55 protein-coding genes (2 of these 55 running past the window's edge) are annotated in these 57,671 nt (G+C 66.7%); 35 read left to right on the top strand and 20 right to left on the bottom strand.

The features are described from left to right. Together R2733_19105 and R2733_19100 are read left to right on the top strand one after the other, a co-directional pair. Positions 1-615 carry the 3' end of an NAD(P)/FAD-dependent oxidoreductase gene (locus tag R2733_19105; GenBank protein ID MEZ5378622.1) on the top strand. It extends 1,212 nt beyond the left edge of the window, so only the last 615 of its 1,827 coding nucleotides appear in the window; its start codon lies off the left edge, out of view; the stop codon is at positions 613-615. A 10-nt stretch (positions 616-625) separates the two neighbouring features. After that, complete coding sequence (locus R2733_19100; protein MEZ5378621.1) at positions 626-1,240, top strand: histidine phosphatase family protein; 615 nt, start codon at positions 626-628, stop codon at positions 1,238-1,240. A 27-nt stretch (positions 1,241-1,267) separates the two neighbouring features. Here R2733_19100 and R2733_19095 read toward each other — a convergent pair whose 3' ends face one another. The 6 genes from R2733_19095 to R2733_19070 all read right to left on the bottom strand — a co-directional run bounded on the left by R2733_19095 (position 1,268) and on the right by R2733_19070 (position 6,724). Next, positions 1,268-2,497 carry an alpha-hydroxy acid oxidase gene (locus R2733_19095; protein ID MEZ5378620.1) on the bottom strand — a complete coding sequence of 410 codons (1,230 nt, stop codon included), beginning with the start codon at positions 2,495-2,497 and terminating at the stop codon, positions 1,268-1,270. Further along, a complete protein-coding gene (locus R2733_19090) occupies positions 2,497-3,864 on the bottom strand; it encodes an FGGY-family carbohydrate kinase (GenBank protein ID MEZ5378619.1) in 1,368 nt (455 codons plus the stop codon). The genes R2733_19095 and R2733_19090 overlap by 1 nt, the downstream gene beginning before the upstream one ends. A 35-nt stretch (positions 3,865-3,899) precedes the next feature. Further along, positions 3,900-4,442 (bottom strand): SDR family oxidoreductase, encoded by a 543-nt coding sequence (locus R2733_19085; GenBank protein MEZ5378618.1) that lies wholly within the window; start codon positions 4,440-4,442, stop codon positions 3,900-3,902. Then, positions 4,361-5,482 carry a class II aldolase/adducin family protein gene (locus R2733_19080; GenBank protein MEZ5378617.1) on the bottom strand — a complete coding sequence of 374 codons (1,122 nt, stop codon included), beginning with the start codon at positions 5,480-5,482 and terminating at the stop codon, positions 4,361-4,363. The genes R2733_19085 and R2733_19080 overlap by 82 nt, the downstream gene beginning before the upstream one ends. 70 nt (positions 5,483-5,552) lie before the next feature. Continuing rightward, positions 5,553-5,870, bottom strand: a complete 318-nt coding sequence (locus R2733_19075; GenBank protein ID MEZ5378616.1) for a hypothetical protein — start codon at positions 5,868-5,870, stop codon at positions 5,553-5,555. Continuing rightward, positions 5,795-6,724, bottom strand: a complete 930-nt coding sequence (locus R2733_19070; GenBank protein MEZ5378615.1) for an L-rhamnose isomerase — start codon at positions 6,722-6,724, stop codon at positions 5,795-5,797. Before R2733_19070 ends, R2733_19075 begins: the two co-directional genes overlap by 76 nt. A 308-nt stretch (positions 6,725-7,032) precedes the next feature. On the opposite strand from R2733_19070, the gene R2733_19065 reads away from it, so the two are divergent. After that, on the top strand, positions 7,033-8,757 hold the full coding sequence (locus R2733_19065; GenBank protein ID MEZ5378614.1) for an NAD-binding protein: 1,725 nt from the start codon (positions 7,033-7,035) through the stop codon (positions 8,755-8,757). Between the two features lie 272 nt (positions 8,758-9,029). Here R2733_19065 and R2733_19060 read toward each other — a convergent pair whose 3' ends face one another. Continuing rightward, positions 9,030-10,694 (bottom strand): FAD-dependent monooxygenase, encoded by a 1,665-nt coding sequence (locus R2733_19060; protein ID MEZ5378613.1) that lies wholly within the window; start codon positions 10,692-10,694, stop codon positions 9,030-9,032. A gap of 96 nt (positions 10,695-10,790) precedes the next feature. Between R2733_19060 and R2733_19055 the strand changes: the two genes are divergently transcribed. Next, on the top strand, positions 10,791-11,267 hold the full coding sequence (locus R2733_19055; protein ID MEZ5378612.1) for a DUF5655 domain-containing protein: 477 nt from the start codon (positions 10,791-10,793) through the stop codon (positions 11,265-11,267). A 49-nt stretch (positions 11,268-11,316) separates the two neighbouring features. On the opposite strand, the gene R2733_19050 is transcribed toward R2733_19055, so the two are convergent. Further along, positions 11,317-12,942 (bottom strand): FAD-binding protein, encoded by a 1,626-nt coding sequence (locus R2733_19050; GenBank protein ID MEZ5378611.1) that lies wholly within the window; start codon positions 12,940-12,942, stop codon positions 11,317-11,319. Positions 12,943-13,036: 94 nt separating this feature from the next. On the opposite strand from R2733_19050, the gene R2733_19045 reads away from it, so the two are divergent. The 10 genes from R2733_19045 (at position 13,037) to R2733_19000 (ending at position 23,537) form a co-directional block, all read left to right on the top strand. Further along, complete coding sequence (locus tag R2733_19045) at positions 13,037-13,627, top strand: TetR family transcriptional regulator C-terminal domain-containing protein (protein ID MEZ5378610.1); 591 nt, start codon at positions 13,037-13,039, stop codon at positions 13,625-13,627. Positions 13,628-13,770: 143 nt separating this feature from the next. Next, positions 13,771-14,928, top strand: a complete 1,158-nt coding sequence (locus R2733_19040) for an ROK family transcriptional regulator (GenBank protein ID MEZ5378609.1) — start codon at positions 13,771-13,773, stop codon at positions 14,926-14,928. A gap of 61 nt (positions 14,929-14,989) precedes the next feature. Further along, on the top strand, positions 14,990-16,375 hold the full coding sequence (locus R2733_19035) for an extracellular solute-binding protein (protein ID MEZ5378608.1): 1,386 nt from the start codon (positions 14,990-14,992) through the stop codon (positions 16,373-16,375). Between the two features lie 71 nt (positions 16,376-16,446). Continuing rightward, positions 16,447-17,388 carry a sugar ABC transporter permease gene (locus tag R2733_19030; protein MEZ5378607.1) on the top strand — a complete coding sequence of 314 codons (942 nt, stop codon included), beginning with the start codon at positions 16,447-16,449 and terminating at the stop codon, positions 17,386-17,388. Beyond that, the gene (locus R2733_19025; protein MEZ5378606.1) at positions 17,388-18,224 is read left to right on the top strand and encodes a carbohydrate ABC transporter permease; all 837 of its coding nucleotides are present in this window, start codon (positions 17,388-17,390) and stop codon (positions 18,222-18,224) included. Before R2733_19030 ends, R2733_19025 begins: the two co-directional genes overlap by 1 nt. Further along, entirely contained in the window at positions 18,221-19,708 is a 1,488-nt protein-coding gene (locus R2733_19020) for a glycoside hydrolase family 3 N-terminal domain-containing protein (protein ID MEZ5378605.1), read from the top strand. The genes R2733_19025 and R2733_19020 overlap by 4 nt, the downstream gene beginning before the upstream one ends. Further along, complete coding sequence (locus R2733_19015) at positions 19,705-20,592, top strand: ROK family protein (protein ID MEZ5378604.1); 888 nt, start codon at positions 19,705-19,707, stop codon at positions 20,590-20,592. The genes R2733_19020 and R2733_19015 overlap by 4 nt, the downstream gene beginning before the upstream one ends. After that, positions 20,585-21,367, top strand: a complete 783-nt coding sequence (gene nagB, locus R2733_19010) for a glucosamine-6-phosphate deaminase (protein ID MEZ5378603.1) — start codon at positions 20,585-20,587, stop codon at positions 21,365-21,367. Before R2733_19015 ends, nagB begins: the two co-directional genes overlap by 8 nt. Further along, positions 21,352-22,491 (top strand): N-acetylglucosamine-6-phosphate deacetylase, encoded by a 1,140-nt coding sequence (gene nagA / locus R2733_19005; protein ID MEZ5378602.1) that lies wholly within the window; start codon positions 21,352-21,354, stop codon positions 22,489-22,491. The genes nagB and nagA overlap by 16 nt, the downstream gene beginning before the upstream one ends. A gap of 92 nt (positions 22,492-22,583) precedes the next feature. After that, entirely contained in the window at positions 22,584-23,537 is a 954-nt protein-coding gene (locus R2733_19000) for an exopolyphosphatase (GenBank protein MEZ5378601.1), read from the top strand. A gap of 37 nt (positions 23,538-23,574) precedes the next feature. Here R2733_19000 and R2733_18995 read toward each other — a convergent pair whose 3' ends face one another. The 7 genes from R2733_18995 to R2733_18965 form a co-directional block, all read right to left on the bottom strand. Beyond that, positions 23,575-24,360, bottom strand: coding sequence for a hypothetical protein (locus R2733_18995; GenBank protein MEZ5378600.1), 786 nt, complete (start codon positions 24,358-24,360; stop codon positions 23,575-23,577). A gap of 61 nt (positions 24,361-24,421) precedes the next feature. Beyond that, positions 24,422-25,282 (bottom strand): SDR family NAD(P)-dependent oxidoreductase, encoded by an 861-nt coding sequence (locus tag R2733_18990; protein ID MEZ5378599.1) that lies wholly within the window; start codon positions 25,280-25,282, stop codon positions 24,422-24,424. After that, positions 25,279-25,743 carry an SRPBCC family protein gene (locus R2733_18985; GenBank protein ID MEZ5378598.1) on the bottom strand — a complete coding sequence of 155 codons (465 nt, stop codon included), beginning with the start codon at positions 25,741-25,743 and terminating at the stop codon, positions 25,279-25,281. Before R2733_18985 ends, R2733_18990 begins: the two co-directional genes overlap by 4 nt. Positions 25,744-25,752: 9 nt before the next feature. Then, positions 25,753-26,526 carry a phytanoyl-CoA dioxygenase family protein gene (locus tag R2733_18980; protein ID MEZ5378597.1) on the bottom strand — a complete coding sequence of 258 codons (774 nt, stop codon included), beginning with the start codon at positions 26,524-26,526 and terminating at the stop codon, positions 25,753-25,755. Positions 26,527-26,609: 83 nt separating this feature from the next. Then, a complete protein-coding gene (locus R2733_18975) occupies positions 26,610-28,106 on the bottom strand; it encodes a CoA-acylating methylmalonate-semialdehyde dehydrogenase (protein ID MEZ5378596.1) in 1,497 nt (498 codons plus the stop codon). 61 nt (positions 28,107-28,167) lie between these two features. Next, complete coding sequence (locus R2733_18970; protein MEZ5378595.1) at positions 28,168-29,499, bottom strand: cytochrome P450; 1,332 nt, start codon at positions 29,497-29,499, stop codon at positions 28,168-28,170. A 68-nt stretch (positions 29,500-29,567) separates the two neighbouring features. Further along, a complete protein-coding gene (locus R2733_18965) occupies positions 29,568-30,023 on the bottom strand; it encodes an NAD(P)H-dependent oxidoreductase (GenBank protein ID MEZ5378594.1) in 456 nt (151 codons plus the stop codon). 261 nt (positions 30,024-30,284) lie between these two features. Here R2733_18965 and R2733_18960 point away from each other — a divergent pair, with 261 nt between their 5' ends. Both R2733_18960 and R2733_18955 read left to right on the top strand, forming a co-directional pair. Continuing rightward, entirely contained in the window at positions 30,285-31,523 is a 1,239-nt protein-coding gene (locus R2733_18960) for a serpin family protein (protein ID MEZ5378593.1), read from the top strand. 102 nt (positions 31,524-31,625) lie between these two features. Further along, positions 31,626-32,411, top strand: coding sequence for a phytanoyl-CoA dioxygenase family protein (locus tag R2733_18955; protein MEZ5378592.1), 786 nt, complete (start codon positions 31,626-31,628; stop codon positions 32,409-32,411). Positions 32,412-32,432: 21 nt separating this feature from the next. Here the strand turns inward: R2733_18955 and R2733_18950 are convergent, their stop codons facing one another. Then, positions 32,433-33,923, bottom strand: a complete 1,491-nt coding sequence (locus R2733_18950; protein MEZ5378591.1) for a CYTH and CHAD domain-containing protein — start codon at positions 33,921-33,923, stop codon at positions 32,433-32,435. Positions 33,924-34,035: 112 nt separating this feature from the next. Between R2733_18950 and R2733_18945 the strand changes: the two genes are divergently transcribed. Continuing rightward, positions 34,036-34,542, top strand: a complete 507-nt coding sequence (locus tag R2733_18945) for an arsenate reductase ArsC (GenBank protein MEZ5378590.1) — start codon at positions 34,036-34,038, stop codon at positions 34,540-34,542. Then, complete coding sequence (locus R2733_18940; GenBank protein MEZ5378589.1) at positions 34,539-35,297, top strand: MIP/aquaporin family protein; 759 nt, start codon at positions 34,539-34,541, stop codon at positions 35,295-35,297. Before R2733_18945 ends, R2733_18940 begins: the two co-directional genes overlap by 4 nt. Before the next feature lie 27 nt (positions 35,298-35,324). On the opposite strand, the gene R2733_18935 is transcribed toward R2733_18940, so the two are convergent. Further along, positions 35,325-37,262 carry a hypothetical protein gene (locus R2733_18935; protein MEZ5378588.1) on the bottom strand — a complete coding sequence of 646 codons (1,938 nt, stop codon included), beginning with the start codon at positions 37,260-37,262 and terminating at the stop codon, positions 35,325-35,327. A gap of 107 nt (positions 37,263-37,369) precedes the next feature. Here R2733_18935 and R2733_18930 point away from each other — a divergent pair, with 107 nt between their 5' ends. From R2733_18930 to R2733_18910, 5 genes are all read left to right on the top strand, one after another. Next, a complete protein-coding gene (locus R2733_18930; GenBank protein MEZ5378587.1) occupies positions 37,370-38,731 on the top strand; it encodes a right-handed parallel beta-helix repeat-containing protein in 1,362 nt (453 codons plus the stop codon). 130 nt (positions 38,732-38,861) lie between these two features. Beyond that, complete coding sequence (gene boxC, locus R2733_18925) at positions 38,862-40,538, top strand: 2,3-epoxybenzoyl-CoA dihydrolase (GenBank protein ID MEZ5378586.1); 1,677 nt, start codon at positions 38,862-38,864, stop codon at positions 40,536-40,538. 2 nt (positions 40,539-40,540) lie between these two features. After that, on the top strand, positions 40,541-41,962 hold the full coding sequence (gene boxB / locus R2733_18920) for a benzoyl-CoA 2,3-epoxidase subunit BoxB (protein MEZ5378585.1): 1,422 nt from the start codon (positions 40,541-40,543) through the stop codon (positions 41,960-41,962). A 39-nt stretch (positions 41,963-42,001) separates the two neighbouring features. After that, positions 42,002-43,546 (top strand): benzoate-CoA ligase family protein, encoded by a 1,545-nt coding sequence (locus R2733_18915; protein MEZ5378584.1) that lies wholly within the window; start codon positions 42,002-42,004, stop codon positions 43,544-43,546. A gap of 21 nt (positions 43,547-43,567) precedes the next feature. Next, the gene (locus tag R2733_18910) at positions 43,568-44,446 is read left to right on the top strand and encodes a PaaX family transcriptional regulator C-terminal domain-containing protein (GenBank protein ID MEZ5378583.1); all 879 of its coding nucleotides are present in this window, start codon (positions 43,568-43,570) and stop codon (positions 44,444-44,446) included. A gap of 9 nt (positions 44,447-44,455) precedes the next feature. Here R2733_18910 and R2733_18905 read toward each other — a convergent pair whose 3' ends face one another. Next, positions 44,456-45,256 carry an alpha/beta hydrolase gene (locus R2733_18905; protein ID MEZ5378582.1) on the bottom strand — a complete coding sequence of 267 codons (801 nt, stop codon included), beginning with the start codon at positions 45,254-45,256 and terminating at the stop codon, positions 44,456-44,458. Between the two features lie 206 nt (positions 45,257-45,462). Here R2733_18905 and R2733_18900 point away from each other — a divergent pair, with 206 nt between their 5' ends. From R2733_18900 to R2733_18880, 5 genes are all read left to right on the top strand, one after another. Continuing rightward, positions 45,463-46,986, top strand: a complete 1,524-nt coding sequence (locus tag R2733_18900) for a DUF4389 domain-containing protein (protein MEZ5378581.1) — start codon at positions 45,463-45,465, stop codon at positions 46,984-46,986. Positions 46,987-47,053: 67 nt separating this feature from the next. Then, the gene (locus R2733_18895; GenBank protein ID MEZ5378580.1) at positions 47,054-47,437 is read left to right on the top strand and encodes a spore germination protein GerW family protein; all 384 of its coding nucleotides are present in this window, start codon (positions 47,054-47,056) and stop codon (positions 47,435-47,437) included. Positions 47,438-47,642: 205 nt separating this feature from the next. Continuing rightward, positions 47,643-48,260 carry a DUF6529 family protein gene (locus tag R2733_18890; GenBank protein MEZ5378579.1) on the top strand — a complete coding sequence of 206 codons (618 nt, stop codon included), beginning with the start codon at positions 47,643-47,645 and terminating at the stop codon, positions 48,258-48,260. 156 nt (positions 48,261-48,416) lie between these two features. Next, the gene (locus tag R2733_18885; GenBank protein MEZ5378578.1) at positions 48,417-48,863 is read left to right on the top strand and encodes a cupredoxin domain-containing protein; all 447 of its coding nucleotides are present in this window, start codon (positions 48,417-48,419) and stop codon (positions 48,861-48,863) included. Positions 48,864-48,926: 63 nt separating this feature from the next. Beyond that, on the top strand, positions 48,927-49,916 hold the full coding sequence (locus tag R2733_18880) for a hypothetical protein (protein ID MEZ5378577.1): 990 nt from the start codon (positions 48,927-48,929) through the stop codon (positions 49,914-49,916). Between the two features lie 194 nt (positions 49,917-50,110). On the opposite strand, the gene R2733_18875 is transcribed toward R2733_18880, so the two are convergent. Next, the gene (locus R2733_18875) at positions 50,111-50,830 is read right to left on the bottom strand and encodes an anti-sigma factor (protein ID MEZ5378576.1); all 720 of its coding nucleotides are present in this window, start codon (positions 50,828-50,830) and stop codon (positions 50,111-50,113) included. Beyond that, on the bottom strand, positions 50,811-51,398 hold the full coding sequence (locus R2733_18870) for a sigma-70 family RNA polymerase sigma factor (GenBank protein MEZ5378575.1): 588 nt from the start codon (positions 51,396-51,398) through the stop codon (positions 50,811-50,813). Before R2733_18870 ends, R2733_18875 begins: the two co-directional genes overlap by 20 nt. 141 nt (positions 51,399-51,539) lie before the next feature. Here R2733_18870 and R2733_18865 point away from each other — a divergent pair, with 141 nt between their 5' ends. From R2733_18865 to R2733_18835, 7 genes are all read left to right on the top strand, one after another. Further along, positions 51,540-52,295, top strand: a complete 756-nt coding sequence (locus tag R2733_18865; protein ID MEZ5378574.1) for an SDR family oxidoreductase — start codon at positions 51,540-51,542, stop codon at positions 52,293-52,295. Positions 52,296-52,450: 155 nt separating this feature from the next. Next, entirely contained in the window at positions 52,451-53,278 is an 828-nt protein-coding gene (locus tag R2733_18860; GenBank protein MEZ5378573.1) for an MBL fold metallo-hydrolase, read from the top strand. Position 53,279: 1 nt separating this feature from the next. Beyond that, positions 53,280-54,053 (top strand): enoyl-CoA hydratase, encoded by a 774-nt coding sequence (locus tag R2733_18855; GenBank protein MEZ5378572.1) that lies wholly within the window; start codon positions 53,280-53,282, stop codon positions 54,051-54,053. Continuing rightward, positions 54,050-54,688 carry a TetR/AcrR family transcriptional regulator gene (locus R2733_18850; protein ID MEZ5378571.1) on the top strand — a complete coding sequence of 213 codons (639 nt, stop codon included), beginning with the start codon at positions 54,050-54,052 and terminating at the stop codon, positions 54,686-54,688. The genes R2733_18855 and R2733_18850 overlap by 4 nt, the downstream gene beginning before the upstream one ends. Continuing rightward, entirely contained in the window at positions 54,685-56,235 is a 1,551-nt protein-coding gene (locus R2733_18845; GenBank protein ID MEZ5378570.1) for a class I adenylate-forming enzyme family protein, read from the top strand. The genes R2733_18850 and R2733_18845 overlap by 4 nt, the downstream gene beginning before the upstream one ends. A 54-nt stretch (positions 56,236-56,289) precedes the next feature. After that, positions 56,290-57,054 (top strand): SDR family oxidoreductase, encoded by a 765-nt coding sequence (locus R2733_18840; protein ID MEZ5378569.1) that lies wholly within the window; start codon positions 56,290-56,292, stop codon positions 57,052-57,054. Continuing rightward, positions 57,054-57,671, top strand: the start of a protein-coding gene (locus tag R2733_18835; GenBank protein MEZ5378568.1) for a xanthine dehydrogenase family protein molybdopterin-binding subunit. It continues 1,746 nt past the right edge of the window; the window shows 618 of its 2,364 coding nt (coding positions 1-618); the start codon lies at positions 57,054-57,056; its stop codon lies beyond the right edge, outside the window. Before R2733_18840 ends, R2733_18835 begins: the two co-directional genes overlap by 1 nt.

Raw genomic sequence — 57,671 nt, 5'->3', positions numbered from 1 at the left:
CTGGTCGACACCGACGGCAAGGGCGTCGAGCGCATCGATGAGACCGGCGTATGGGTGAACGGTGTCCACTACGAGCTGGACTGCATCATCTACGCCACCGGCTTCGAGGTCGGTACCGCACAAGGGCGTCGTGCCGGCTTCGATCCCAAGGGCCGTGACGGCGAGGGTCTCGACGACCACTGGGCCGAGGGCATGCGCACGCTGCACGGCATGTTCGTGCACGGCTTCCCGAACCTGTTCATCGTCGGCGCAGCGCAGGGTGCAGCCCTCATCTCCAACTACCCGCACAACCTCACCGAGGCGGGGCGCACCGCGGCCACGATCATTCGCCACGCGCTCGACAACGACATCGCCTCGATCGAGTGCACCGCCGAGGCAGAGTCGCACTGGCTCGAGGTGCTCGCCTCCAACACCCGGCTGTCGATCATCGGCTCCACCGACTGCACGCCCGGCTACTACAACAACGAGGGCCAGGGCTACGACACCAGTGCCGGTGTGGGGCTGGGTCAGGGCTATCCGGGCGGAGCGCTCGCGTTCTTCGACCACATCGCGGATTGGCTGGACGCCGGTACCTTCGACGGCCTCGAGCTGCGCTCGTCCACTTCCAAGAGCTGAGGTCTTTCACATGCAACTCCTCCTCATCCGCCACGGCCTTCCCGTGCCCATCGAGGGTCACGCCGATCCCGAGCTCGACGAGATCGGCCATGCCCAGTCGCAGCATCTGGCCGAGTACCTGGCGAGCGAGCGCATCGACGTCATCTATACCAGCCCGATGCATCGGGCCCGCCAGACGGCGGCGCCGCTGGCCGAGCGACTCGGCATGGAGCCAATCGTCGAGCCCGACGTGGCCGAGAGTGACAAGGATGGCACCTCCTACGTGCCAGTCGAGCAGCTCAAGGCTGCCGGCGACCCGCGCTGGCGAGAAGCGGTCGCGGTCTCGGACTGGGCCGAGGAGCGCGAGCCACTCGACGCCTTCCACGAACGGGTGATGGCGGGGATCGAGCGAATGGTCGACGCGCATGCCGGCCAGAACGTCGCCGTGTTCTGCCACGGCGGCGTCATTGCTCGCTACACCGCCACCATCCTCGAACTGCCGTGGGAACGAACCGGCTTCTTCTACCCGCTCTACACCTCGGTCACTCGCGTGGCGGCGTCGAGCAGTTCGGGGATCCGCAGCATCCTCACGGTCAACGAAACGGCACACCTGCGAGGCACGGGGCTCCCTACCGGCGCGCTCTGACGGCGAGCGGCGGTCGCAGTCCGTGGCTCAGCGTCGTTCGAAGCGGTGGAGCTGGGTGACGTGGTCGGGGGTGAGGTCGTCGAGCGACCGAACCCCGAGGAGCTTCATGGTTCGGGCGATCTCGTCGGAGAGGATCTGGATCGCACGCTCCACGCCGGCTTCACCGCCGGCCATGAGGCCGTAGAGGTACGCCCGGCCGACAAGCGTGAAGTCGGCGCCGAGCGCGATCGAGGCAACGATGTCGGCACCGTTCATGATTCCGGTGTCGACCATGATCTGGGTGCGGTCGCCGAGTTCACGCGCCACCTCAGGCAGCAGATGGAACGGGATCGGGGCCCGGTCGAGCTGACGACCACCGTGGTTCGACAGCACGATGCCATCGACGCCGAGGTCGACGACTCGCCGGGCGTCGTCGAGTGTCTGGATGCCCTTCACGAACACCGGGCCGTCCCACTGGTCGGCGATCCAGGCCAGGTCGTCGAAGTCGACGCTCGGGTCGAACATCGAGTCGAGCAGTTCGGCGACCGTGCCGTCCCACTCGGAGAAGGTCGAGAACTGGAGGGGCTCGGTGGTGAGAAAGTCGAACCACCAGCGGACCTTCGGGATGGCGTTGAGCACGGTTCGCCCCGTGAGCGTGGGCGGAATGGTGAGACCGTTGTAGCGGTCACGGAGGCGAGCGCCGCCCACCGGGACGTCGACCGTGAGGAACAGCACGTCGAACCCGGCGGTCTGGGCTCGCCGCAGCACATCCATGGACCGGTCGCGATCGGCCCACATGTAGAGCTGGAACCAGTTGCGTCCAGCGGGGTTGGCGAGGACGAGGTCTTCCGGTGTGGTGGTGCCGACGGTGGAGAGCGAGAACGGAATGCCGGCACGACCGGCAGCAGCGGCGCCGGCCCGTTCGCCGGCGGTGTGCATCATGCGGGTGAAGCCGGTGGGCGCGATGCCGAAGGGTTGGGCGGACGACCCGCCGGCGATCGTGCACGACGTGTCGACCGTGGAGACGTCACGCAGGATCCACGGATGCCACTCGACGTCCTCGAACGCCTGCCGGGCCCGAGCCAGCGAGAGCTCACTCTCGGCGGAGCCGTCGGTGTAGTCGAACGGGGCCTTGGGAGTGACTCGCTTGGCGATGTCGCGTAGGTCGTAGATGGTCTGCGCTCGCTCGAGCCGGGCCTTGGTGCGATCGAGGGTCGGCTTCTTGAACTTCAGCAGATCGGCGAAGTCACTGGGCTTGGGGACCTGACGAGTGGTCATCACACGGCCTCGTTGGAATCGGTGGCGGAATCGTTGATGGACATCGGAGGGCTCCCGAGGTCGGCTCGACCCTCGGCGAGGTCACGGTAGCGCCCGATCGCCACACCCTGAACGAGTGCGTTCCCGAGCGCTGCCGCCTCGGCCGACCCGACCCGAACCGGCAGTCCCGTCACCTCGGCCAGTCGTTGCCGCAACAGCCCCATGCGAGCAGCTCCGCCGAACAGGACGATGTCGTCGACCGCCTCGACGTCGCGCACCTGCGCAACGACCTCTGCCGTGCGGGCGGCGACGGACTCGACGATGCTGCGAGTCACAAGTCCGGGGGCAGCGTCGATTGGGAGTCCGGCGAGTCTGGTGTAGGCGGTGAGCATGTCGTCGGGCGAACGAAGCTCGTCGTGGTCGACATCGACCACTGGCACCGCTCCCGTCACGGCCTCGGCTTGGGCAACGAGCGTGTCGATCGCCGGATCGCCCCACGCCGGTCGACACTGTTCGAGGAGCCAGAACCCGGTGACGTTGCGAAGGAAGCGGATTCCCCCGAGCGCAGCGGCCTCGTTGGTGAAGTTGCGTTCCCGTGCCCACTCGGAAGTGTCGGGTTCGGCGCGCTCGACCCCGGCGAGCATCCACGTTCCGGATGCCACGAACGCCGAGCCGCCGGGAGCGACTGCACCCATGCCGGCGACCGCCGACGCCGTGTCGTGACCACCAACGAGAGCGACCGGGACACCCCGCCACTCCCCCACGATCGTCCCGGCGGCCTGGGGGATGCCGAGAAGTCCGGAATCGATGCCGGCCAATGAAACGAGGCTGGGATCCCACGTGTCGGTGCCGACGGTGAGCAGGCCGGAGCTGCCGGCGCTCGTGCGTTCGGTAGCAGCGACGCCGGTCAGGGCATGAACGATCAGTTCGGGAAGCCACAGCAGCCGCTCGGCTCGTTCGAGTTCGCTCCGGGCGTGGACGGCGAGCTGGAAGATGGTGTTGAACGGCTGGAGCTGGAGACCGTTGCGGCGATACAGCTCGGCCGCGCCGAACTCGTCGACGAGTTGCCGGTAGCCGTCGGTGCGGTGGTCCCGGTAGCTGTAGGGGGCCGACAACAGCTGGCTGGCGCCGTCGAGCAGCCCGTAGTCGACCGCCCAGGTGTCGACACCGATGGAATGCAGCGGTCCCCGTTCGAGGCATGCCTCGAGACCGTCGACGACCGCTGCGATGATCGAGTCCCAGTCCCAGCGAAGGTGGCCGGCGTCGTCGCGCACCGGTCCATGCGGCACCCGATGCACGACCTCGGGGACGAGCGGCGATGCGTCGAGATCAACACGGCACACGCGCACCGACGTGGCGCCGCAGTCGACAGCGGCGACGATGGTCATCGGACGATCTCGATCACGGATCGGCTCCGTCGTCCTCAGCGCAGGAACGCTGCGGCCACGCCGGAGTCGACCGGGATGTGCAAGCCGGTGGTCTGCGCGAGGTCGCCGCCGGTGAGAACGGCCACGGCGGCGGCGACGTGTTCGGGGAGTACCTCGTGTTTGAGGATGGTGCGCTGGGCGTAGTACGCGCCGAGCTCCTCCTCGGGAACGCCGTAGGTCGCCGCCCGCTGCGCACCCCATCCACCGGCGAAGATGCCGGATCCTCGGACCACGCCGTCGGGGTTGACGCCGTTCACTCGGATGCCGTGCTCGCCGAGTTCGACGGCGAGGAGGCGAACCTGGTGGGACTGGTCGGCCTTGGTTGCCGAGTAGGCGATGTTGTTGGGGCCGGCGAACACCGAGTTCTTCGAGGCGATGTAGATGATGTCGCCTCCCAATCGCTGGTCGATCATCGCCTTGGCCGCCGCCTGCGACACCAGGAACGAACCCTTGGCCATCACGTCGTGCTGGAGATCCCAGTCGGCCTCGGTCGTGTCGAGCAACGACTTCGACAGCGACAGTCCGGCGTTGTTGACCACGAGGTCGACGCCACCGAACGACGCATGGCTGGCGAGTCCGCCTCGGCGTGTGCGTCGTAGTAGGCCGCATACTCCTCGCGATAGGCGGGGTGGAGCTCGTGGAGCCGAGCGATCGATTCCTCAACCGTGGCGGTGGCCGGAAGGTCGAGCACCATCGGCTTGACCTTGGTGCGCAGGAAGTGGTCGGGACAGCTGGTGCCGAGCGCGGCCAGACGCGGGTGCTCGGATCGGGAGAGGAAGCCGAGGACCGCCGGGTCGTCGGTGAAGTGGCCGACCATCGGTGCGTCCATCGAGGCGATCCCACGGATTGTCGGAGCGAGCGCTGCCGCCTTGGCTCGGCGTTCGGCGTCGGGCAGCGGTTCGTAGCCGATGAGCACCGCACCAAACGGTTCGGGCTTGCCGTTGGCCTCGATGTAGGCGGCGGCGGTGTCGATGATCCACAGCGAGTTGGCCTCGCTCTCCTCGCTCGTCGCTCCCCAGGCGGTGATGCCGTGGCCGCCGAGGATGCAGCCGACCGCGTCGGGGTGCTGCTCTTGGATGGCAGCGATGTCGAGCCCGAGCTGGAAGCCGGGTCGCCGCCACGGCACCCAAACGACCTTGTCGCCGTAGATCTTGGCGGTCAGCGCTTCGCCGTCGACCGCGGTGGCGATGGCGATGCCGGCGTCGGGGTGGAGATGGTCGACATGGGGGGCGGTGACCAGACCATGCATGGCCGTATCGATCGACGGCGCAGCGCCGCCCTTGCCATGGAGGCAGTAGTCGAACGCAGCCACCATCTCGTCTTCGCGTTCGATACCGGGATACACCTCGACCAGGGCCCGCATCCGGTCGAGACGCAGCACCGCGAGGCCAGCTTCGGTGAGGGTGCCGAGGTCGCCACCCGAGCCCTTCACCCACATCAGTTCGACATCGGTCCCGGTGACCGGGTCGACGTCGATGCCCTTGGCCGAGGCGTTGCCGCCGGCGTAGTTGGTGTTCTTGCGATCCGATCCGAGCCGGTTGGAGCGGGCGAGCAGATCGGCGACCACGGGATTGGTCATGAGCGGGTTCCTTGTCGTGAGCGATTCGTTGTCGACGAGCGCGGTCGCTGCGCCGATGCGGTGAGCGGGTTCAGGCGCCCCAGCCGGCCTGGTTGCCACCAACTCGGGTGGCCTCGATTTCGGCCTGATAGCCAGACTGGGCATAGGCGGCCATCGGGTCGCGTGGCAGGCCTCGGGCCTCTCGCCAGTCGGCGAGTGCGGGGCGGACATCGGTGGAGAAGGCGTCCATCAGCACCTGGTTGGCACCGAGCACGTCGCCTGCCACCTGAGCTGCGGTGAGCGCTTCGGCGTCGACGAGCAACGCCCGAGCCGTCATCTCCTGGACGTTGAGGACGCTGCGGATCTGGCCGGGGATCTTCTGCTCGATGTTGTGGCACTGGTCGAGCATGAAGGCCACCTCGGAACCGGGGCGGCGAACCCGCCGCCCCGGTTCACCTCGTGGAGGATGCGGAACAGCTGGAACGGGTCGGCGGCGCCGACAATCAGGTCGTCGTCGGCGTAGAAGCGCGAGTTGAAGTCGAACGAGCCGAGCTTCCCGAGCCGCAACAACTGGGCGACGATGAACTCGATGTTGGTGCCCGGCGCATGGTGCCCGGTGTCGAGACAGACCACCGCCCGCTCGCCGAGCGCTGCGCAGTGCACGTAGCTCGTGCCCCAGTCAGGAACGTCGGTGTGATAGAACGCGGGCTCGAAGAACTTGTATTCGAGCACGAGCCGTTGGTCGCCGCCCAAGCACTCGTAGATCACGGCGAGCGATTCGGCGAGGCGATCTTGACGGGCCCGGATGTCGTCTTGCCCCGGATAGTTGGTGCCGTCGGCCAGCCAGATCTTCAGATCGCGCGAGCCGGTCTGGCTCATGATCTCGATGCAGCGGAGGTGATGATCGATCGCGGTCTGACGAACCGAGGCATCGGGGTGGGCAAGACTGCCGAGCTTGTAGATGTCGTCTTGGAAGGTGTTGGAGTTGATGGTGCCGAGCCGCAGGCCGAGGGCGTCGGCGTGCTCGGCCAGCTCGGCGTAGTCGTCGACCTCGTCCCACGGGATGTGCAACGCCACGCTCGGCGCCAGGCCGGTGAGCGCATGGACCTGGGCGGCGTCGGCCAGCTTCTCGAACGGATCTCGCGGCACGCCCGCTTGGGCGAACACCTTGAACCGTGTGCCCGAATTGCCGTAGGCCCAGGACGGCACCTCGATGGCCTGCCGCTCGAGCACCTCGAGCACTGCGCTGTTGAACTGCACCATTCGGACAGACTCCCAGGGACGTATTGAATCGTTTCATATCGTAAGCAGGTCGGCCGTGACCGTCAAGGTGTCGACCGCTCGACGATGCCGATTGACCACCCCAGTCCGAGTGCCCCCCATCGCAGCTCGCCACGTCGACACCGCCGACCTTCTGCGCTCCATCTGTTCACGACGTCGCTGCCGCAGCACCAGTCGAGTCGAGACGAACCCGAAGGTTCTCGATGGCCAGCGTGACGGCGAAGGTATTGCCCCCGGCGCTGCGCACGTGATGCAGACCGACAAGCCGACGCGTGCGAGCATGGTGCGTCGTGAAGAGCCTCGCCTTCGTCCTCAGCTATCTGGCGGGACCGCTGCGTCGTCGCGACCTGCGGATGGTGTTGATCCTGCTGTCGATCTTCGTCGCTCTGGTCGTCACCTTCACGGTGGTCTTCCACGAGCTCATGGCTCGAGAGGGCCAGCGTCACAGTTGGGCGACTGGCTTCTACTGGACGCTGGTCACGATGACCACGCTCGGCTTCGGCGACATCACGTTCACCTCCGACCTCGGACGCGTGTTCTCGGTCGTGGTGTTGCTCACCGGCACGGCCTTCCTCCTCATCCTGCTGCCCTTTGCCTTCATCCAATTCGTCTTCGTGCCGTGGATGAACCGTCGTGATGCCAGTCGAGCGCCAAGGTCGCTACCGGAAGACACGAGGGACCACCTCGTTCTCACTCGACCCGGTCCGATCGAAGATGCCCTGATCCGACGAGCAGAACAGGCCGGCGTCGACTACGTCCTGCTCGTCCCGGACCTGGCCGATGCACTCCGCCTTCACGACGAGGGCTACCGAGTCATGGTCGGCAGCAGCGACGATCCCGCGACGCATCGTGCTGCCCGAGTCGATCAGGCCGCACTCCTGGCCGCCACCTGGCCCGACACCACCAATGCCAACGTCATCTTCACCGCTCGCGAAATCTCCGGCGACGTTCCGGTGGTCGCAACAGCGACGAAGCCCGCTTCGATCGACATTCTCGAGCTGGCCGGCGCCGACGAAGTCCTGCAGCTCGGCGAGCTCCTCGGAACCTCGATGGCCGACCGGACCCTGTTGCCCGACGGCCGAAGTCACGTGATCGGCCATTTCGCCGGTGTGCGGATCGCCGAAGCGCGAGTCGTATCGGCGTCGCTGGTCGGCCACCGGCTCGCCGACCTCGGTCTGCGTTCTCGCATCGGCGTCGGCGTGATCGGCGTATGGGTCCATGGACAGTTCACCATCGCCGATCCGAACACCGTGCTGGACGAGTCGACGGTCTTGATCCTTGCAGGCACCGAGGACCAGCTCGCGCAGTACGACACTCAGTACGGCACCGGCTCACAGCATGTCGGAGACGCCGTCATCATCGGGGGCGGACGCGTCGGACGAGCCGCGTCGCGTGCGTTCGACGCAGCCGGTACGCCTCACCGGATCGTCGAGGAGCGGTCCGAGCGCGCACTCGACCATCGCTACGTGGTCGGCGACGCCGCCGATCTCGAAGTTCTCACCACTGCCGGCATCACAACCGCCACGGTCGCCTTGATCACCACGCACGATGACGACGTGAACATTTACCTCGCCATCTACATCAGGCGGCTTCGGCCCGACGTACGAATTGTCGCACGAGCGAACCTCGATCGGAACGTCTCGACGCTCTATCGAGCCGGTGCCGACAGCGTGTTGTCCTACGCCTCCACGGCAGCAGCAGCGATCTGGAATCATTTCCGGGGCAACGACACGCTGGTGGTGGCCGAGGGGCTCGACGTCTTCCGCGCTCGGGTGCCGGCGACCATGCGGGGCAAGACGCTGGCGGCCTCACAAATGCGCGCGACCACCGGGTGCAACGTGGTGGCCATCGACGTCGACGGCACGTTGGTCGGCAATCCTGCCGGTGATGTCGTGCTCCAACCGGGCGCCGACCTGATCCTGATCGGCGATGCGGATGCACAGCAGCGGCTCGCCGAGCTCGACCAAGGCTGGCAGGCACGGCTGCGGCGACGCCGTACGCAACCGACGAGCTGATGCTCAGCTGATGCAATGATCGCTGGGTCACTCGTCTACCTCCACCGAAAGCGACCCGACACGGCCGACAACGAATCCGGTCGACAGCCATCTGGCGCTGAGCGCATGTTCCCCCCACCATGAAGGGCCTGGCCGACTGGTTCACCGGCGACGCCTTCGTCGATCCGATCGTCCAAGGCCGCAGCACCGACCCGATGAGCGTCGCCTCGATCCTTTTCTACCCTCTGTGGACACACGGCCTGGCAGTACGTCGCCGCGACGGGAGCGGCCCTCTACGGCGCCGCTCGTCCCACAAGTGCCTCGACTACGCCGAGCAGCGGCGCGACCTCGACTGGTTCGGTGGTGTGACGCCAGGCCACATGACCGTCGGGGCGAACGAGCACAGCGCCTTGCGGCGTGATGCCGTAGGCACCGCAGAAGTCGCCGAGATCGTCGAGGCCGGGCCCTCCGATCACGTAGTAGTCGATCGGGACACCTGAACGGGCCGAGACCTCGTCGGCAACGGCGCGCCAACCGCCCCCCTCTGGCCCGGCCAACAACGTGAACCCGGTCCCGATGAGGTCGAGGACCGAGAACCGGCGGTCAGAACGCCCCAACCAGTGGTGCGGGGCACGGGCGCCGGGCGTCGCCGACGGGAGGTAGTCGGAGTAGTCGTCGGCCACCTCTGGTGGTGCCGTGCCGTCGGGGATCACCGCCGGCGACGTATACACCGATCCGAACTCGACCCCGAGGTGGTTACCGTAGCGGCGAGCCTCGGTCGCCAGCTGGTCGGGAGGCAGCGGCTCGACGGCAGGATTCGAGATCGCAGCACGAATGCGTCCGACGTTGATCGAGTTCTCGAGCGACTGTCGAGTGATCCGTTCCGACACCGACCGTCGTTCGGTCTCGTACGTCTCGACCAGCGACCACTCGGCACGCCCACGAAGGGACCACGCCAGCTTCCACATGGCGTTGTGCATGCCCTGCAGACCGGTGTTCACCCCGAGTCCACCGGTCGGAGGGAACTGGTGGGCGGCGTCACCACACAGCAGGATGCGCCCCTGCATCAGTCGTTCGGCGACAGTGGCGTTGAGTTGCCAGAGGCCGATCGAGAGGACGTCGATGTCGAGGTCGGCGATGCCTGCGGCGTCTCGGATCCAGTCCGCCACACGCTCGGGTGTGAAGTGTTCGAGCGACCACTCCTCCGCTCTCACCGTGATCTGACACAGCCACCGACCGTGAGCGTCGAGCGGTTGCAGTACGCCGTTGACGCGATCGTTGGCGACGAAGAACAAGACACCTTGGCGTCCGCTCAGGTGGGGTTCGATGTCGGCACGGAAGTAGCAGTTGACGATGTGGGCCATCTTCTGTCGACCGACGAGCGCGATGCCCAAGGCTTCGCGAACGAAGCTGGCGGCGCCGTCGGCTGCGACCAGCGCGGCACCTGTCACTTCCGAGATCTCGCCATCGGCGCCTGATCGCACCTCGATCGCAGCATCGATGTCGTCCGCATCACCACCCCGGACGAGGCGGGTGACCTCGGTCGAGAATCGGATGTCAACCAGGCCCGAGGCCCGCGCTGCGTCGAGAAGGATCTCCTCGATGAGTTCCTGCGACGTCATGATCGGCTCGGCCGGACTCACGTCGGGACCGGGGCCGATGAACCCCTGGGTCTCGATGCGCCCGAACTCGGTTCCCGTCGCGGTGTCGGTGAAGCGGATCGGGCTCTTCCATCCGGGCGGGGTGTCGATGCATTGGAGCCGCTCATACGTCGCCCTCCCCCAGCCCCGTGCGATCTCCATGGTTCGGGTGTTGAAGTTGCGGGTCTTCGGGTGCCATGACGTGGTCGGGTGTTTCTCGAACACCATCGACTCCACGCCGTTTCGAGCCAACTCCAACGCCGCTCCCAGGCCCACCGGCCCGGCGCCGACGATCAGCACACGATCGCTCTCCGACATGCCCCTCTCCCCCGATCTACTCGTTCCCCTGCGCCATTGCTAGCACCCAGACGACGAGGGCGAGCGACGCCCGATGGGTGCCTACACTCGCCAGCCATGGCGTGGGAATGCGACGACTGCGGGCGATCGTTCGGACGAACCGGCCAGCAACACGACTGCCGACCCGGTGTCACGATCGACGCATTCCTCGCTGCCGCACTCCCCGCCGCCGAGCCGATCTTCGCTCGGGTCGAGCGGCACCTACGCGGTCTGACAGGTGGCGACCTGATCGTCGATCCGTTGGCGGACAAGGTCCAGTTCAAGAACGGCCCGGTGTTCGCCATCCTCGGTGCGATGAAGAAGTGGACGTCGCTCGGGTTCACCGTGCGCCGCCGCATCGACAGCGACCGCTTCTCCCGCAAGGTCACCGAGTACAACGGCCGCTACTACCACGTGCTCAACCTCACCGACGTCGAACAGGTCGACGACGAGGTGCTCGAATGGCTGACCGAAGCGTTCCTCGGCGACGCCTTCGACGGCGGGCCCGTTGGCGGTGACCCGATGGTCCCCGACGACGTCGACATCGAGTTCTGAACGAAGGACGGCACGAACTCCGCTGGAGCCCGCTGCGTCGAACGTCGACTCAGCTGTTCTGACCGGCGTGGCGTCCAGCGAGGAAGCCGAAGGTCATGCCGGGACCGATGGTGCCACCGGCACCGCCGTAGCCGCCACCGGTGACGCCGGCCATCGTGTTCGAGCACACGTAGAGGCCAGGGATCGGCTCGCCGTCCCACCGCAGCACCTGGGCGTTCTGATTGGCCCGCGGCCCGCCACAGGTGCCGTTCACGCCCGACTCCATCTTGATGGCGTAATACGGCGCCGTGTCGATCTCGCCGAGGGTGGCGTAGGGCGCAGGCAGGGAGGTGTCGCCCCAGAAGTTGTCGTAGGTGTTGTCCCCCCGACCCCATTCGTCGTCGTGCCCGTTGCGGACATCGGCGTTGAACCGGTCGACGGTCTTGGCCAGACCGACGCCGTCGAACCCGGCCTTGTCGCCCAATTCCTCGAGCGTGTCGGCTTCGATCGCCCAGCTCGGAACCGGGTCGCCGGCCATCGAGGTGAACATCCGGTACTTGGGCATGAACTTGGCGTCGAAGATCAGCCAGTACGGCAGGTTCGGGAACTCGTAGACATCCGCGTCGTAGTTGTGAAGGGCGAAGCCGATGGCGTTGTAGTTGAGCGCCTCGTTGACGAAGCGGCGCCCGTACTTGTTGACCATGATCGTGCCGGGGCGGGTGCGTTCGGACTGGCACGGCAGGTAGTTCGCTCGGGCGTCGCGGTGACCGGCCGACGACTCCTTCGACGAGGTCATCCACCAGGCGTTCGACATATTGCCGAGGCTGGCGCCCACCTCCATCGCCATCAGCAGACCGTCGCCTTCGCACTCGGGCACGCTGATCGGACCGGTCATCGGGCCACGCAGGAACGTCTTCACGAGCTTCTCGTTCCACTCGAAGCCGCCGGTACCGATCACCACACCGCTTCGGGCCCGGTAGCGCACGGTTGCGCCATCACGCTCGGCCTCGACCCCGACGACACGATCGCCTTCGGTGATGAGGCGCCGGGCCCGGGTGTCGAAGTGCACCGGAATATCGCGGTCGAGCACTCCCTTGTAGAGCGAGCCGATGAGTCCCTGACCCTGGGCCCGATAGTCGTGGGCCCGACGGTGCTCGATCTCTTCGGGCGTGCGCTCTTTGTAGTACTCCTCCATGCGGGAGATCACCTTGGGCAGACCCGACTTCGGAGGATTGACCCGGCTCGCAGCGCCACCGAGCTCCTCGAACGAGAACGCCTCGGGATCGAGCGAACGACCGCCCTCGGCCATCGCACCGAGCATGTTCGGTTGGTAGTCGGGGAACCCAGTGAAGAGCCGGAGCTTGGTCGGCGTGTGGTCGGCGATGAAGCGGATCATCGCCGGACCACCCTCGAGGAAGCCTTCGACGGCGTCGGGGTCGAGCATCTCGGGGGCCATGGCGTCGAGGTAGTTCACGACCTCTTCGGCCGAGTCCTCGATCCCGTGCTCGGCCTGGTGGTGGTTGAGCGGGATCCACAGCATGCCGCCCGACATGGCCGTCGTGCCGCCGACCATGCCCGACTTCTCGACGATCACCACCTCGCCGGCGCCGTGATGATGGGCGGCGATCGCTGCGATCAGCGCCGCTCCCCCGCTCCCCAACACGACCACATCGGCTTCGACATCGAACTCACTCATTCCGAATCCCCTTAGATGCAACACTTGTTACACAACAGCTGTTTGAAAATCTACGTTACGATCACGCCGTTCGCAATCGGTCCGAGGATGTTCAGTGCCCAAATTCGTCGATCACGAGTCTCGCCGGGCCCACGTCACCGAGATCGCCGCCGAGCTGGTGGCGGCCGAAGGTCGCAGCGCCCTGACGGCGCGCCGAGTCGCCGAGGCGACCGGACACTCCACCACGATCGTGTCGCACTACTTCGACGACATGGCCGAGCTCATGTACGAGACCTACCGCCTTGCCGTGCGACGATCCCGATCTCGAGTCGCTGCCGTTCTTGATGCCGACCCCACCGACATCGTCGGTCTCGCCGAGGCCATCTTGCCGATCGACGCCGTACGCAAGGCCGACTGGCGCATCTGGATTGCGTTCTTCGGCGAGGCGCTCGGCTCCCCCGCACTCGCCGACGAGCAGCGGGCGCGAGTCCGTAGTTCCGCCGACCGATTCCATGCGTGTCTCCAGCGACTCGACGAGGCCGGGCGTGTCGCCACGACCACCGACCTGCGCGGCACGGCCAATCGGCTCGGTGCACTCATCTTCGGCATCGCCGGCGAAGCCACGTTCGACCCCCGGCGCTGGACCGCCGGCGCTCAGCGCGAGGCGATCCAGGCGGAGCTCATCGCCGCCGGGGTCCGTCTCTAACCTCTAGCCGTCGATCCGCCTCCACCGACGAGACGAACCCGCAGGTTCGCCCGCCACTCGTTGCGGAAACGAAAGATGTCAATCGGGTTACAGCATCTGTAGTGGCTTGCGCCGGGATTTGTTCGTTATCTTTACTAACAATCATGCGGGACCACGACACCCCTCCGGCCGGCTTGGCCACCAGCTGGCTCGGCTCGAACCTCAACAACCGGCGCCTGGGCCCCGGCGAGACCCGAAGCCACCACCGTGCACTGGTGTTGCAGGCCCTCTTTCGGGGTCAGGGTCTGTCTCGTGCCGACCTGTCGCGCGAGCTCGGCCTCAGCCGAGTCACGATGTCCGACGTCGTCGGCGACCTCGTCGAGGAGGGTCTCGTCATCGAGCTCGGCACCCGCAGCAGTTCGCGGCCCGGCAAGCCGGCCATGCTGCTCGAGATCAACCGGCAGGGCCACCACATCATCGGCCTCGACCTGTCGGGCTCGCAGTCGTTCGTCGGTGTGGTCACCGACCTCGACGGCGCCGTGGTGGAACGAGCGGAGGTCGAGATTCCGCCCAGCCTGGGCGACGACGCAGTTGCCGCCGCCGAACGACTCCTCACCGAACTGGTCGAACTGGCCGACCAGCCCATCATCGGCGTTGGTGTCGGCACTCCCGGCATCGTCGACGACCAGGGCGTCGTGCTCTCGGCCCCCAACCTCGGCTGGCGAGATGTGCCCCTGCAGGCCCGCCTGGCCGAAGCCTGCGACCTCCCCGTCGCCGTCTCGAACGACGCCGACGCTGCGGTCGTCGGCGAGTTCACCTTCGGTGAGGGCCAGCCCGACATGATGCTCGTCCGCATCGGTCGAGGTGTTGGTTCGGGCCTCATGATCGACGGCCGAGTCATCCGTGGCGCCCGACACGCCGCCGGCGAGATCGGCCATGTCGTGAGCGGTACCGACGAGGGCGAGCAGTGTGTCTGCGGCAACCGGGGTTGCCTCGAGCGATGGCTGGCCATCCCGCGCATCGACGCCCACCTCGCCGAACCCGGCGCCGACCGCAAGGCCGTGCTGACCGAGGCCGGCCACCGCCTAAGCATGACACTCGCCCCGATCGTCAGCGCGCTGAACCTCACCGAGGTCGTGCTGGCCGGGCCTCCTGACTACATCGAGGGTCCGCTCCTCGCCGCAGCGGAAGCAACGCTGCACGAGCGCACCCTCGCCGACTCCCACGGCGACATGCACCTGCGCATGACCGAACTTGGGCACGACTTGGTCGTGCTCGGCGCCGTCGTGCTGGTCCTGAGAGGCCAGCTCGGAGTCTCGTGATCCCGCCGTCCGACGTCGCAACCCGACTGACGACATCCATCCATACAAGGAGATAGATGCAATGAAGAGCATGACACGGATGGCGACCCTGTTGGTCGCCCTCGCCCTGGCTGCGGCGACGCTCGCCGCCTGCGGATCGAGTGGAAGCGACTCGGCGGGAAGCGACTCGGCGGGAGGCGACTCGACCGAGGCGAGCAACGAATCGTCGGGCTCGTCCGACTCGGGCGAGGCAACAGAAGGAAGCGGGGAAGCGCAGGACATCACTCTGTGGCTCGCCGGCATCGACACGCCGGAGGCTGCACTCACGTACCTCACCGAGACCTATGCCGCCACGAACGGCGGCGAGCTCACGATCGAGCAGATCGGCTGGGGCGATTTGATTCCCTCGCTGACTGCCGCGCTGCCCGACTCGTCGACCACCCCCGACGTGTTCGAGACCGGCAACACCCAGACGGCAACCTTCACCGCCGTCGGCGCTTACACCGACCTCACCCCGTACTACGAGCAGCTCGGGGGCGATTCGCTCCTCCAGGGCTTCGTCGCTGCCGGCTCGGTCGGTGACAGTGTCTACGCACTCCCCTACTACTTCGGCTCCCGGTTCGCCTGGTATCGCAAGGACCTCTACGCAGCCGCAGGGGTCGACGTGCCGGCCAACCTGCAGGAGTTCACGGACGTGAACGCGGCGCTCAAGAGCGCCGGGTCGGGCGCCTACATTCCGGGCCAGGACTGGCGGGACGGCATCGCCTGGATCTTCGCTAACGGTGGCGAGCTCGCGACCTTCGATGGCGGTGAGTGGACGGCCTCACTGTCGTCTCCCGAATCGATCGCCGGCATGGAGATGTGGCAGGAGCTCTTCACCACGGGCTCGGTTGCCAACCCGACCGACACCGACGCCACCGCGTACCAGGCGATCAACGACGACTTCCTCCCCAACACCGCGGTGGCAACCACGCTGGCCCCCAACTGGGCGTACTGGAGCCTCGGCGACATCTCCGAGGACGACGCCGGCGAGGCCGTCGCCACCTGGAACCCCGACACCTTCGGCGCCTACGCCCTTCCGGGCATCGACGGTGGTGTCGCCCCCGTCTTCGCCGGTGGATCGAACATCGGCATCTCGGCTGCGTCGGAGAAGCAGGCCGGCGCCCTGCAGCTGATGGAGATCATCTTCTCCGAGGAGTACCAGACGATCCTCGCGGAGAATGGCCTCGGCCCGGCGAACACCTCCTTCGGGTCGGTCTACGTCGATTCCGCCGCTGACCCGGCAATCGCCCAGATCGCCCTCGACACCGCAGCGGGTGCGAAGCTGACCCCGGCCGCTCCCGGTTGGACCGCTGTCGAGGAGCAGCAGCTCCTCGAGCAGTTCTTCCAGGCAGTTGCCGAAGGCGGCGACGTCGCCACACTGGCTGCCGAATACGACGACAAGATCAACGCCGTCATCAACGGCTGATTCGTTCATCGCCAAGTGGTCGGGCCGGCGTACCGGCCTGACCGCTTGGCGCCCACGAGGAAGGACGCGACATGTCGACCCCGATGGACTCGACAACTGGCAAGGCGGTGACAACAGCACGACGAAAGCGCGGCGCAGCGCTCCCGTACTGGCTGATCGTCCCTGCGGTCGCGACCTTCCTCGTCGGCCTCGCCTACCCCATGGGTTGGCAGGTACTCAACTCGCTGCGCGAGTACAGCCTCCGCCAGCAGTTCGGCCAGCCGGCTCCCTGGGTCGGGCTCGACAACTACGTCTCGCTCCTGGGTGACGGGCTCTTCTGGTCGATCGTCGTGCGCTCGCTGATCTTCATGGCCGTGACCGCACTCGCCACGATGACGATCGGCATTCTCCTGGCGCTCCTCATGAAGGCGGCCCCGGCCTGGACACGAGTCGTGCTCCAGACCTCGCTCCTCTTCGCCTGGGCCATGCCGATCGTCGCTCAGATGACGGTGTGGAGCTGGTTGATCGACGCCCGCAACGGGGTCATCAACTACCTGTTCAGTGCGTTGCCCGGAGTCGACTTCATCGGACACAACTGGCTCGAAGAACCATTGAGCTTCTTCTTCGTCGCCGCCACGATCATCACGTGGGCGTCGGTCCCGTTCGTGGCGATCTCTGTGTACGCCGCGCTGACGCAGGTGAGCGATGAAGTGATCGAGGCCGCACAACTCGATGGGGCGAACGGTCGGCAGATGCTGCGCCTCATCATCATGCCGATCATCCGTCCGGTTCTCGTCATCCTCCTGCTCCTCCAGTTCATCTGGGACCTGCGTGTGTATGCACAAATTCAGCTCCTGCAAGACCTCGGCCCGAAGGGTGACGCCTACGACTTGCTCGGCACCTACATCTACGGCCTCGGCATCGGCCAGGGTCGATTCGGTTCGGCTGCCGCCGCGGCGATGATCGTGCTCGTCATCACCCTTGGCGTGAGCTCGTTCTATGTGCGCGAACTACTACGAGAGGATGCCCGCTGATGAAGCCGAAGTTCAGGCGCTTCCTGGCCGGACTCGTGGCCCTCGTCGTCGCCGTCCTCTGGGCGTTCCCTGTGTACTGGATGGTCAACTCGTCCTTCCTCACGCCGCTCACGATCGGACGACTCGACCCCACGTTCGTGCCCTTCGGCGGCACGCTGCAGAACTACCGCGAGGTCACCACCGACACGCCCTTCTTCGAGGCGCTCAGAATGTCGCTCGTCGTCGTGGCGATCGCACTGGTGATCTGCATCGCCTTCGCCACACTGGCCTCGCTCGCGATCTCACGCTTCCGCTTCCGGGGCCGCAAGAGCTTCGTCCTCGCCATCATCCTGGTGCAGATGCTCCCCGCCGAAGCGATGTTCATCGCCCAATACAAGATGATCTCCGGACTCGGCCTGCTCAACTCGGTCGCCGGCGTCTCCATCATCTACATCGCGATGGTCGTACCGTTCACCATCTGGATGTTGCGCGGCTTCGTCGCCGGTGTTCCCATCGAACTCGAGGAGGCAGCCATGGTCGACGGCTGCACTCGGTTGGGCGCCTTCCGCCGCATCACCCTGCCGCTCATCGCCCCGGGCCTCGTCGCCTCCGGCGTGTTCGCCTTCATCCAAGTGTGGAACGAGTTCGCGCTCGCCTCGGTCCTCCTCACCGACGACGACGCGCAGACGCTCCCGCTGTGGCTGCGCGACATCGCACAGCAGTCGAACCTGGGCGCACCGGAGTGGGGTCAGATCATGGCCGGCTCCGTCCTCGTCGCCGTACCAGTGATCGCCTTCTTCGTGGTCGTGCAGGGTCGGATGGCGCAGGGACTCGTCGGCGGAGCCGTCAAGGGATGACCACGCTCGACCACTCCAACGTGCGACGGCTTGCACTCGGCGTACTGATGCCAGGCTTCGTCGGCACCGAGCTGCCCGATTGGCTCGACGCACTGCTCCGCTCCGGGCTCGGTGGTGTCTGCCTCTTCGCCCACAACGTCGACTCGCTCGATCAGGTCGCAGCACTCACGAGCGCGATCTACGCCGCCAATCCAATGGCGATCGTCTCGATCGACGAGGAAGGCGGCGACGTCTCACGGCTTCATCAGCGAGATGGCTCGCCGTTCCCTGGCAACGCCGTTCTCGGTCGCATCGACGACGTCACCGTCACTCGATCCGTCGGGCGGGCTGTCGGCGCCGAGTTGGCCAGTGTCGGCATCCATCTGACGCTGGCTCCCGATGCCGACGTCAACTCCGACCCCAACAATCCGGTCATCGGCGTGCGCAGTTTCGGCGCCGACCCGCAACTGGTCGCTGCCCACACGACTGCCTGGATCCAGGGCGTGCAGCGTGCCGGTGTCGCCGCCTGTGCAAAGCACTTCCCTGGGCACGGTGACACCTCGTCCGACTCGCACCTGACCGAACCCGTCGTCACCGCCGATGCGCAGCTCCTCGCCAGGCGCGAGTTCGTCCCGTTCGAGGCAGCCATCGCTGCCGGCGTGAAGACGATCATGACCTCGCACATCCGAGTCCCCGCACTGGATCCCGACGTTGCCGCAACCTTCTCCCCCGCGATCCTCGGCGAGTTGCTTCGGGGGCAGATGAAGTTCGACGGAGTCATCGTCACGGACGCCCTCGACATGGTCGGAGCCTCTGGTGAGCGGGGCATTCCCGCCGCCGCCGTCGCCGCCGTCGCCGCCGGCTCGGACCTGCTGTGCCTCGGCTCCAACAACGCCGAAGCGGAATTGCACGCCGTGGCGGACGCACTCACGACTGCGGTGACGGCTGGCCGCCTTCCGGTCGAGCGGCTCGCGAGCGCCCACCGGCGGAGTCTCTGGCTCGCTCGCTGGATGGCCGACCAGCGGCTCGACGACGTGCGTCGGGTCGACTCGCAGCCCGACCCGCCGCTCAGCGTCGCACGTGTTGCCGCCTCGTTCACGCTCTCGGATCACGCACGCCACACCCTCGCCACAGGCTCGCAGCAACTCCACTGGGTGGAGATCGAGCCGCAGCAGAACGTCGCGATCGGCACGACACCGTTCGGTCCGTTCTACGAGGGCGGTGCCGTGCCGAGGTTGATCGTTCCGGTCGGGGCGCGACACGTCCCCGACGACTTTCGCGCCGAGCCGGGCGTGCTGACGGTCATCGTCGGACGCGAACTGCATCGTGACGAGGGCGCGCGGCGAGCAGCCACCGACGTCGCCTCCAAGGCGAAGGCCTCCGGGGGCAACGCGGTCGTCGTCGACATGGGTTTCGTGAACAGCGACGAGGTCGACATCGCCACGTTCGGAGCCTCACGATTGGTGGGTCAGGCGCTCATCGAACTCCTGGACGGTTCGATATGAGGATCGGCGTGGATGTCGGTGGGACGAAGATCGAGGCGGTGTTGGTCGACGAGCAGCTCGATGTCCTCGCCACGTGCCGGACGCCGGCTCGCCAGGGTCCCGCAGCCGTCACCGCCGGGACGGTCGAGGCCATCGAGGCGATGCTCCCTCACGTACCGGGCCGAATCGAGTCGATCGGCATCGGCGTGCCGGGCGCCATCCGGGGTGGCGTCGTCCAACACGCTCGAAACATCGGCATCCGATCGTTCGACCTCGAGGCTGCGGTCGCCGAAGCGACCGGCTCGGCTGTCGCTGTCTGCAACGATGTGAACGCTGCCGCGCTCGGTTCCTGGGCGCTCGGTGGCGCCACGTCACCCTCGTTCGCCTATCTCAACCTCGGCACGGGGATGGCAGCAGGCATCGTCCTGGATGGCCGGGTCTGGGAAGGCGCCGGCGGCGTTGCCGGCGAGATCGGCTACGTCTCGGCCGATCCGCACGGTCCAACACATGTCGAGGGCCTACCCGGCACGCTCGAGGGCTACGCCTCCGGGTCCGGCGTCGTCGCCCAGTGGGGCCAACCGGGAGCGACGGCGATCGACGTGTTCGACGCCGCTGCGGCCGGCGATGACCGGGCCGTCGCCATTCGCGAAGGGGTCTTCTTCGGCGCCGCGAGTGCCGTCCGCTTGCTCGCGCTCACCATCGGCGCCGACACCATCATGCTCGGCGGCGGCTTGACCGGATTGGGGTCGCTCTTGCGTGACGGCATGGCAACCTACTTCGACGCCTGGGCGTCGACATCCTCGCTGATCGCCTCGCTACGACTCGGTTCGATCGCTCACATCCTCGACGACGACCGGCCCATCGCTGCGATTGGCGCCGCGATCGCAGGGAGGCAACATGGCTGAGATCGTGATCCTCGACAACGCAGAGCAGGGTGGCCAACTCGTCGCCGATCACCTTGCGTCGCAGATTCGCACGACGCCTGCGTTCACACTCGGCGTCGCCACGGGCTCGACGCCGCTCCCGGTCTACGCCGCCCTCGCTCGAGAGCGTGCGGCCGGGCTCGACCTGTCGGCGGTGACCGCCTTCGCTCTGGACGAATACGTCGGGCTTCCGGTCGAACACCCTGAGAGCTACCACAGTGTGATCCGCCGGGAGGTGACCGAGCCGCTCGGCTTGGCCCCGGAGCGGGTGCACGTTCCTGACGGGTCGGAAGCGAGGATCGCCACGGCCGGCGAGCGTTTCGAGGCTGCACTGACCGCACACGGCGGCGTGGATCTGCAGCTTCTCGGCATCGGAACCGACGGCCACGTGGGCTTCAACGAACCAGGCTCATCGCTCGCATCGCTGACTCGGGTCAAGACCCTCACGGCCCAGACCCGTGCCGACAACGCCCGGTTCTTCGACTCCCCCGAGCAGGTGCCCACCCACTCCGTGACACAGGGCATCGGCACCATCCTGCGGGCGCGCCACCTCGTCCTCATGGCGTTCGGCGCGGGCAAGGCCAAGGCGATCGCGGCAGCGGTCGAGGGTCCGCTCTCGGCGTCGGTGCCGGCGTCGTGCATCCAGCTCCACCCGCATGTGACGGTCGTCCTCGACGAGGCGGCCGCCGCCGATCTCCAGCGCACCGACTACTACCGGTGGGTGTTCGCCAACAAGCCACCGTGGCAGCACCTGTAGTGGCGAGGTCGACGCTGATCCACTCGGGGACACTGCTCGACGCCAATGGCGAACGTCCCGGTTGGGTGTACGTCGAAGATGGCACGATCGTTGCGATCGGGACCGAGCACGACGAGCCTCCGACCGCAGCTCGGACGATCGACGCGTCCGATCGCTTTCTGACACCCGGATTCGTCGACATTCACGGTCATGGTGGCGGTGGTGCGCACTACCAGGACGGCATCGACTCGGCGATGACCGCCCTGGCGGCGATGCGGGCACACGGCACCACGCGCGCCGTGGCCTCCTTCGTCACGAGTTCGATCGACGACATCGTGGATGCGTTGTCGAAGACGCAGCAGGCCATGGCTCGAGATCGTGGGCTCGTCGGAGTGCACATCGAGGGCCCGTTCCTGGCCTACGGACGACACGGTGCTCACCATCCCGGCCTGCTGCGCGAGCCGGACCGTCGATCGGTCGACCAGCTGCTGGAAGCCGGCCCCGAACTCGTCCGGCAGATCACGTTGGCACCGGAGCTGCCCGGGGCCATGGATGCCATCGACCGATTCGTTGCGGCCGGCGTGGCCGTCGCGGTGGGACACACGGCGTGCGACTATCAGACCGCTCGCGAGGCGTTCGCCCGCGGGGCATCGCTCGTGACCCACGCCTTCAACGCAATGGCCCCGATCGAGGGACGCTCCCCGGGTGTTCTCGGCGCTGCGATCGAAGCCGACCACGTCACGATCGAGGTGATCGCCGACGGTGTCCACGTGCATCCGGCCTCGATCGGCCTGTTGTTCGCCGCAGCACCGAGGAGGATCGCCCTGGTCACCGATGCCATGGCCGGTGCTGCAGCGCCGCCCGGTCACTACCAGCTGGGCTGCCTCGATGTCGAGGTCGCGAACGGCCGAGCCTTGGTGGCAGGGACCGACACCCTTGCCGGATCGACACTCACGCCCGACCGTGCCCTACGTGTGGCGGTCAACACCTGCGGTGTCTCCCGAACCGACGCCATCGCTGCGCTCACCACGACACCAGCTCGGGCGATCGACGAGCGCGACCCAGCGCTGCTCTCGGTTGGAGCGATTGCCGATCTCGTCGTCCTCGACGAAGACCTGACCGTTGCCGAGGTGATCACCGGCTGACACGCCGTCGGTACCTGCGTAATCGACGGGACTCACGTCGCCGGGCAAACGGCCGAAAGTTCTACGAAGACCAACCTCTGGGAGTGTGCCTCGTGAGCAAGTACCGACTCGTCACCCGCAGCGATTTCGACGGCCTCGTCTGCGCCGTGTTGCTGGAACACCTGGAGATGATCGACGACATTCTCTTCGTCCATCCGAAGGACATGCAGGACGGCAAGGTGGCGATCACGGCGAACGACATCACGACCAACCTCCCCTACGTCGACGGCGTGCACCTGGCGTTCGACCATCACGAGTCCGAGACCCTGCGCAACGACACCCACGACAACCACGTGATCCTGCCGCACGCCCCCTCGGCGGCCCGAGTGGTGTGGGACTACTACGGCGGCGAAGCGTCCTTCCCTCGCACCTGGCTCGACATGATGGAGGCCGTCGACAAGGCCGACTCGGCCCAGTACTCCGAGGGGGAAGTCCTCCACCCCCGAGGATGGGAACTGCTCAACTTCATCATGGACCCGAGAACCGGGCTCGGACGTTTCCGGGACTTCCGCATCTCCAACTACGACCTGATGATGGACCTCATCGCCTACTGCAAGAACCACACGATCGAGGAGATCCTGCAGCTGCCCGACGTGGCCGAGCGCACCGAGCTCTACTTCGCCCATCAGGACGCAGCGAAGGAACAGATCGAGCGGTGCTCCACCGCGCACGAGAACCTGATCGTGCTCGACCTGACCGGCGAGGACACCATTTGGCCCGCCAACCGGTTCCTGATCTACGCCATGTACCCCCAGTGCAACATCTCGATCCACAAGATGTGGGGCTTCCGCCAGCAGAACACCGTCTTCGCCACCGGCAAGTCGATCCTGGATCGCAGCTGCACCACGAACGTCGGCGAGATCATGCTGCGATACGGCGGCGGGGGCCACGCGGCCGCCGGCACCTGTCAGGTGGAGACCGACGATGCCGACCGGGTCCTTCGCGAACTGATCGAGTCCATCACCGCCGACCACCGAGCCGCCACCGGAGCGAACTCCGTCAGCTGACCCAAGTCGCCTCTGCTCCCCGCGGACGCAGACCGGCTCAGAGCCCAGACCGTGACAGCACCCGCTCGTACGCCCAGGACGCGAACTCCCGTCCCCGATAGTCCGTGCGCGACCAGTCCTCGAGGCTGGGGAGCCGCCAGGCATCGGAGGGTGTCAGCGCCAGTGGCGAGCGGCGAGCGTTGGCGATCCCCAGGAACTCGCTTCTCGGGATCTCGATCCTGACCGGATCGGTACGCTGGCGGTAGTCGATCACGATCCAGTGATCGTCCATGACCACCCGGAAGACCTCCTCGAAGGGCCCGCGCCGCATGACCTTGCGTCCGACGAGACTGGGCCGGTCGATCCGATGGATCTCAACCTCGAATCGACTCGGGATGTCGAGCAGCCTTGCTTCGGACGCAAGTCGACCAGGGTTGGCGTGCGGCCTCGGACCTCCGACGACCCCGATCTCCCGCACGCTCGACCCCACGAGCTGAGCGTCCTCGACGAAGTACCGCACGGGAATGGCTCGCTGGCGGGCAGCGATCATCACGGCTCGGTGTGCCGCTGCGTCCATGTCTGACGGTGCCATCGCCACGCCGGCGAGTGCGCCACGGGCACCGGCCCAGCCGACCGTGGCCATTCGTGGTGTCTCGTCGCCACCGCCGGGCTCGCCACCGAGCACGGTGAAGAGCACTTCGTCGACGGCGAACTCGGCCAGCCGCTCACCGATCGGTACCCGTCGATGGCGGTCGGCCACGTGGAGCTCGAGCGCACCGACCGGTGGAGCCGCCAGAAGGCGGTCGAGCTCGGCATGAGCGGTGACATCAGCGGTGGAGTCCATCACTTCCCATCGGTTGGATCGACGTTGTACCAAAGCCGCTTGTCCACCAGCGGCGAACGTCTCAGGCTCGGGTCAGCGTTTGGTCGGCGATCATCGCGTCGACCTGACGTTGGACTGCCTTGGCCCAGTTCGGATGGGTCAGCACCCAGAACCGGTTGGCGCCGATGGCTTCGAGCACGAGGCGCCCGACATCATCGGGGTCCATCCCCTGCTCGAGCATCGCCTGGATGCTCTTCGCACTCTTCGCCGATGCGTTCCCGTCGACCTTCGGCTTGGCCTGGCCTGGCCGGAAGCTGACCGAGTTGCGGCTGATGTTGGTGTTGATCGGGCCAGGACAGAGCACCGACGCCGTGACCGGGCTCTTGCGCCCGGCGAGGTCGCGCTCAACGGTGGACATGAGGGCGACCACTCCGAACTTCGCGACGTTGTAGGCCCCCATCATCTGGCTGGCGATGAGGCCCGCCATCGAGGCGGTGGCGTTGATGTGGCCCTCGCCCTGTTCCTCGATCAGTGGCAGGAAGAGGTTCACCCCGTAGATCGGGCCCCACAGGTCGACGTCGATAATCCACTTCCAGTCATCGAGCTTCATCTTGTGGGTTTGGGTCGGGATACCGACACCGGCGTTGGCACACAGCACGTTCACCTTGCCGTAGGTGTCGATGGCCAGATCGGCCAGCGCCTCGTTGTCGCCCAGTTGCGACACATCGGTCCGCCGACCGACCACGCTTGCACCGGACGAGGAGAGATCGGTGACGACCGCATCGAGCGCGCCAGTGTCGAGGTCGCCGAGGACGAGCTTCATGCCGGCGCCGGCGAAGGCGCGGGCCATACCGAGACCGATCCCGCTAGCGGCACCGGTGACGACGGCGACCCGTCCCTCGAACTCGGTCATGCCACGTTGGATGGACGTCTCGTCGCTCATGAGTCGGACTCGACGGCAGCGGCGAGCCGTTCGAGCGTGACCTCCATACCGGCTCGATTGTGCGACAGCCGATCGGTCACCCCGGAGATCGACGAGCCACGCTCCTTGATCTCTTCCGGGCGGAGGTCTTGTGTGTACTCGGTGACCCGACAGCCGTCGTCGGTCGGCTCGATCGAGTAGCCCCACTTGGCGAAGACGAAGTCCCGAGCGCTGCAGTCGAAGAAGAAGCGCTCGTTCTCCACCAACTCGACGATCGTGGCCTTGGTGCTCCACTCCTTGTCACCATTGTGGTTGTGACCCATGAACGAGGCACCGACCTCGGCGGTCGACGCGCCGTCGAGCCATTCCGTGGCGTAGGTTTCCGGTGACCACTCCCCCATGCGGGTGATGTCGGTGAGGGCAGCGAACACCGCCGCAGGTGAAGCGGCGATGTCGCGTGAGACTTCGATGTCGGGTGTCATGGCCGCACCCTAATCATCGGCGATGATCCGCACGAGTCGATCCGTCGGCGAGCCGAGCGTGCGATTGAATCCGAGACGGTCTTCTCCTGACACGACCGGAAGCACGTGATTCTGGGAGTCGTAGGTGAGGACCTTCACCAGGGGTGGGATGAAGCGAATCGAGAGACCGCAACGTGGCAGGATCGAGCGATTTGGCTCGGAATGATGCAGGATCCGTTCGTTGAACAAGATGAACTGCCCCGGCTCGAGATCGATGTCGATGGCGTGGCTCGGGTCATAGCTTCCGGGTTCGGCCATCTCGAGGAAAGCCATGTCATCGGTCGCTGCGACATGCGGCACGATCCGGCGGTGTGACCCCGGAATCAGCTGGAGGCAGGAGTTCTCGGCAGTGACCCGGTCGAGGGCCAACCACGCCGAGACGATGACGGCCGGTTCCAGCGGCCAGTAGTTCGCGTCCTGATGCCAGGGGATCTCCTTTGCGCCCGGCCCCTTGTCGAAGAAGTGAGCTCGCCACAACAGCACATCGGGCCCGAGCAAGGCCCGGACACGCGCCACGATCTCGGGATGGGTGGACAACTCGAAGGCGATCGGGGAGTCGAGAAAGCGGTTGTGGTGATATGGCACCTGCCGGGCATGGAAGCCGCGTTCGGGGTAGGGATCGGGGGCCGTGGCGAGCAAGCTCGCGACGGCGTCACGAGTGGCGGCCGTTTCCTCGGGCGAAAGCGCCTCGAACGGGCCGGCGTAGCCGAGGTCGTGAAAGCGGTCGAGGTCGACCAAGTCCATCTCGGCACGCTACTGCAGGTTTCCGGCACGGCTCGTCCAAGCAGCGTCGGCTGCCAACCCGACACTCGGCCGAGTCACCAGGACTACGACGACGTCGGCATGTCGAACGAGGCGCCGCTCGGGGTTCCGGCTTGAGGCCAACGGGCGGTGACCACCTTGCCTCGGGTGTAGAAGTTCACGCCGTCAGGGCCGTGCGCATGGTGCTCACCGAACAGCGAGTGCTTCCATCCACCGAAGCTGTAGTAAGCCATCGGGACCGGGACCGGCACGTTGATCCCGATCATGCCGACCGTCACCCCACGCATGAAGGTTCGGGCCGCACCTCCCGAGTTGGTGAACACGGCGGTCCCATTGCCGTAGGGATTTGCGTTGATGAGATCGATGGCCGCGTCGACGTCGTCACTCCGAAGAACCGACAGCACCGGGCCGAAGATCTCGTTGGTGTAGACATCCATCTCGGTGGTGACCCGGTCGATCACCGTGGGACCGACGAAGAAGCCACCCTCATGGCCGGGCACGACCAGACCTCGACCGTCGACGGTGACCTGCGCTCCCTGCTGCTCACCGGAGTCGATGAACCCGACGATCCGGTCACGGGCCTGAGCGGTGACGATCGGTCCCATCTCGCTGGCGGCGTCACGCCCCGACCCCACCTTCACCGATCGGGCCTGACCCTCGACGTGTTCCATCAAGCGGTCACCGGCCGAGCCGACCGCCACGGCCGCCGAGATCGCCATGCACCGTTCACCGGCCGACCCGAACGCCGCCGACGCCAGGTGCTGGGCGGCGAACTCCATGTCGGCGTCGGGCAAGATGATGGCGTGGTTCTTCGCTCCACCAAGGGCCTGGACCCGCTTGCCATTGGCCGACGCTCGATCGTGGACGTACTTCGCGATCGGCGTCGAGCCGACGAACGACACGGCAGCGACGTCGGGATGATCGAGCAAGGCGTCGACCGATTCCTTGTCGCCGTTCACGACGTTGAACACCCCGTCGGGCAACCCCGCCTCGGCCCACATCTCGGCCAGCAACATCGCAGCGGAGGGGTCTCGCTCGGATGGCTTGAGGACGAAGGTGTTGCCACAGGCGATGGCCACCGGGAACATCCACATGGGGACCATGGCCGGGAAGTTGAACGGCGTGATGCCGACGCAGACGCCGAGCGGTTGACGGAACGAGAACGCATCTACATCGGTCGAGATCTGATCGGAGTAGGAGCCCTTCAGCTGCGACGGGATGCCGCAAGCGAACTCCACCACCTCCAACCCGCGCTGCACCTCGCCGGCGGCGTCGGACAGGACCTTGCCGTGCTCATCGGTGATGACGTCGGCGAGCTCTGCCGCCCGGCGGTTGACGATCTCCCGGAAGGCGAACAGCACCTTGGTCCGCACGCTCAGCGAGGAGTTGCCCCACGACTCGAAGGCGGCGGCAGCGGCGCCGACGGCAGTGTCGACATCGCTCGCCGAGGCGAGGCGGACCTCGGCCTGCTGCTCACCGGTCGCCGGGTTCCACACCGGGGCGGTCCGCTCACCCGAGCCGTCGCTCGTCGTTCCTGCGATCCAATGGGAGATGCGCTTCATGGTCCTGCTCCTGTCGTCGGCGGCCACATCCTAGAGATCGGCGGCGAACTCCGGGAGCCGGTCAGCGCTTGCGCGTGACCTCGACGGGAAGGTGGGTGTAGCCGTTGATGAAGGACGAGAACGTGCGCTGTGGTTCGCCGACCACGTCGATGCGGTCGAAGCGTTGGAGGATCTCCTCCCACAGGATCCTCAGCTGCAGTTCGGCCAGTCGGCTGCCCATGCAGAAGTGCACGCCGTAGCCGAACGACAGGTGCCGGTCGGCGTTCGGCCGGTGGAGATCGATGGCGTCGGCGTTGTCGCCGAACACCGACTCGTCTCGGTTCGCCGAGAGGTACCACATCAGCACCTGATCGTCCTTGCGGATCTGCTTGCCACCGAGTTCGGTGTCGCAGGTCGCTGTGCGGCGCATGTACGACAGCGGGGTCTGCCAGCGGACGATCTCGGGCACCAGGTTCGCCACCAGCGACGGGTCGGCGATGAGCTGGGCGTACTGGTCGGGGTACTGGTTGAGCCCGTAGACACTGCCCGACATCGTGTTGCGGGTGGTGTCGTTCCCACCGATGATCAGGAGGAAGATGTTGCCGAGGTGGGCGGAGGCCGGCAGGTGTCGGGTGGCGTCGCCGTGCACCAGCATCGACACCAGATCGAAGCCGGGGTTCGTCTCGCGTTCGATCCACAGCTGCTCGAAGTACTCGAGACACTCGCGGATCTCCGCCCGCTGCTGGGCACCGGATTCGACGATCCCTCCCGGTTGAGGAATCGAGGTGGCCACGTCGGACCAGCGGGTGAGCTTGTAGCGATCCTCGAGCGGGAAGTCGAACAGGGTTGCGAGCAGCAGCGTGGTGAGTTCGATCGAGACGGACTCGACCCAGTCGAAGGTCTCGCCTTCAGGCAGCGACTCGAGGACGCCGACGGTGCGTTCGCGGATGAGATCGTCGAGGTTCCGCAGACTGCTGGGCGCCGAGATGCCCCTCACCGTCTTGCGCTGCGCCGTCTGGTCCGGCGGGTCCATGGCGATGAACGAGGCCGACCCGCTACCGACCGTCTCCGGCATGGGCGACCCGATCCGAGGCCCGATCGTGATGCCATCGGCCGAGGAGTAGGTCTTCCAATCGCTGTCGACGGCACGCACGTCGTCGTAGCGAGTCACCGACCAGTAGCGACCGGCCGACCCGAGCTCGTTGAAGTGCACCGGGTCCTCACGACGAAGCCGGGCGAAGTGCTCGTGCCAGCGATGCTCCCGGAACAGGTGCGGGTTCATCGGGTTGATCTCGTCGAGCGACAGGTCGTTGGCATCGCCGACGTCACCGCCGAAGATCGCCTGCTCCATCTCGGGGCTGCGCACCGGTTTGCGCGACAACCAGGTCTCGCGGTCGAGCTGCACGTCGGTCATCGCTGCCTCCCCCAGGAGTGATGTCGAATGGCGTTGTCCGCGATGCTAGGTGCCCCAGTGCCCGCCAGTCAGATCGCCATCAATCCCGCCGCCATGGCGGCACCGACTTCCCAGCACGCATCGAGGTCAGGTCGACCGGGCCGATCGAAGACTCGCACCGGCTGCTGGGCGAGTCGCCACTGCAGGCCGGTGGCGATCTTGGCGATGTCGGCCAGTGCGCCGTCAACGTCGTTGTTGCCGTGGACGTAAACACCGTAAGGACGGCCGACGGTCTCGGTGAGGCACGGGTAGTAGATCGTGTCGAAGAAGTGTTTGAGCGCTCCGCTCATCGTGCCGAGATTGGCGGGCGTGCCAAGGATGAGACCATCGGCAGCCAGCACGTCGGATGCAGTCGCCGACAGTGCCGCCCGCGTCACCACCTCGACCCCTTCGATCCCCTCGGCCTTCGTTCCGTCGAGCACGGCCTCGAGCATGGTGTGCATCCCGGGCGACGGGGTGTGGTGCACGATCAGCAGCCGAGGCATGGCCGCGACCCTACCGGCTCGACCGACCCCGGCCGGACCTGCCGGCGTCCAGGGCTCATCTCCGCTACCAGGGTGCCGTTCATGGCACCCTCACATCGCAGGTCCCGGCTGGCGGCAGTTCGCTGTGCCATCTCCGCTACGACGGTGCCGCACACGGCACCCCCACACCGCAGATGCTGCGCCGGCCGGGGCGACGGTGGCCCGACTGAGGCCGAAGGGCCATGGCGGGAACCAGCCGACGGGTGCGATCGTCCAATCACCATGCGCCGTCTCCCGATCCTTGTCGCCGTTCCATTCCTCGCACTCGCCGCCTGCGGCACGAGTGGGTCCGACGGCGGCGAAGCCGGCGTGATCGAACCGACTGACGGTCTCGGTCGAGCCGACCTCCTTGACGATGCGCCGACTACCAACCTCGCCAACGGATTCAACGACGCCGGTTTCGACCTTCTTCGAACACTGCCGGCCGACGAGAGCACGGTGTTCAGCCCGACCAGCATCGGCCACGCACTGCTCATGGCTCGGGCCGCTGCCGACGAGCCGACCGGTGCCAACATCGACGCCGGCTTCGCGCTCCCGGAGGGCATCGCCGCCCACGACGCCTGGAACGCCATCGACCAGGCGATCGCCGCCAGCAACGGCCAGGCGACGTCGAACGAAGGAGCGCCAACGCCGGTGGTCACGATCGCCGACCGCATCTGGCCACGGCAGGGTCTCACCGTCGACGCCGACTGGATTGATCTGCTGGCCACACATCACGGCGCCGGTGCGGAGACCATCGATGTGGCCAAGCCCGAAGAGAGCCGTCAGCGGATCAATGCCTGGGTGTCGGACCAGACCAACGAACTGATCCCGTCGCTGCTCCCCGAGGGCTTCATCGACGGCAACACGAACCTGGTACTCACCGACGCGCTCTACTTCAAGGCCCAATGGCAGACGGTCTTCGGCAAGTACGGCACGATCGACCGAGACTTCACCAACATCGACGGATCCTCCACCCCGACCAGCTTCATGCGTGAACTCGAGCTCACCGCTCCTCGCGGGATCGGCGACGGGTGGGCTGCCGCCGAGCTCCCCTACCTCGGCGCCGACTATTCGATGCTGGTGATCGTCCCCGACGACCTCGCTGCGATGCGCGATCGACTCTCACAGGAGCTGCTCGACGACATCGACACCACGGTCGAGTCCGGTCCGTATGAGCTCCTCCTCCCGAAGTGGGAGACCGAATCAAACCTCGATCTCCTCCCCTGGCTCACCGATCTCGGCGCTGCGCCCGGCAACTATCCCGCCATGGACGCCTTTCTCGATGGTGCGGTACACGCTGCCGTGATCACGGTCGACGAAATCGGCACCGAGGCGGCAGCCGCCACCGGACTCGGCTTCGCCGAGTCGGGCCCGCCCGAGCCAGAGTTCACCATTGCCGCCGACCGCCCCTTCCTCTACGTGATCCGACACGTAGACACCGGCCTCGTCCTCTTCGTCGGTCAGGTCACGTCACTCTGAGCCAGCTGGCCTGGGAATGCGGTCCGCCGTAGTCTGCGGTGTCGAGCGTCGGGTACGTCAGCGCGGCGACATGAGTCGGGAGGCCTCGTGACCATCGATTCCGTGACCACACGATTGCCGGACCCGACCGACGATCTCGAGCGAGCCGAGCACGACCTTCGCGAGCATGCGATCTGTGCGGTGACCGGCGTGCTCGACGGCGACACGCTTGCGGCGATCCGCCGCGAGTTCTACCAGGCGGCCACCGACGACCGGAACCGGCGCACCGGCCAGCCCGGGTTCGGACTCGACCTCGACGACACCAACCAGCGCGTTTGGAACCTGCCCAGCCGCTCGCCCGTCTTCGTCGATCTCGTCGAGCACCCGGCAGCGATCCAGCTGCTGCGCTCGGTGCTCGGCTGGCCCATGCTGCTCGGCAACCTGTCGGGCAACATCACCGGACCCGGCGGCGCCGCCGGGGTGCTCCATGCGGATCAGCTCTTCATCCCACAGCCGTGGCCGGCATCACCTCAGGGGGCCAACGCCGCCTGGTGCATCGACGACTTCACCACTGACAACGGCGGGACCCGCTTCGTGCCCGGGAGCCACCTCCTCAACCGCCCACCGCATCCCGACGACTCCGCCGAGGCCGTCCCGTTCGAGGCTCCCGCCGGCTCCCTGGTGGTTTTCGACGCCAGGTTGTGGCACCAGACCGGGGCCAACACCACCACCGATCAATATCGGGCTGCCGCGTTCGGTTGGTACACCCGACCGATCTATCGAACGCAGGAGAACTGGTTCCTCTCGCTCAATCCCTCAGTCCGACAGTTCGCATCCGACGAACTGCTCGAACTGCTCGGCTACAAGACGCACGGCCTCGGACTCGTGAACGGCATCTCGCCGGACTGAGCCGCTCGGCCTCGCCCTCGTTCAGTCGACCTTCATCCAGTCGGTTCGGCGCCGCATCGCGTCATAGCTGTCCCGCCATTCCGTTGCGCTCGCGATGGCATGGGATCGCAGCTGCTGCGCGAGCCGACCGGCAGCGAAGGCTCCAGCGGCATCCAGGTCGGTCGCCGCTGCCAGCTCCAACCACTCGGCTGCCACCACACTGTCGTGGAGCTCACCGAGGACGTCCTGGATAGCTGCGGCAGACGATGCGAACTTCCTCGCCTTCTTGCCGACGGCCGGTGCCACCGCCTCGGCCGCGTATCTCACGCGCTTGGCGAGAATCCTCAGCTCGTGGAGTTCGACCTCGGCTGGCGGATCACTCAGCCCGCGAACCTCGGATCGCAACGCCCGCCAGCTGGACTTCATCAGCGGAGGGAGCACTTGCGATGCCACACGCTTCCGCGCCCGCTTGCGCAATCGGGGATCGTTCGCTACCTGCACACAGTGGTCGTACAGGGTGATCGCGCGCTCGTCGGCGAGGTGTCCGACGAGGACATCGCGCTTGCGAACGTTCTCGGCCGCGAGACGTCCGAGGATGTCTGCTCCACGAGCCTGATCGATCTCGGGGTTGGCCGCCAGCGCAGCGGCCAGGTGCAGCTGGAGGACATCGCTGTCTCGTACCGCTCCCAACTCGTCGGCGAGCCAAGAGAGCTCTCGCCGAAGCTCCCGGGCCCACTCCTTGTCGAGCAGCGGGGCGAAGGTGCGCAGGTCGGACCGGAGGCGACGGGTCGCCACTCTGGCTTGATGGACACCCTCGGGATCGACTCCGAGCCGGGCCGCCGGGATCTGCGTGATCAATCGTTGTACCGACGCGGCAATCGCAGCGTGGATCACGTCGGCTGCCGTTGGCTGCTTGGGCAGCTCGATCCTCACGACGTCGGGTGGCGCGGACGCTTCGTCACCCAGGAGACGAACGAGCTTCGGTACGGCCGGACGAGGATCGGCAAGACCGAGCGACTCGACGATGACCGCCATGGTGTCGGGATCGCCTCCGGGGCCGAGTTCGAACTCGATCTCGCGGAACCGTCGATCACCGTTGCGGCCTCGACCCGCGACATGATCGTCGACGAGTTCGCCCACGACAACGCCATCGGTAGAGGTCCAGGTCCACGTTGTTCGCATAGTCTCGAGCTGAGCGACGTCGTGAAGAACCTGGTGGCGGGCGAACGGAGCGACCAGCGCGGCAACCTCGTCTGGTACAGACTCCGGGTCGCCTTCGATGTGCAGCTCTGACCGGTCCAGCACCGAACCGGACAACGGCCGTTGCCGCGGAAGCTTGACGGTCCACCCCTCGCCGTCGCGCCAACGAACGGTCACACCCCACCGCGCCAGTCGCAGGTCATCGGTGTCGAAGTACTCATCGTGGATCGGCGAGGTGCGCCGAGCCGACAGCGTTCCTCCAGGGACCACGAGTCGATCCGGTCGCAGCTCGAACCCCTCCTCGACAACGGCCTTCCACTCGAGCTCTCGCACGAACACAACGTAGGCGACCTCGCTGGCCGCACAACAGGGCACCTAGACCCTCCCAGGAACCCGAAATGTCACCCGGTATTCACTCAGTGCTTGTTGACTCGATTTTAGCTGAGTGGATAAATGGTTCGAGAACTCACGAGCAACCCAGGTCGCGAAAGGCCGTCGCCATGGATCCCAACAGCACCGAACCAGCAAGCGGAGAACTCGCGGGCCCGGCAAACCGGCCGTCCTCTTTCTTTGCGTCCACAACGCCGGGCGCTCGCAGATGGCTGCCGGCTGGCTCCGCCAACTCGCCGGCGACCGAGTCGAGGTGTTCTCCGGCGGCTCGGATCCAGGCGCCGAGACGAACGCCAACGCGATCGAGGCCATGGGTGAGGTCGGCATCGACATCTCATCCGAATACCCCAAACCGTGGACCGATGAGATCGCACGTGCCGCCGACGTGATCGTCAGCATGGGTTGCGGAGACGCCTGCCCCATCTTCCCAGGGAAGCGATACGAGGACTGGGAGCTCACCGACCCATCCGGTCAACCGATCGAGGTCGTGCGCGAGATCCGAGACGACATCGGCCAACGAGTGCAAGTGTTGCTGGCAACTCTCGTAGCCTCGGCGGCATGACGACCACCGGGCGACGTCCCGACACCCAATCGTCCTCCACCGCGGCCGGCCCGCGTTGGCAGCCCAGCTGGTCCAAGCTGATCGCCGAGTTCGTCGGCACGGCCTTTCTGCTCGCCGGTGTCGTCGGGTCAGGCATCATGGCGACCAACCTCACCGACGATGTCGGCCTCCAGTTGCTGCAGAATGCGTTCGCCACTGCCGGCGTGCTCATTGCCCTCATCCTCTCGCTCGGCCCGGCCTCGGGTGCACACTTCAACCCCGCCGTCACGCTGGCCGACCGGATGCTCGGCGGCATCGATACGCCCACCGCCATGGCGTACGTGGTGGCGCAGATCACCGGGGGCGCCGTCGGCGTCATGTCCGCCAATCTGATGTTCGACCTCGACGTGGTCAACTGGTCGACCAAGGACCGCTCGGCTGGCAATCTCGTGTTCGCCGAGGCCGTTGCGACCATCGGCCTCCTCCTCGTGATCTTCGGTGTGGTGCGGTCCGGGAAGTCATCGGTGGCGGCGTTCGCCGTCGGCGGCTACATCGCCGGGGCGTACTACTTCACGTCGTCGACGAGTTTCGCCAACCCGGCGGTCACCATCGCTCGGACGATGAGCGACTCGTTCGCGGGGATCGAGCCGGCGTCGGCTCCGGCGTTCATCGCCTCTCAGCTCGTTGCGACGGCGATCGCCGTTGCGCTCATCAAGGTCATCTACCCCGATATCGGCGATGTTGCCGACCAGGCGGTCGTGCCCCACGACACCTGATGATCAGCGGGCGAAGCGCCGACTCACTCAGTGGTGCAGCCCGTTGAGCTCGGACCAGCGAAGCAGCGATCCGACCTCGCCGTCGACTGCCACGATCTCGAGACGCTCGTGGTCGACCTGCGAACGACCCATGGTGGCATACCTCCGAGGATCGCCCACGACGGCCGAGCGGTGCCCCGCTGCGTCGGTGGACATCGGGCAACACACGAACAACGCCCAATCTCGTGAGTCGAGGTCGACATCGATGCTCGCCGCCGGTTGCGCCGTGCGGTTCCGCCAGTCGTACACGAGCGCCTCAGGACCGATCCCGAGCTCGGCGAGATCGAACGAATCGGTGATGTGCTGTGCTTCGGCTGCGGTATTGATCGCAACGAGGTACACCCACTCGCCGCTCGACGCGGACGCCCAGCACAGGGAGTTGCCGTCCACTCCGGCGGTGGCGAAGCTCCGGTCGGTCAGCGTGATCGCATCGTCGGGGCCGACCAGGCGTCCATCGGATCGACACACCCTGGCGACCACATCGACGTCGGTCCGCCCGATGCGGTCGCCAATACCGACAACTCCGCCCGACATCGCAGCGAGCAAGGCTTCCAACTCGGCATGCGGATCGCCGTCGATCCCTCCCGAGGGCGCGCCATCCGGAGGCGTCGAGCTGAAGAAACAGTCCTTGAAGACACGCAGTTCGAGTGCGTTCGCCATCGAGTTGACGGTCAGATACCACACCCACAGCAGCGCAGGGTCGGCGGCGAATCGGTAGTCGTCCGATGTCCGTACGGCGATCACCTGCTCCAACTCGACCGAGGCGGCGAAGTCGCCGGGAAGGGCCATGCACCACAGAAGGTGGAGTCCCGTCGCAGCTGCCGCATCGTCGAGCCCTCGCTGCCAGTCCATCACGCGCCCTGGCACCGCACGCATGTCCCGGACACCGAAGAAGGTGACCATCATCCAGTCTTGCTCGATGCAGGTCGCACCCCAGGAGGCCGCATCGTCGAACCAGCGCCGGAAGAAGGCCGGGTCGACAGGGTGAGCGGCGCGATCGACCCACCATTCACCTTGTTCGAGATAGGGCGATGAGGGCGAGATGTGGCGGCTGTGCAACACGAGCGGCCGGTCGCCGAGCTCGGCTCGCAGGCCGCCGACCCCGCCCGGTAGAACGTCGGCTCTGGGGGTCCATGACAACATCCCGGTGGGCGGTACCTCTTCCAGATAACCGACTTCGGCGACCGGTCGGCTGATCTCGTGCGGATAGAACCACGAGTCGAGTTCCACGGAGCGGACCGACACACCGAGCTCGTCGAGCTCGGCCACCTTCCCCTGCAGCGTCGAGGTCAGATCGGCCCCCGGCTCGGTTCGGTACCAATACGCCGCACCGTTGTCGGTCCAGTACGACAGATGGGTGAGCAGCGGATCGACATCGCTGCCAGGCCGTTGCGTTCCGGCGGCGGTTCGGATGGTTCCACCCCACCGATCGAACACCTCGCGAATCGACGTGCCGGTGAAGATCCCGAGTTCGGCCCTGAACCCCGCCGGCACGTCGGCGAGGTCGCCGTGCCAGCCCCAACGGAAGCCCGCAATGGCGTCGTCTTGGTCGACGGCGATCACCTGCTCGTGCCAGGCGCCGAGCGGAGCGAGGAGTTCGACCCGGCCGTCGTCGCTCATCAGCACGAGCGGCATGACGGCTGCCGGAGAGCTCAGGTTGGCGGCGGGTCGGAAGTCGAAACGCCCGCCCGGCGCAACGCGAACGGGCAGGGCGAACTGCGTGTAGGCGAACCCGACGAACGAGACGTTGTCGGCCGCCAACTCCCCCACGCCAAATGACGCGGCGACCGTTGGGTTGGCGAACCGGCCACTGGCAATACCCACGAGTGGTTGGGTGGCTTCGAGCACGAGCCGGTCACCCTGGTCGGCGAAGTGAACACCGTCGAAATCGGGAGGAGTGAGTGGGCCGAGGATGCGATCGATCACGGGCGCATTGTTGCAGCTCATTGCACTGACCGAACGTTCGCGCCGACCGATGGGCTTGATCGGCCCGACCCCTGCCCTCGCCTTCCGGCCCGCTACCTTGGTCGGTCGTGGCGGAACCAAAACGACAGCGGACGATTGCGACCTTGGGCTTGGTCGCCACCATTGCGGCGACCGTCCTCGTCCTCGTCCTACGCGCAAGCGGGACCGACACCAACGACGACACCCAGAGCCCACCCAGCACAGCGTCCGCCGAGGAGTCCGCCGAGGTCTCGACCGCTCCCGCCGTCGATGGTGATCCTGACGGCTCGCCGACCGAAGCCGTCCCGGCCCCCTGCATCGAGATCGAGGCGCCCGCGAGTGACCTCGCCGCAGTGGTGAGCAACGCACCGGAGGGCGCCTGTTTCGAGCTGGCCGTCGGCACGTACGACTTCTTCTCGGTCAAGCCGAAGAACGGCATGTCCTTCACCGGTGTCGACCGCGACCAGGTGATCGTCGACGGCTCCGGCCACGAGACCGCGTTCTTCGGCGAGGCGGCCGACGTCACCATCTCGACGATGACGCTGCGCAACTTCGACGATCCTGCCGGCACCTTCCCCCAACCGCAGGCACCGATCCGTGGCTCCACCATGCTGTGGCCGCCCGCCGACGGGACCGGGCTCGCGTCCGGCTGGTACATCGAGAACATCGTCGCCCACGGCAATGTGGCATCGGGTGTCGTGGTCGGACACGGGTTCACCGTCGTCGACTCGGAGTTCTACGACAACGGGGTCAACGGGATCTCGGGCGGCAACTTCAACGGTGCCCTGATTGCCCGGAACACGATCTACGGCAATGGCGCCGACGCAGCAAGCGGCCAGGGCGCCAACGGCGGTGGCATCAAGCTCGCGCACAACCTCGGCGATCAGCCGGTCATGATCACCGACAACGTCGTCTACGACAACAACATGACCGGCATTTGGTGCGACCTGCAGTGCAACAACGTCACCATCTCGAACAACACCGTGAGCGATCAGCCCGATCACGGCATCCTCTACGAGATCTCGTCTGACGGCCTGATCGAGAACAACACGATCGTGAACTCGGGCTCCGACACCCGGTGGGGCAAAGACTGGAGTGGTGGGTGCATCACCGTCGCCGAGTCCGAGCGTGTGGTGGTCACCGGCAACACGCTGCGCCACTGCGACGGTGCCATCGTGTTGCAGCAGACGCCTCGGCCCCAGAGCCACGAGACCTGGCTGGCCGAGCGCTACGCCGACGGTTCGGTCACCACCGACCGCTTGGCGAACATCACGGTCACCGGCAACGAGATCGTCGACTCCAACGGGTTCGGGATCAGCGAGGCGCCGGGCTCCGACGGCCAAGTCGACTACGACTCCATCGTGTTCGAGTCGAACACCATCACCCAGGGCATCGGCTTCCCCCACGACACCCTGTTCTGGTCAAAGGGCGTCAGCACCCCTGCTTCCTGACGGTCCCTCCACCTCTACCCACGCAACAATCGTTCTACAAGTGATTGACGTGTCGACCTCATTGTGTAGATAATGAGGTCCACGCAAGATGTGACCACCATCACATCTTCCCGCGCCCAAGGGGGACCGCATGGCAGACACCAACGATCCGTGGGTCGACTTCTCGACGCACCCCGATCGCTACCGACACTGGCGGCTTCGTTTCGATGGCGAGGTCGCCACGCTCGAGCTGGCCATCGACCCCGACGGCGGGCTTCGTGACGACTACGAGCTCAAGATGAACTCGTACGACCTCGGCGTCGACATCGAACTGAACGACGCCGTGCAGCGGCTGAGGTTCGAACACCCCGAGGTGAAGGCCGTCGTCGTGACCGGCGGCATCGAGCGCATGTTCTGCGCAGGCGCCAACATCCGGATGCTCGCCGGCTCCTCGCATGGCCACAAGGTCAATTTCTGCAAGTTCACGAACGAGACTCGCAACTCGATCGAGGACGCCACGGCCAATAGTGGACAGACGTGGATCGCAGCGGTGAACGGCACGGCAGCGGGTGGCGGCTACGAGCTCGCACTGGCGTGCGACGAGATCCTGCTCGTCGACGACCGCTCGTCGGCCGTGTCGCTCCCTGAGGTCCCACTGCTCGCCGTGCTCCCGGGGACAGGCGGGCTCACCCGAGTCGTCGACAAGCGCCACGTACGACGAGACCTCGCCGACGCGTTCAGCACGCGCAACGAGGGCGTGCGAGGCCAGACCGCCGTCGACTGGGGTCTGGTCGACGCCATTGCTCCCGCCAGCGAGTTCGCCGCGCTCACGGCGGAGCGCGCCGCTGCCCGCTCGAACGAGTCTGACCGCCCGTGCGACGCTGCGGGCGTGATCCTGGAGCCGCTCGACCGCGTGATCGGCGACGACTCCATCACCTACTCATACGTGGCAGTCGTGATCGACCGCTCGATCGGTACCGCCACCATCACCGTGGCTGCGCCTTCGGTGCCGCAACCATCCACCGGCGAGGAACTGGTCGCCGCCGGGTGTGCGAGCTGGCTGCTCGCCGTTGCGCGAGAACTCGACGACGCCGTCTTGCACCTGCGCTTCAATGAGCCTGAGGTCGGCACCTGGGTCTTCGAGACCACCGGTTCCGGAGACGCAGTGGCCGCTGCCGAAGCACCCTTCACCGTCGACGGCGACCACTGGTTCGTCCGGGAGGTCCGGTTGCTCTGGGCCAGGGTGTTGAAGCGATTGGACGTCTCGGCCCGCACGCTCGTCGCCACCGTGGTCCCAGGGAGCGCCTTCGTCGGCATCCTCGCCGAGCTGCTCTTGGCCGCCGACCGCAGCTACATGCTGGAAGGCACCTGGGAGGACGACGACGATCCACCACCCGCTGCCACCATCCGACTCACCGGCGCGAGCCTCGGCTGGTTCCCCATGTCGAACGGCATCTCCCGACTGCAGACCCGGTTCTGGGGACGATCCGACGCACTCGAAGCTGTGCTCGACGTGGCCGGCAAGGACCTGACTGCGGCCGATGCGTCGGCGGCCGAACTCGTCACCTTCACGCCCGACGATCTCGACTGGGACGACGAGGTGCGCCTGATGCTCGAAGAGCGCAACAGCTTCTCGCCCGACGCCCTGACCGGTATGGAGGCGAACTTCCGTTTCGTCGGCCCGGAAACCATGGAGACCAAGATCTTCTCCCGGCTGACCGCTTGGCAGAACTGGATCTTCCAGCGCCCGAACGCCGTCGGTCCCGACGGAGCGCTGCAGCGCTTCGGCACCGGCACCCGTCCGTCCTACGACCCGAAGCGAGTGTGACCATGACCAGCATCACCGTCGACATCGACGCCAAGATCCCGAACAACGTCGATCTCAAAGGCGACCGGCGACTGCAACGAGCGCTCGAGTCGTGGCAGCCCAAGTTCATCCGATGGTGGGAAGAGCTCGGGCCTGCCGCCTTCAAGGACAACCCCGTCTTCTTGCGCACGGCGATCGATGTCGGGCAGCAGGGATGGGCGAACTTCGGACACGTGTCGATGCCCGACTACCGCTGGGGCGTCTTCCTCGCCGAACCCGAACCCGACCGCAAGATCGCGTTCGGCGAACACAAGGGCCAGGACGTGTGGCAGGAGGTGCCCGGTGAATACCGCTCCGACCTTCGTCGTCTCATCGTGGTGCAGGGCGACACCGAGCCCGCCTCGGTCGAACAGCAGCGCCAGCTGAGCCTGACGGCCCCTTCGCTCTACGACATGCGCAACCTCTTCCAGGTCAACGTCGAGGAGGGCCGTCACCTGTGGGCGATGGTCTACCTGCTGCACCGCTATTTCGGGAAGGACGGCCGTGATGAGGCCGACGCCATGCTCGAGCGCCACTCGGGCGACCCCGACAATCCCCGCATCCTCGGCGCGTTCAACGAGGAGACACCGGACTGGCTGTCGTTCTTCTTCTTCACCTACTTCACCGATCGAGACGGCAAGTACCAGCTCGCCTCCATGCGGGAATCGGCCTTCGACCCGCTGAGCCGCACCTGTGACTTCATGCTCAAGGAAGAGGCCCACCACATGTTCGTCGGCGCCACCGGCATCGCCCGAGTGATCGGTCGCACGCTCGAGTTGATGCAGCAGCACGACACCGACGACGTGCAACCTCACGGCGGCATCAACCTCGACGTGCTGCAGAAGTACCTCAACTTCCACTACTCGGTCAGCCTCGACCTCTTCGGAGCAGAGACCTCCACCAACGCAGCCAACTACTTCTCGGCCGGTCTCAAGGGGCGCTTCCACGAGGAGCAACGAGACGACGATCATCGTCTCGACACGTTGTACCGCGCCGTGCCGGAGATGACCGACACCGGAATCGGCGAGCGCGAGGTCACCCAGCTGGCAGGGCTGAACGAGACCCTGCGTGAGGACTACACCGTCGACTGCCAGAAGGGCATCGATCGTTGGAACCGAGCACTGGCCGAAGCAGGTTCCGACGTCGAGCTGCGCCTCCCCCACATCGGCTTCCATCGCCAGGTCGGCACCTTCCGCGGCCACCACGTTGCCCCCGACGGAGCAATCGTGTCGACCGAGGAATGGGAGAAATCAAAGAATCGTTGGCTCCCGAGCGACGACGACCGCGCCCATGTCCAATCGCTGATGGTCGGTGTCACCGAGCCCGGCAAGATGGCGGGCTGGATCGCGCCCCCGACGTCGGGCATCAACCAGAAGCCCATCGACTACGACTACGTGCAAGTCTGAGCCGTGCTCGATCGAACACGATCGCAAGGGGGAACATCAATGACCGACGCACGCCGGCAGGCAGAAGCGCACAACGTGGCCACGTGGCTGGTCGACCGGCACGTCGACGAGGGCCGGGGCGATCGCGTTGCGATTCGCTGCGAGGGCGAGGACACCACCTACGTCGATCTGCTCGGCGAGCTCCATCGGGCGCAGCACGCGCTCGACCAGCTCGGTGTGAGCGAAGGCGACCGCGTCGCACTGATCCTCAACGACGACCTCGCCTTTCCCGCATGGTTCCTGGGGTCGCTGCGATCGGGCGTCGTGCCCATCCCACTGTCGACCATGCTCACCGGGCCAGAGCTCGGCACCATCATCGCCGATGCCGGAGCGAAACTCGTCGTCGCTCATGACGTCTACGCCACCACGATCGACGCGATCACCGATGCCGCCCCGTCGGTCACCGGCGTCGTGATCTGTGGCGACACCGGCTCGGAGGTTCATCACCATTGGTCGGGTTTCACGAACCGCTCGCCCTACGCTGCCGCCGACACCAACGTGATGTCGCCGGCCTTCTGGCTCTACAGCAGCGGCACGACGGGAACGCCGAAGGGTGTGATGCACGTACACGGCAGCGTGCGTGCGACGGTCGAGACGTACGCAACGCAAGTATTGGAGATCACCGAGAACGATCGGTTCCTGTCGGTCGCCAAGTTGTTCTTCGCCTACGGGCTCGGCAACTCACTGACCTTCCCCCTGGCCGTCGGCGCAACGACTATTCTGAGCCCTCAGCGACCCACGCCCCCGTCGTTCCTGGAACTGATCGGAGCCGAGCGACCGACACTTTTCTTCGCCAGTCCCGGGTTCTGTGCGGCGCTGCTCGATGCATCACCGCGTCCCGAGACCTTTGCGTCGGTCCGGGCAACGGTCACGGCGGGAGAATCGCTGCCGGCCGACGTGCAGACTCGCTTCCAAGCGCTGACGGGTACCCCCGTCTGTGATGGCATCGGCTCGACCGAGCTGCTCCACATCTTCATCTCGAACACCCTCACCCACCAGACTCCGGGAAGTAGCGGTGTCCCGGTGCCGGGCTACGAGGTCCAGCTGCGAAGCGAGACCGATGAAGTGATCGATGACATCGACACCCCGGGCTATCTCTGGGTGCGCGGTCCTTCCGCTGCCGTTGGCTACCACGAACGCCCCGAAGTCAGCGCCGCAACCTTCCGCGAGGGGTGGGTTCGAACCGGCGATGTCTACACCCGCTCGAGCGATGGCGACTGGACGTTTCTCGGCCGGAACAACGACATGATCAAGGCCGGTGGCATCTGGGTGTCACCGGCCGAGGTCGAGAGCGCCCTCATCGAGCACCCTGATGTCCTCGAGGTGGCGGTGGTCGGCGCCCGCAACGACACCGGCCTCGAGGAGGTGGTGGCATTCGTCGTGCCGGCGACAGGAGCGACACCGGATCCGGCGCAGCTCGAGCTCCACTGCCGAGAACGAATGGCCGCGTTCAAGCGGCCCCGCCGCATCCTTGTGGTCGATGACCTACCAAAGACCGCAACCGGCAAGATCCAGCGCTACGCCCTGCGGGAGCGACTGGGATAGAGCTGGCGGGGAGAACAACCGATGAGCCCGACGCCACGCCGCACGACGGCGAACATCGCACCCGCAGCCGGCCGCCTGCCGGCGCAACGTGGCGGGGCCAAGGCCCTCGTACTCACGATGCTCGGCGAATACGTTCTCCCCGCTGGGGGCGAGGTCTGGACCGCCACGCTGGTCACTGCCGCCGACGCGCTCGGCATCGGCGAGAAGAACGCGAGACAGGCCGTGGCGAGGATCGGTGACCTCGGACTCATCGCCGGTACTCGCCATGGACGAGCCGTCCGCTGGTCGCTCACCCCGGACGGCCGCCGGCTCCTCGAATCCGGTGCTCGCCGCATCTACGGGTTCGGCCGCAATCAGGCCGACTGGGACGGGCGTTGGCTCTTGGCGCATTGTCCGGTTGCGGAGTCGCAGCGGTCGGTGCGAACACAGCTACGCAAGCGGCTCGGCTTTCTCGGGTTCGGCGAACTGGCGGCGAGCCTCCTGGTGTCTCCTCACGTCAGCCGGGAGGGCGAGTTGCGCATCGTGCTCGAAGAACTGGGCATCGCCGACGAGAGCACTGTGCTGCTGTCCACCACTGGAAGCAACGAGCGCGACATCGACCTCGTCCGCCGGGCCTGGTCACTCGACGAGATCGAAGCCGGCTACCGCACGTTCATCGACGACAGGGCGGATGAACAGCCGAGCGATGGGCCAGACCACTTCCGCGCACTGATCGAGTTGGTGCACGATTGGCGGCGGTTCCCGTTCACGGATCCCGAACTCCCAGCCGCACTCCTGCCGCCGACGTGGGCCGGCGAGGTCGCAACAACCGCCTTTCACGACCGGCACACGGCGTGGTCACCAATCGCGCAAGCCTGGTTTGCTGAGCTCGAAGCTGCGTCGGGTGTCGACGCTGCCTGATCCGGGGGCTCAGATCTCGGGCGTCTCGGATGTCGGGTCGGACGAGCGCTGAGCGTTGATGAAGTCCGCGACCACCTCGACCAGGCGTTTCGGTTGGGATCGATGGAGGAGGTGGCCGGCGTCGGGAAGGAAGGCGACCGCCGCGTTCTCGCCAATGGCGGCCGCCGTCGAGGAGGCGTGCTCGGGTGAGGCGTACTCGTCGTCGACGCCCTGAACGACGAGGGTCGGGCAGACGATGCTCGACAGGGAGGGCCGCATGTCCCAGTCGGCAAATGCCGAGCTCGTCCAGACCAGCGACCAGGCGTCGAACAGGGCATCGGGTTGGTCATGGAATCTCGCCAGTCGCGCCACGAGGTCATCGCGATTCGGGAGCGACGCCTCGATCGACTCGGCGATGATCGGTTCCATCCAGCTGTGGGCCGCCAACAACACCAGCGGCGCCGTCCTGGACGAACGCGACGCGTGGATCGCAGCGATGGACCCGCCGTCCGAGTGACCGACGAGCACCGGGTCGTCGATCCCCACGACCCGTAGCAGTTCGCCGAGGACGTCGGCTTCGCGGGCGAGCCAGTCCGCCGGCCAACCACCCGACGGCGTCGGTGTCGATCGCCCGTGGCCGGCACGGTCGTACGCCAGCACGGTGAGACCGGTCGCCGCTGCGAGGTCGGCGGGGAACTCGCGCCACTGCGCAATGGACCCGAGTCCGTCGTGCAACAGCACCAGTTGGGGCGCTCCGGCGCCCCAGACCCCGGTGTGCAGGATGGTGCCGGCGACCTCGATCACGCTCTCCGTCTGCGGTCCCGCTGCCAATCGCGTCTCCTGATCCTTCGCCGATCGATCCCCCACCGACACTACCCCGCACTCCCCCAGCAACTTTGGAGACTTCGTTCCGCTCACCGGTGTCAACTCGCCAAAGTTGCCGCTGGATCATGGCCGAGAGCCGTTGGACCCTTGGGGGCCGGCGACCGCTCGACGGACAATCGAGCTGACGACCAACCATGCACAAGGAGACTGCCATGCGTCCAGGACGGATCGTGGCTCTCGTCATCGGTTGTCTCTTGGTGATCCCGGCCATCGCAGTGCTCCTCGGGGGCGGCGCACTGGGCCTGGGCTACGCCTTCGGACGCGGTGACGACGGCTACTTCGACACCACTCTCGATCGGTTCGCAACCGACACGGTTGCGATCACGGCAGACGACATCACGTTCGCCGCCGACCCCGGTTCCCCCGACTGGGTCCTCGATGCGCTCGACGCCGACGTTCGGCTCCGAGTCACCAATACCAACGAACGCACGCTGTTCATCGGTATCGCTCGTCAGGCCGACGTCGACGCCTACCTGGCCGGTGTCGCCCATGACGAGGTGACCGACATCACCGACTCGGCCGCGCCGGTCTACCGCACGCAACCCGGCACCCTTGCCATTGCTCCTCCGATCGATCAGACCTTCTGGGAGGCGACAGCGACGGGGTCGGGCGACGCCGAACTCACCTGGGAGGCCACGAGCGGGACGTGGGCGGCCGTGCTCATGAACGCCGATGGCAGCCCGGGTGTCATCGCCGATCTGAATGTCGGCGCCAAGGCCGCCTTCGTGCTGCCTCTCGCCGTGATCATGATGACCGCCGGTGCTCTGACGACGGCCCTGGCGGTCGGGCTCATCATCTTCGGTGCCCTCGGTGCCCATCGCAGTGAGCCGTCGACCGTCGTGGAAACCGGGGTGCCGGGAGTGCCCGGGAGCCACGGGCTCGAGCCGCTGCATCTCCATCCGGTGACCTTGACGGCCCGCCTGGATCCCGAGCTCTCACGCTGGAAGTGGCTGGTGAAGTGGCTGCTCGCCATTCCACACTTCATCGTGCTGGCGTTCCTGTCCGTTGCCTTCGTGCTGCTGACCTTGGTCGCTGGCGTGGCGATCGTTTTCACCGGCCGCTACCCCCGCGGCATCTTCGACTTCAATGTCGGCGTGCTGCGCTGGGCGTGGCGAGTCGAGTACTACGCGAGCACGGGTGGTATCGGCACCGACCACTATCCGCCGTTCAGCCTTCGCGAGGAGCCGGGTGACGATGCCCGGTTCGACATCGACTACCCGGAGCGACTCTCCCGAGGTCTCGTCTTCGTGAAATGGCTGCTCGCCATTCCGCATCTGATCATCGTCGCCGTGCTCTCCGGGGGATCGGTGCGCTGGCTGGCAGCCGAGGGTGACCGCGTCCGCTTCGACATGACCGCCGGCGGTGGTCTGCTCGGCCTCCTCGTGCTCGTCGCCGGCATCGTGCTGCTCTTCGACGGGCGCTACCCCAAGGCGTTGTTCGACCTGATCGTCGGGTTCAACCGCTGGATCTACCGGGCCATCGCCTACGTGGCACTCATGACCGACGTCTACCCGCCGTTCCGTCTCGACCAGGGTGGCAGTGAGACTCCGGCGTTCCCCGTGCCGCCGACACGCCCCGGCGCATCGGCTGGCGTCGACCTGCGACCCGAGCAGATCGGACCCGGCGACAGCGTCACCGACAAGCCGATATGGGCGGATGACGAGGTTTCACGATGACCTCGAGCGACACGGGGCGGCCGCTCGTCAGCCACACGCTCGTCAGTCACAACGGACAGGAACGATCATGACCACACACACCAACGACACCATCGACATCACCGAGAATTCCATCCTCGACGACCTTCGAGGCACCCGCGATCTGCTCTCGGTCGGACGGGTCTTCGGCGACCCGATCACGGCGGAAGGCGTCACCATCATTCCCGTTGCCCGCATCTCCGGCGGTGCCGGTGGCGGCGGCGGGGAAGACACCGATCCCGACAAGGGAGGACGAGGCTTCGGGAGCGGCTTCGGTCTCGGCGCCCACGCCATCGGCGTCTACGAGCTACGCGACGGCACGCTCAGCTGGAAGCCGGCGGTCGATGTGAACCGAGTGATCCGCGGCGGACAGGTCCTCGGCGGCATCATCGCCGTCTGCGTGAGCCTGGTCCTCCTCCGCTGCCACCGCTGACCTGACCCAAGCCCCAACCCCCAAGCAACGTTGGCGAGTTGATACGCCCAGTGGTGACAACTCGCCAACGGCGCGCGCTCTGGCGGTCAAGACCCCGTCAATCTTTTTCTGACGAGTCGCGAACCGTTTGTGCATCGTCGCCGTACTGCTCATCGACCGCACCCGATGCCCACGGGTGGGACCTCTCCAAGCAGGAGCCCAGACGATGAGCGAATACACCACCCACCCCAACGAGCTGTCGACGTCGACCGACGCCGTGACCTCCAGTGTCGGCGGTGCCGGGTCGAGTCCCATCGCCGGACTCCTGCCCCTCATGGCCGTCGGCGCCGCCGTTGCCATCAGCCTTGGCGTGTACGGCCGCCTGCACCAGCCCACCGGGCAGGGCATCACCGCCTTCGGGTTTCCCGCCGTCCTACCGATGAAGGCGTGGTTCGCCACCGGCGCCGCCGTGCTCGGACTCGGCCAAGCCCTCTCGGCGGCATGGATGTGGGGCCGCCTTCCGGGCGCAGGCAGTGCACCCGCCTGGCTCGGTCATGCCCACCGATGGCTCGGCACGGCGGCGTTCCTCCTGACGCTCCCTGTCGCCTACTACTGCCTCTGGGCCCTCGGTTTCCAGCAGACGACGACTCGAGTGCTCGTCCACTCACTCCTCGGTTGTGCGTTCTACGGGATCTTCGTGACCAAGATGCTGGCCCTGCGATCCTCACGTCTCGGGTCGCTCGGGCTGCCGCTACTCGGTGGAGCTCTCGTCGCGACGTTGACGGCCATCTGGTTCACGTCGTCGCTCTGGTTCTTCACCAACGTCGGCTTCCCCGGCGTGTGACGCCAGCCCGCCCCGCCTGACCGAGCCCGGCCCGCCAGCACCGAATGGCGCCGGCAGCCCTGCTTCGACGCGGCCATGCGGCCACCACGGCCATCTCTTTCTCTCCCAAGAGCAACAAGCAAACCAGCACCCAGCAACCCAGCGAAAGGCAATCCCATGACACCCCGAATCACCGCAACCCTGGCCATCTGCGCACTTGCCGGCGGCATCGCCGCCGTCAGCTTGTTCCGTCCGGCGTCGGCGCCAACGGCAGCGCCGGCCTCAGCGCAAGCGACCGCTGAGGCCGATGGCGGCCATTCCGGTGGCGCCGATCACACCGCCGCCGACGACGGAGCAGCTGCGACGCCGGCCACCGGCGCCGACGTGACCATCGAAGGGTTCGCCTTCGCCGTCGCCGGCACCTACGCCCCCGGGCAGACGATCACCGTGACCAACGCCGATGGCGCGCCACACACCATGACGGCCGTCGATGGCTCGTTCAACAGCGGCCAGATCGATGGCGGCGCCTCGGTGCAGCTGACGCTGCCGACGACGCCCGGCACCTACGAGTTCTTCTGCGCCATCCACCCATCGATGACGGCGACCATCACGATCGCCGGCTGACCAGCCACCTACGACCTCGACCCACCAGCACCAGCACCAGCACCAGCACCAAGGAAGACGACCATGTCCAAGATCACCCCCACCATCCGTTCCACCTCACTCGATCGACCAACGCCGGGCACCCGCCCAGCGCTCGTCGTCGCCGCAATGATGGCGTTCTCACTCGGCGCCGGCGCCTGCGGCGGCTCGGCACCACTCGCAGCACCTGCCGCTCCGGCACCCACCGAGGCGGCACCCGCCACCACGCAAGCACCGTCAGCCAGCGCGGCGAGCAGCGGCGTCGTCGTGAGTGCGAGCGAAATTGCGCTCGGATCGATCCTCGTCGGCGAGGGCGGCATGACCCTCCACGGCTTCACCAACGACACCGGCGGGGCGTCGGTGTGCACCGGCACCTGTGCCGAGGCCTGGCCGCCCGTGATCGTCGGTGCCGACTGGACCGTTGCTCCGGGTCTCGACAGCGGCATCTTCAACACCACCACCCGAGACGACGGATCCCTCCAACTCGTGGCCGGCAAGTGGCCGCTGTACTACTACGGCGGCGATGTCGCGCCGGGTGATGTCAACGGTCAAGGAAGTGGCGACGTCTGGTTCGTCGCCGGGACCGACGGCGGGCTCATCCAGGACGAGGTCGCGGCCGCATCACCCGGCGCCGGAACGGCCGACGCAAGCGTCGGTGCGATGACCGTCGGTGCCGTCGACGGTCGAGACGTGCTCGTGGACAGCTCCGGCATGTCGCTCTACGGCTTCCTCAAGGACGATGCCGGCGAACCGACCTGCACCGATGGCTGTGCCAATGCCTGGCCGCCACTACTCGTCGACTCGGCTGACCTCCCCGCCGGCCTCGATGCCGAGATCTTCTCGGTGGTTGCCGCCGGCGATGGGTTCCAGCTCAAGGCCGGCAAGTGGCCGCTCTATCGCTTCGCTGGCGACGCCGAGCCGGGCCAGGGCAACGGTCAGGGATCAGGCGGCGAGTGGTTCCTCGTCGCCCCTGACGGCTCGTTGGTTCGAGACGATGCCGGCGCCGAGGCATCCAGCTCCGACGACGGCTACTGAGGATTCCAAGATCGCTTGCTGGGAGCGAACCGGGGGCCGTGTCGACGCTGTCGACACGGCCCCCGTTGTGGTTTTCACCTTGTCGTTTTTGCCACCACCACCTCAGACCATCGACGCAACTTTGGAGAGTTGATGCCGCTCAGAGGTGTCAACTCGCCAGAGTTGCGGCGCGATTGGACGACGACCGGTAAAGGTCAGTCGTCGAGGCGGACCATGAGGACCACCTTGCCCGATGAGGTCGTGTCGGCCTCGTCCTGCACGGTGATGGTGAAGAGCGGATAGTCGTCGATGGTGACACCAGCCCACAGCTCGATCGTGCCGCCGCCGCCACGCAGATGGAACGTACCGGCACTGACGCCGACCTCGGGATCCTGCCGGAGCCAGGCCTCGTAGTACTGACCGGGCTCGGCCGGCGGCAGGCCGCTGACGTCGAGGACGATCCGGGTGCCGTTGGCCGTGTCGAACACGTCGATGTTGCCCGCCGCTCCGGGGACGAGGTCGGTCGGCGCCAAGGCCAACTCGGCATCGGGCGACGGATCGGACGACGGTCGCAACGTCAGCGCAGCGAACACGACCGACGCCGCAGCGGCGCCAGCCAGCGCCGGGAGCGCCAAACGGCGGAAGCGCGACAGCTCGACCACCGGTGCAAGCCTCGGCTCAGTGCGTTCGGATGGTTCCGATGTCGAAGGCGAAGGGCTCGCAGACACCGGTTCCGACGAGATGGACGCCTCCGTTGTGCGGGGACCGTCATCGGATGCGAGAAGGTCACCGATCGCCGCGAGGATCATCGCCTCGTCGTTCGGGTCGGTGTCGGACCAGGTGTTCTCGTCGGCGAGGAGCCGCAACAGCTCAGGGTCGTCGAACGCGGCGAAGGGATCCTCGGTGTTGTCGCTGTCAGGGAAGTGGTCGGTCATTGATGTCCTCACCTCCCTCTACGTTCGAAGCAGCACTTTGGATCACCGAATCATCGAGGTGCCCCAAGGTAACGGCGAGTCGACCGTGGGCACGGTGCAGGCGTGACTTGACCGTGCCGACCGGCAGGCCGAGCCGAGCGGCGATCTCGGTGTGAGGAAGGCCGACGAGGTGCGACAGCCGGACGACCTCTCGTTCGGGTGCCGGCAGCAGGTCGAGCGCTCGCCGGACCTCGAACCGCTCCCACGTTTGTTCGAACGAGATCGCCGACACGGCCACGTCGGTCTCCTGCTCGTGACCACCCTGTGTCGGCCGGCTCTCTCGACGCAGTACGTCGATCGCCGTCCGTCGAGCAATCGAGTAGAGCCAGGGCGCCAGGTCTCGATCGGGATCAAACATGGACGACGCCTTCCACGCCTTGATGAAGGTCTGTTGTACGACCTCGGACACGAGCTCGGGCTCACCGATCATCGAGCGCGCGACGGTGCGCACCGCACCGCCGTAGCGAGCGACGACCTCTCTCACTGCCCCTTCATCGCCGGCAACGAACCGGGCGCCGAGATCCTCCATCCGCGCTCAGTCTCGCACAACCCATCAATCCGCTCGTGCATCACCGCAACCCCCCGAATCCACCGCAACTTTGGCGAGTTGATGCCGCTCACAGGTCTCAGCTCGCCAAAGTTGCGGCGGTGGGTGGGGCAAGATGGGGGCATGTTCCGACTTGACGACAAGGTGGCGTTCATCTCCGGATCGACCCGGGGGCTCGGGTGGGCGATCGCACAGGCCATGGCCGAGCAGGGAGCGCACGTGGTCATCAACGGCCGCAGCGACGACGAGGTCCGAGCCCGGGTGAGCGAGCTGGTCGGCCGAGGCTTCGCAGCGAGCGGCGAGGCCCTCGACATCGGTGACCTGGACGCCGCCATCGCTGCCGTGGACCGGACCGCCGACACCCACGGCCGACTCGACATCCTCGTCAACAACGCCGGCACCACCGTGCGAGCGCCGCTCGAGGAGTTCACCGACGCCGACTGGTCCGCCGTCCTCCGGGTCAACCTCGACGCCCCGTTTGCCATGGCCCGCGCTGCCGCTCGCCACATGATGGAAGCCGGGCGGGGTCGGATCCTCAACGTCGCCTCGATCATGGGAACCGTGGCCCGGCCGACCATCCCGGCCTACGTCGCCTCGAAGGGTGGGCTCGAGGCGATGACCAAGGCGCTTGCGGTCGAGCTCGGCCCACACGGCATCACGGTCAATGCGATCGGTCCCGGCTACGTGGCGACCGAGTTCAACACCCCACTCGTCGCGGACCCCACCTTCAACCAAATGGTCTGCACCCGGACGCCCGTGGGGCGCTGGGGAGAGCCCGATGAGATCGGGAGCGCTGCGGTCTACCTGGCATCCGACGAAGCCTCCTACGTCAACGGCCAGAAGCTGATCGTGGACGGCGGCATGACCGTCGCCCTCTGACCCACCGCCACGATCAGAAACCACTGCAACGTTGGTGCTGGCGACATCAAAACGAGGCTCCCAGCACCAACGTTGCTTCTCGTCGAGTTGACAGGGTGTGACGCTGGGCACAAACTAACGAGCGTTCGTTAGTAGCTTCTTCTCGAGGGGGACCCATGACGACATCCAGCGCCACCGCACCCGAACACCGCGTGGGCGACATTTCGATCTTCTCCTTGGTCGATGGGGCGGCCACCGAGCACGCACGCACGATCCTGTCGAAGCCCGGCGTCGATGGCGACGTGTGGGCCGCACACGCCGACCTGCTCGACGGCAATGGTCAGCTCGAACTCACGATGGGCGCCTACCTGGTCGTGACCGGAGACCGCCGAGTCCTGATCGACGCCGGACTCGGCATGATCGACAACGGGCAGTACCGAGGCGGGGCAATGCTCGACAGCCTCGCCACCACCGGGCTTGTGCCGAGTGACATCACCGACGTCGTCTTCACCCACCTCCACTTCGACCATGTCGGCTGGGCGACTCGTAAGGGCGAGGTCGTGTTCGACAACGCCACCTATCGCTGCCACACCGCGGACTGGAACCACTTCATCGAGAGCGGCGACGCCGACGCCGGCGCACAGCGCAAGCTTCGTCCGGTCGAGCCGCAGCTCGAACTGTTCGACACCGACCGCACGATCGCTCCCGGCATCGACGTCCGCCACGCTCCCGGCCACACGCCGGGCTCGGTCATCGTCGTCGTCTCGCACGGTGACGATCGGGCCATGCTCATCGGCGACATCGCCCACTGTCCGGCCGAGCTCACCGAAGACGAGTGGGAGGCCGTGTTCGACGTCGACCGGGATCTTGCCCGGCGAACCCGCGAGGCGCTCGCCGCCGAACTCGAAGGAGCCAACGTGGCGATCGGCGCCGCGCACTTCCCCGGCCTCCGCTTCGGCCGGCTCCTTGCCGGGCAGGGCGAACGCTCGTGGGTCATGAGCTGAGATGGCCGTCCGTACCGAGCCTGTCGACCTCGCCAGCGTCGATGGCCCAGGCGACAGCGCGCCATCTGCATCGCTCGTCGTCATCGATCGCCCCGAGCGACGGAACGCGCTCGACACCGAGCATTGCACGCTGATCGCGAACGCCGTCGCCGAGCGGGTCGCTGCCGGTGACCGGTCGCTGGCGATCACCGGCGCCGGCACCTCGTTCTGCTCCGGTGCCGATTTCGGCGATGTCACGTCCGGCGGGTTCCGAGCCGCGCTCCACACGATGCTCGACACGATCACCGACGCCCCAATCCCCATCGTGGCCGTCGTCAACGGTCACGCCATCGGGGCCGGCCTGCAGCTGGCCATCGCCGCCGATCTCCGAGTCGCCGCGCCGACCGCATCGTTCGGGATTCCGACCGCCCGCCTCGGACTCGCCGTCGATCCGTGGACCATCGAGCGACTCGTCGCGCTGGCCGGCGGCGGCGCAGCACGACGACTCCTCCTCACCTGCTCGATCCTCGACGCCGACGACTCGCGAGTGGCGGGGCTCATCGACCAGATCGGCGATCTCGAAGCAGCGCTGGCGCTGACCGCCGAACTCGCCACGCTTGCGCCACTCACGCTGCGCTACATCAAGCAGACGGTCGACGCCGTCGCCAAGGGAGCTCGAGTCAGCGACGACGCCTCGATCCTGGCCGCGTTCGAAGCGTGCTGGTCGAGCGACGATCTCGCCGAAGGGCTCAGCGCCCGAGACGAGAAGCGCCCTGCCCGATTCGAGGGGCGATGAGCAACCGCTCCAACATCACCCCGGCCGCCGTGCGAACCGTCGCCCTGCAGCTGTTCGCCGAGAAGGGCTACCACGGCACGGCGATGAGCGAGATCGCCGCACGGCTCGAGATCCGCACCCCCAGCCTCTACAACCACATCGAGTCGAAGCAGGCGCTTCTCGCCGACATCGTGCTCGACACGAGCCAGGCCGTGTACGACGACTTCGCAGCGGCCATCCGCCGCCCGGAAGTGGAGGGCAACACGCCGGCGCAGCTCTCGGCGGCGGTGCAGGTCTATGCCCACCGCCACGCCACCCACCGTCACGAGGCACTCGTCGTGAACTCCGACGTCGCCGCGCTCGACGAGCCGGTGCGATCACAGGTCTTCGAGCTCCGCCGCACTCATGAACGCGGCATCCGAGACCTGATCGATGCCGGCAGGAAGAGCGGTGACTTCCACGTCGACCAACCGGCGCTGGCGTCGTTCGGCATCCTCGAAATGTGTGTGGCCATCGCTCGATGGTTCCGAGACGACGGTCCGCTCTCGGCCGAGGCAACAGCTTCATCGCACGCCGAGTTCGCACTGCGGCTCGTCGGCTACACGGGATCCCTGACCGGGCTCGGAGGCCCGAACGACGAGGTGGGCAACGTATGATCCGCGCCGAGCTCATTCGCACCGTGCCCGAGTTGCTGGCCGGGCATCACCGGACGCGCCCTGACGCCGTGGCCTTCGACGATCCGACAACGACCGTGACGTACGGCGAGCTCGACAAGCGAACGGCGCGCCTTGGCGGCCACCTCGCCGGAATGGCGGGCACCCGCGGCGCTCGCGGCCTGATCCTCATGTCGAACCGTGTCGAGGTCGCCGAGAGCTACCTGGCGCTCACCCGTGCCGCCATGGTTGCCGTGTGCGTGAACGCTGCGGCCGCCGAGCCCGAGGTTGCCTACCAGCTCGACCACAGCGGAGCCGAGATCGTCATCACCGACGCCGATCACCTCGACATGGTGACGTCGCTTCGGGACTCGAGGCCGAACCTGCGTTGTGTACTGGTCGCCTCCTCCATGCCGAGCGGCCACGACTGGGTGGTCGACTACGACCGCTTGGCCAACACCGATCCCGACCTTTCGGCACCCGACGACCTCGACCTCGACGACACCGCCTACCTGCTCTACACCTCTGGCACCACCGGCCGCCCCAAGGGCGTGATGCTCACCCAGCGCAGCCTGCTCTGGGTGGTCGCCACCTGCTGGTCGCCGATTCTCGGCCTCGGCCCCGACGACCGCCTGCTCAGCCCGCTCCCGCTCTTCCACTCGTATGCGCTCGACCTGAGCGTCCTCGGTGTCGTCGCCACCGGCGCCAGCGCCCACCTCATGCCGCGGTTCACCACCGACGCCACCCTCGACCATCTCCGTTCGGGCATGTTCACCGTGCTGGCCGGTGTTCCGACCATGTTCCAGTATCTGCTGAACGCCGGGACCGAGGCCGAGTCCCTGCCCGGCCTGACTCGCTGCGTCACCGCCGGTGCGGTCATGCCGGGCTCGGTCAATCAAGCGTTCGAGGAACGGTTCGGCGTCACCCTCCTCGATGGCTACGGGATCACCGAGACCTCCACCATGGTGACGATGAACTGGCCGAACAGCTCCCGGATCCCCGGATCCTGCGGCTTCGCCGTGACCGGCGTCGGTGTCCGCCTCGTCGATCCGGCCACCGGGCACGACGTCGGCGCTGGCACCGACGGCGAGGTCTGGGTCTCGGGGCCGGGCGTGATGCAGGGGTACTACGACAACCCGGAGGCGACCGCTGCGGCGCTCACCGACGGCTGGTACCACACCGGCGACCTCGCTCGCCGAGACGCCAACGGCTTCCTGACCATCAGCGGACGGATCAAGGAGCTGATCATCCGGGGCGGCGAGAACATCTATCCGGCGGAAGTCGAAGCAGCCATCCTGCTCGCCCCCGGGGTCGCCGATGCCGCCATTGTCGGCGCGCCGCACCCGCAGTTGGGCGAGGTCCCGGTGGCCTTCGTCGTTCCCGAAGCAGGTGCGACCATCGATCCCGAAGCCATCCGTGCTGCCGTCGCCGGTCAGTTGACGTCGTTCAAGGTCCCGGCCGAGGTGTACACCACCGACGTCATTCCTCGAACCGGATCGGGCAAGACCAAGCGCTTCGAGCTCGTCCAGCGACTCGGCACGGACTCGTAGCGGCGAGCGCGACACCCGAACCGTCCAGCATCACCCATCCAACGAAAGCTCACCATGGAACTCCAACTCAACGACACCACCGTCCTCGTCACCGGCGCCGGTCAAGGGCTCGGTCGAGCCATCGGCATGGCCTTCGCCAACGAAGGCGCGCGAGTGGCCTTCCACTACCACTCGTCATCGACGGGGGCCGAGGAGGCTGCGGCCGAGGTCGCCGCCAACGGCGGCCAGGCGATCGCGGTGGGCGCCGACCTTCGTGATCGAGCAGCCGTCGAGGCGGCGGCGGCAACGGTCGAGTCCGAACTCGGGCCGATCGGTGTGTTGATCAACAACGCGGCGGCCACCCAGTCCAAACCGTTCTTCGAGTCGACTGAGGACGACTGGGCGCCTCAGATCGACGTCACCGTTGCGGGCACCCTCCGCATCTGTCATGTGGTCGGCCAACAGATGGCTGCCAACGGCGGTGGCGCCATCATCAACCTCATGGGCGACTCGGGACGCGTCGGCGAATCCCGACTGCTCGTCACCGCCACCACTCGGTCGTCGACGGTGGGCCTCACCAAGTCGCTCGCCAAGGAACTCGCCCGCCACAACATCCGGGCGAACGCCGTGTCGATCGCGCTCGTGCAGACCGACAACCTCGACGCCCACACGGGCGATGCCGACGACGAACGGATGAAGAAGATCCTTGCCGCCTATCCCCTGCGCCGACTCGGGCGCCCCGACGATGTCGTCCCCATGATCCTCCTCCTCGCCTCCCCGCTGTCGTCGTGGACCACTGGTCAGGTGATCTCCGTCAACGGCGGCTACTCGATGATGTGATGACGCACACGACCGGCGACACACCGACGATGGGGACGAGCCCCCGCCGCAAGGAGGATCAGCGCCTCCTCACCGGGCGGGGTCGCTTCGTGTCCGACCTCCAGCTCCCCCGCCTACGCCACGTGGCGTTCGTTCGGAGCCCCTTCGCTCACGCAGCGGTCACGAACATCGACACCGGCGACCTCGACCTCGACCAGCACCCGGTGTTCACCTCGGCGTCGCCGGGCTTCGAGCTCGGCCTGCGGGCGCAATCGGCACTTCCCGGCTACGTCGAGACCGAGCAACCCCCGCTGGCTCGCGGCAAGGTGCGGTTCGCCGGTGAGGCGGTCGCTGCCGTTGTTGCCGATGACCGGTACCAGGCCGAAGACGCCGCCGAGTCGGTCGTGATCGACTACGAGCCGCTGCCCGTGACGGTCCGGGCATGGAACGCGCCGGCACACCCAGTGCATGACGACGCAAGCGACAACGTCTTGCTCTCCCGCACGTTCGAGGCCGGAGCCGTCGATGACGCGCTCGCCGGAGCGGCGGTCGTCGTGCGGCGTGAGCTCGTGACCAACCGGCACGGGGGCAACCCGATGGAGGGACGGGCCGGCGTGGCGCTGTGGGAGGGCGGCCCG

The organism is Acidimicrobiales bacterium (genome assembly GCA_041394265.1).
GTDB lineage: Bacteria > Actinomycetota > Acidimicrobiia > Acidimicrobiales > SZUA-35 > JBBQUN01.
Note: the sequence above shows the minus strand (reverse complement) of the source record. Positions and strands in the feature narration are given on the sequence as shown.

Coding starts and splice junctions, on each gene's coding strand:
- R2733_19020 (MEZ5378605.1), top strand. CDS start 18,221: ATGACCACGCTCGACCACTCCAACGTGCGACGGCTTGCACTCGGCGTA.
- R2733_19015 (MEZ5378604.1), top strand. CDS start 19,705: ATGAGGATCGGCGTGGATGTCGGTGGGACGAAGATCGAGGCGGTGTTG.
- R2733_18860 (MEZ5378573.1), top strand. CDS start 52,451: ATGACGACATCCAGCGCCACCGCACCCGAACACCGCGTGGGCGACATT.
- R2733_18980 (MEZ5378597.1), bottom strand. CDS start 26,526: ATGGACTTGGTCGACCTCGACCGCTTTCACGACCTCGGCTACGCCGGC.
- R2733_18870 (MEZ5378575.1), bottom strand. CDS start 51,398: ATGGAGGATCTCGGCGCCCGGTTCGTTGCCGGCGATGAAGGGGCAGTG.
- R2733_18895 (MEZ5378580.1), top strand. CDS start 47,054: ATGACCACACACACCAACGACACCATCGACATCACCGAGAATTCCATC.
- R2733_19080 (MEZ5378617.1), bottom strand. CDS start 5,482: ATGACCAATCCCGTGGTCGCCGATCTGCTCGCCCGCTCCAACCGGCTC.
- boxC (MEZ5378586.1), top strand. CDS start 38,862: ATGGCAGACACCAACGATCCGTGGGTCGACTTCTCGACGCACCCCGAT.
- R2733_18865 (MEZ5378574.1), top strand. CDS start 51,540: ATGTTCCGACTTGACGACAAGGTGGCGTTCATCTCCGGATCGACCCGG.
- R2733_18915 (MEZ5378584.1), top strand. CDS start 42,002: ATGACCGACGCACGCCGGCAGGCAGAAGCGCACAACGTGGCCACGTGG.
- R2733_19095 (MEZ5378620.1), bottom strand. CDS start 2,497: ATGACCACTCGTCAGGTCCCCAAGCCCAGTGACTTCGCCGATCTGCTG.
- R2733_18910 (MEZ5378583.1), top strand. CDS start 43,568: ATGAGCCCGACGCCACGCCGCACGACGGCGAACATCGCACCCGCAGCC.
- R2733_18855 (MEZ5378572.1), top strand. CDS start 53,280: ATGGCCGTCCGTACCGAGCCTGTCGACCTCGCCAGCGTCGATGGCCCA.
- R2733_19055 (MEZ5378612.1), top strand. CDS start 10,791: ATGGCGTGGGAATGCGACGACTGCGGGCGATCGTTCGGACGAACCGGC.
- R2733_18985 (MEZ5378598.1), bottom strand. CDS start 25,743: ATGACACCCGACATCGAAGTCTCACGCGACATCGCCGCTTCACCTGCG.
- R2733_18970 (MEZ5378595.1), bottom strand. CDS start 29,499: ATGACCGACGTGCAGCTCGACCGCGAGACCTGGTTGTCGCGCAAACCG.
- R2733_18990 (MEZ5378599.1), bottom strand. CDS start 25,282: ATGAGCGACGAGACGTCCATCCAACGTGGCATGACCGAGTTCGAGGGA.
- R2733_19050 (MEZ5378611.1), bottom strand. CDS start 12,942: ATGAGTGAGTTCGATGTCGAAGCCGATGTGGTCGTGTTGGGGAGCGGG.
- R2733_19060 (MEZ5378613.1), bottom strand. CDS start 10,694: ATGTCGGAGAGCGATCGTGTGCTGATCGTCGGCGCCGGGCCGGTGGGC.
- R2733_18885 (MEZ5378578.1), top strand. CDS start 48,417: ATGACACCCCGAATCACCGCAACCCTGGCCATCTGCGCACTTGCCGGC.
- R2733_18875 (MEZ5378576.1), bottom strand. CDS start 50,830: ATGACCGACCACTTCCCTGACAGCGACAACACCGAGGATCCCTTCGCC.
- R2733_18960 (MEZ5378593.1), top strand. CDS start 30,285: ATGCGCCGTCTCCCGATCCTTGTCGCCGTTCCATTCCTCGCACTCGCC.
- R2733_18995 (MEZ5378600.1), bottom strand. CDS start 24,360: ATGGACTCCACCGCTGATGTCACCGCTCATGCCGAGCTCGACCGCCTT.
- R2733_19075 (MEZ5378616.1), bottom strand. CDS start 5,870: ATGCTCGACCAGTGCCACAACATCGAGCAGAAGATCCCCGGCCAGATC.
- R2733_18900 (MEZ5378581.1), top strand. CDS start 45,463: ATGCGTCCAGGACGGATCGTGGCTCTCGTCATCGGTTGTCTCTTGGTG.
- R2733_19035 (MEZ5378608.1), top strand. CDS start 14,990: ATGAAGAGCATGACACGGATGGCGACCCTGTTGGTCGCCCTCGCCCTG.
- R2733_18880 (MEZ5378577.1), top strand. CDS start 48,927: ATGTCCAAGATCACCCCCACCATCCGTTCCACCTCACTCGATCGACCA.
- R2733_19070 (MEZ5378615.1), bottom strand. CDS start 6,724: ATGGTGCAGTTCAACAGCGCAGTGCTCGAGGTGCTCGAGCGGCAGGCC.
- R2733_18840 (MEZ5378569.1), top strand. CDS start 56,290: ATGGAACTCCAACTCAACGACACCACCGTCCTCGTCACCGGCGCCGGT.
- R2733_18845 (MEZ5378570.1), top strand. CDS start 54,685: ATGATCCGCGCCGAGCTCATTCGCACCGTGCCCGAGTTGCTGGCCGGG.
- R2733_19030 (MEZ5378607.1), top strand. CDS start 16,447: ATGTCGACCCCGATGGACTCGACAACTGGCAAGGCGGTGACAACAGCA.
- R2733_18975 (MEZ5378596.1), bottom strand. CDS start 28,106: ATGAAGCGCATCTCCCATTGGATCGCAGGAACGACGAGCGACGGCTCG.
- R2733_19100 (MEZ5378621.1), top strand. CDS start 626: ATGCAACTCCTCCTCATCCGCCACGGCCTTCCCGTGCCCATCGAGGGT.
- R2733_19025 (MEZ5378606.1), top strand. CDS start 17,388: ATGAAGCCGAAGTTCAGGCGCTTCCTGGCCGGACTCGTGGCCCTCGTC.
- R2733_18940 (MEZ5378589.1), top strand. CDS start 34,539: ATGACGACCACCGGGCGACGTCCCGACACCCAATCGTCCTCCACCGCG.
- nagB (MEZ5378603.1), top strand. CDS start 20,585: ATGGCTGAGATCGTGATCCTCGACAACGCAGAGCAGGGTGGCCAACTC.
- R2733_19040 (MEZ5378609.1), top strand. CDS start 13,771: ATGCGGGACCACGACACCCCTCCGGCCGGCTTGGCCACCAGCTGGCTC.
- R2733_18965 (MEZ5378594.1), bottom strand. CDS start 30,023: ATGCCTCGGCTGCTGATCGTGCACCACACCCCGTCGCCCGGGATGCAC.
- boxB (MEZ5378585.1), top strand. CDS start 40,541: ATGACCAGCATCACCGTCGACATCGACGCCAAGATCCCGAACAACGTC.
- R2733_18850 (MEZ5378571.1), top strand. CDS start 54,050: ATGAGCAACCGCTCCAACATCACCCCGGCCGCCGTGCGAACCGTCGCC.
- R2733_19090 (MEZ5378619.1), bottom strand. CDS start 3,864: ATGACCATCGTCGCCGCTGTCGACTGCGGCGCCACGTCGGTGCGCGTG.
- R2733_18890 (MEZ5378579.1), top strand. CDS start 47,643: ATGAGCGAATACACCACCCACCCCAACGAGCTGTCGACGTCGACCGAC.